General features: G+C 30.8%; 49 protein-coding genes, 21 tRNA genes, 3 pseudogenes and 1 riboswitch (1 of these 74 only partly in view). Of the genes and pseudogenes, 5 read left to right on the top strand and 68 right to left on the bottom strand.

Annotated elements, in window-relative coordinates; translation table 11 throughout:
- Both CLLI_RS05900 and CLLI_RS05895 read right to left on the bottom strand, forming a co-directional pair.
- A protein-coding gene (locus CLLI_RS05900; protein ID WP_242975538.1) for an ABC transporter substrate-binding protein crosses the window boundary here: on the bottom strand, positions 1 to 299 show its start. 946 nt of this gene lie to the left of the window's left edge; only the first 299 of its 1,245 coding nucleotides appear in the window; it begins with the start codon at positions 297 to 299; its stop codon lies beyond the left edge, outside the window.
- A 231-nt stretch (positions 300 to 530) separates the two neighbouring features.
- The gene (locus tag CLLI_RS05895; RefSeq protein ID WP_106063286.1) at positions 531 to 1,484 is read right to left on the bottom strand and encodes a helix-turn-helix transcriptional regulator; all 954 of its coding nucleotides are present in this window, start codon (positions 1,482 to 1,484) and stop codon (positions 531 to 533) included.
- A 181-nt stretch (positions 1,485 to 1,665) separates the two neighbouring features.
- Between CLLI_RS05895 and CLLI_RS05890 the strand changes: the two genes are divergently transcribed.
- Complete coding sequence (locus tag CLLI_RS05890; RefSeq protein ID WP_106063285.1) at positions 1,666 to 2,046, top strand: bactofilin family protein; 381 nt, start codon at positions 1,666 to 1,668, stop codon at positions 2,044 to 2,046.
- Between the two features lie 50 nt (positions 2,047 to 2,096).
- On the opposite strand, the gene CLLI_RS05885 is transcribed toward CLLI_RS05890, so the two are convergent.
- From CLLI_RS05885 to CLLI_RS05660, 46 genes and pseudogenes are all read right to left on the bottom strand, one after another.
- Positions 2,097 to 2,462, bottom strand: coding sequence for a hypothetical protein (locus CLLI_RS05885; protein ID WP_242975537.1), 366 nt, complete (start codon positions 2,460 to 2,462; stop codon positions 2,097 to 2,099).
- Positions 2,463 to 2,531: 69 nt separating this feature from the next.
- Positions 2,532 to 2,732 carry a hypothetical protein gene (locus CLLI_RS05880; RefSeq protein WP_106063284.1) on the bottom strand — a complete coding sequence of 67 codons (201 nt, stop codon included), beginning with the start codon at positions 2,730 to 2,732 and terminating at the stop codon, positions 2,532 to 2,534.
- Positions 2,733 to 2,774: 42 nt separating this feature from the next.
- Positions 2,775 to 3,179 carry a hypothetical protein gene (locus CLLI_RS05875; RefSeq protein ID WP_106063283.1) on the bottom strand — a complete coding sequence of 135 codons (405 nt, stop codon included), beginning with the start codon at positions 3,177 to 3,179 and terminating at the stop codon, positions 2,775 to 2,777.
- Positions 3,180 to 3,340: 161 nt separating this feature from the next.
- Positions 3,341 to 4,066 carry a CPBP family intramembrane glutamic endopeptidase gene (locus CLLI_RS05870; protein WP_242975536.1) on the bottom strand — a complete coding sequence of 242 codons (726 nt, stop codon included), beginning with the start codon at positions 4,064 to 4,066 and terminating at the stop codon, positions 3,341 to 3,343.
- 109 nt (positions 4,067 to 4,175) lie between these two features.
- Positions 4,176 to 4,772, bottom strand: a complete 597-nt coding sequence (gene yihA / locus CLLI_RS05865; RefSeq protein WP_106063281.1) for a ribosome biogenesis GTP-binding protein YihA/YsxC — start codon at positions 4,770 to 4,772, stop codon at positions 4,176 to 4,178.
- A 14-nt stretch (positions 4,773 to 4,786) separates the two neighbouring features.
- Positions 4,787 to 7,102, bottom strand: coding sequence for an endopeptidase La (gene lon / locus CLLI_RS05860; RefSeq protein ID WP_106063280.1), 2,316 nt, complete (start codon positions 7,100 to 7,102; stop codon positions 4,787 to 4,789).
- Between the two features lie 207 nt (positions 7,103 to 7,309).
- The gene (gene lonB, locus CLLI_RS05855; protein ID WP_106063279.1) at positions 7,310 to 9,010 is read right to left on the bottom strand and encodes an ATP-dependent protease LonB; all 1,701 of its coding nucleotides are present in this window, start codon (positions 9,008 to 9,010) and stop codon (positions 7,310 to 7,312) included.
- A 138-nt stretch (positions 9,011 to 9,148) separates the two neighbouring features.
- Positions 9,149 to 10,438 carry an ATP-dependent Clp protease ATP-binding subunit ClpX gene (clpX, locus tag CLLI_RS05850; RefSeq protein ID WP_106063278.1) on the bottom strand — a complete coding sequence of 430 codons (1,290 nt, stop codon included), beginning with the start codon at positions 10,436 to 10,438 and terminating at the stop codon, positions 9,149 to 9,151.
- Positions 10,439 to 10,459: 21 nt separating this feature from the next.
- Positions 10,460 to 11,044, bottom strand: a complete 585-nt coding sequence (clpP, locus tag CLLI_RS05845; protein WP_106063277.1) for an ATP-dependent Clp endopeptidase proteolytic subunit ClpP — start codon at positions 11,042 to 11,044, stop codon at positions 10,460 to 10,462.
- 171 nt (positions 11,045 to 11,215) lie between these two features.
- Positions 11,216 to 12,511 (bottom strand): trigger factor, encoded by a 1,296-nt coding sequence (tig, locus tag CLLI_RS05840; RefSeq protein ID WP_106063276.1) that lies wholly within the window; start codon positions 12,509 to 12,511, stop codon positions 11,216 to 11,218.
- Between the two features lie 204 nt (positions 12,512 to 12,715).
- Entirely contained in the window at positions 12,716 to 13,507 is a 792-nt protein-coding gene (locus CLLI_RS05835) for a hypothetical protein (protein WP_106063275.1), read from the bottom strand.
- Between the two features lie 218 nt (positions 13,508 to 13,725).
- On the bottom strand, positions 13,726 to 14,316 hold the full coding sequence (gene pyrE, locus CLLI_RS05830; protein WP_106063274.1) for an orotate phosphoribosyltransferase: 591 nt from the start codon (positions 14,314 to 14,316) through the stop codon (positions 13,726 to 13,728).
- Positions 14,317 to 14,368: 52 nt separating this feature from the next.
- Positions 14,369 to 15,262, bottom strand: a complete 894-nt coding sequence (locus CLLI_RS05825) for a dihydroorotate dehydrogenase (RefSeq protein ID WP_106063273.1) — start codon at positions 15,260 to 15,262, stop codon at positions 14,369 to 14,371.
- A gap of 1 nt (position 15,263) precedes the next feature.
- Positions 15,264 to 15,992 carry a dihydroorotate dehydrogenase electron transfer subunit gene (locus tag CLLI_RS05820; RefSeq protein ID WP_106063272.1) on the bottom strand — a complete coding sequence of 243 codons (729 nt, stop codon included), beginning with the start codon at positions 15,990 to 15,992 and terminating at the stop codon, positions 15,264 to 15,266.
- A gap of 14 nt (positions 15,993 to 16,006) precedes the next feature.
- A complete protein-coding gene (gene pyrF / locus CLLI_RS05815) occupies positions 16,007 to 16,873 on the bottom strand; it encodes an orotidine-5'-phosphate decarboxylase (protein WP_106063271.1) in 867 nt (288 codons plus the stop codon).
- A 3-nt stretch (positions 16,874 to 16,876) separates the two neighbouring features.
- Positions 16,877 to 18,073 (bottom strand): dihydroorotase, encoded by a 1,197-nt coding sequence (locus CLLI_RS05810; RefSeq protein WP_106063270.1) that lies wholly within the window; start codon positions 18,071 to 18,073, stop codon positions 16,877 to 16,879.
- A 3-nt stretch (positions 18,074 to 18,076) separates the two neighbouring features.
- Positions 18,077 to 18,217 (bottom strand): annotated as a pseudogene (locus tag CLLI_RS05805) (aspartate carbamoyltransferase regulatory subunit); the annotation flags it as partial.
- A gap of 35 nt (positions 18,218 to 18,252) precedes the next feature.
- Positions 18,253 to 19,176 carry an aspartate carbamoyltransferase gene (pyrB, locus tag CLLI_RS05800; RefSeq protein WP_106063268.1) on the bottom strand — a complete coding sequence of 308 codons (924 nt, stop codon included), beginning with the start codon at positions 19,174 to 19,176 and terminating at the stop codon, positions 18,253 to 18,255.
- A 225-nt stretch (positions 19,177 to 19,401) separates the two neighbouring features.
- Positions 19,402 to 20,337, bottom strand: coding sequence for an ABC transporter permease (locus CLLI_RS05795; protein WP_106063267.1), 936 nt, complete (start codon positions 20,335 to 20,337; stop codon positions 19,402 to 19,404).
- A complete protein-coding gene (locus tag CLLI_RS05790; RefSeq protein WP_207655084.1) occupies positions 20,338 to 21,408 on the bottom strand; it encodes an ABC transporter permease in 1,071 nt (356 codons plus the stop codon).
- Positions 21,401 to 22,933 (bottom strand): ABC transporter ATP-binding protein, encoded by a 1,533-nt coding sequence (locus CLLI_RS05785; RefSeq protein WP_106063266.1) that lies wholly within the window; start codon positions 22,931 to 22,933, stop codon positions 21,401 to 21,403. Before CLLI_RS05785 ends, CLLI_RS05790 begins: the two co-directional genes overlap by 8 nt.
- 16 nt (positions 22,934 to 22,949) lie before the next feature.
- Positions 22,950 to 24,065: a BMP family ABC transporter substrate-binding protein gene (locus CLLI_RS05780; RefSeq protein WP_106063265.1), complete on the bottom strand. Its 1,116-nt coding sequence runs from the start codon at positions 24,063 to 24,065 to the stop codon at positions 22,950 to 22,952.
- A 26-nt stretch (positions 24,066 to 24,091) separates the two neighbouring features.
- Complete coding sequence (locus CLLI_RS05775) at positions 24,092 to 24,685, bottom strand: xanthine phosphoribosyltransferase (RefSeq protein ID WP_106063264.1); 594 nt, start codon at positions 24,683 to 24,685, stop codon at positions 24,092 to 24,094.
- Positions 24,686 to 24,785: 100 nt separating this feature from the next.
- A riboswitch (purine riboswitch) is annotated at positions 24,786 to 24,887 on the bottom strand.
- Positions 24,888 to 25,145: 258 nt separating this feature from the next.
- A tRNA-Arg gene (locus CLLI_RS05770) sits at positions 25,146 to 25,222 on the bottom strand.
- Positions 25,223 to 25,249: 27 nt separating this feature from the next.
- Positions 25,250 to 25,323 (bottom strand) — tRNA-Gly (locus CLLI_RS05765).
- A gap of 9 nt (positions 25,324 to 25,332) precedes the next feature.
- A tRNA-Gly gene (locus CLLI_RS05760) sits at positions 25,333 to 25,407 on the bottom strand.
- A gap of 13 nt (positions 25,408 to 25,420) precedes the next feature.
- Positions 25,421 to 25,504, bottom strand: a tRNA-Leu gene (locus tag CLLI_RS05755).
- Positions 25,505 to 25,537: 33 nt separating this feature from the next.
- Positions 25,538 to 25,613, bottom strand: a tRNA-Lys gene (locus CLLI_RS05750).
- 10 nt (positions 25,614 to 25,623) lie between these two features.
- Positions 25,624 to 25,699, bottom strand: a tRNA-His gene (locus CLLI_RS05745).
- Between the two features lie 6 nt (positions 25,700 to 25,705).
- A tRNA-Lys gene (locus tag CLLI_RS05740) sits at positions 25,706 to 25,782 on the bottom strand.
- Between the two features lie 5 nt (positions 25,783 to 25,787).
- Positions 25,788 to 25,864: transfer RNA gene (locus CLLI_RS05735), tRNA-Arg, on the bottom strand.
- A gap of 5 nt (positions 25,865 to 25,869) precedes the next feature.
- Positions 25,870 to 25,943, bottom strand: a tRNA-Gly gene (locus CLLI_RS05730).
- Between the two features lie 8 nt (positions 25,944 to 25,951).
- A tRNA-Pro gene (locus CLLI_RS05725) sits at positions 25,952 to 26,027 on the bottom strand.
- A 16-nt stretch (positions 26,028 to 26,043) separates the two neighbouring features.
- Positions 26,044 to 26,120: transfer RNA gene (locus CLLI_RS05720), tRNA-Lys, on the bottom strand.
- A 4-nt stretch (positions 26,121 to 26,124) separates the two neighbouring features.
- Positions 26,125 to 26,201, bottom strand: a tRNA-Arg gene (locus CLLI_RS05715).
- Between the two features lie 7 nt (positions 26,202 to 26,208).
- Positions 26,209 to 26,282, bottom strand: a tRNA-Gly gene (locus CLLI_RS05710).
- A 6-nt stretch (positions 26,283 to 26,288) separates the two neighbouring features.
- Positions 26,289 to 26,363 (bottom strand) — tRNA-Gly (locus CLLI_RS05705).
- Between the two features lie 13 nt (positions 26,364 to 26,376).
- Positions 26,377 to 26,460, bottom strand: a tRNA-Leu gene (locus CLLI_RS05700).
- 38 nt (positions 26,461 to 26,498) lie between these two features.
- Positions 26,499 to 26,574, bottom strand: a tRNA-Lys gene (locus tag CLLI_RS05695).
- Between the two features lie 4 nt (positions 26,575 to 26,578).
- A tRNA-Gln gene (locus tag CLLI_RS05690) sits at positions 26,579 to 26,653 on the bottom strand.
- 5 nt (positions 26,654 to 26,658) lie between these two features.
- Positions 26,659 to 26,734: transfer RNA gene (locus CLLI_RS05685), tRNA-His, on the bottom strand.
- A gap of 4 nt (positions 26,735 to 26,738) precedes the next feature.
- A tRNA-Arg gene (locus CLLI_RS05680) sits at positions 26,739 to 26,815 on the bottom strand.
- A gap of 5 nt (positions 26,816 to 26,820) precedes the next feature.
- Positions 26,821 to 26,894, bottom strand: a tRNA-Gly gene (locus tag CLLI_RS05675).
- 7 nt (positions 26,895 to 26,901) lie between these two features.
- Positions 26,902 to 26,977: transfer RNA gene (locus CLLI_RS05670), tRNA-Pro, on the bottom strand.
- A 104-nt stretch (positions 26,978 to 27,081) separates the two neighbouring features.
- Positions 27,082 to 27,555, bottom strand: a complete 474-nt coding sequence (locus CLLI_RS05665; protein WP_106063263.1) for a metallophosphoesterase family protein — start codon at positions 27,553 to 27,555, stop codon at positions 27,082 to 27,084.
- A gap of 2 nt (positions 27,556 to 27,557) precedes the next feature.
- Positions 27,558 to 28,163 (bottom strand): XTP/dITP diphosphatase, encoded by a 606-nt coding sequence (locus CLLI_RS05660; RefSeq protein ID WP_106063262.1) that lies wholly within the window; start codon positions 28,161 to 28,163, stop codon positions 27,558 to 27,560.
- A gap of 256 nt (positions 28,164 to 28,419) precedes the next feature.
- Here CLLI_RS05660 and CLLI_RS05655 point away from each other — a divergent pair, with 256 nt between their 5' ends.
- Together CLLI_RS05655 and CLLI_RS05650 are read left to right on the top strand one after the other, a co-directional pair.
- A complete protein-coding gene (locus tag CLLI_RS05655) occupies positions 28,420 to 29,805 on the top strand; it encodes a hypothetical protein (RefSeq protein ID WP_106063261.1) in 1,386 nt (461 codons plus the stop codon).
- A gap of 114 nt (positions 29,806 to 29,919) precedes the next feature.
- Positions 29,920 to 30,078 carry a hydroxymyristoyl-ACP dehydratase gene (locus CLLI_RS05650; protein ID WP_106063260.1) on the top strand — a complete coding sequence of 53 codons (159 nt, stop codon included), beginning with the start codon at positions 29,920 to 29,922 and terminating at the stop codon, positions 30,076 to 30,078.
- Between the two features lie 16 nt (positions 30,079 to 30,094).
- Here the strand turns inward: CLLI_RS05650 and CLLI_RS05645 are convergent, their stop codons facing one another.
- Together CLLI_RS05645 and CLLI_RS05640 are read right to left on the bottom strand one after the other, a co-directional pair.
- Positions 30,095 to 31,621, bottom strand: a complete 1,527-nt coding sequence (locus CLLI_RS05645) for a peptide ABC transporter substrate-binding protein (protein WP_106063259.1) — start codon at positions 31,619 to 31,621, stop codon at positions 30,095 to 30,097.
- 90 nt (positions 31,622 to 31,711) lie between these two features.
- The gene (locus CLLI_RS05640) at positions 31,712 to 32,191 is read right to left on the bottom strand and encodes a hypothetical protein (protein WP_106063258.1); all 480 of its coding nucleotides are present in this window, start codon (positions 32,189 to 32,191) and stop codon (positions 31,712 to 31,714) included.
- A gap of 144 nt (positions 32,192 to 32,335) precedes the next feature.
- Here CLLI_RS05640 and CLLI_RS05635 point away from each other — a divergent pair, with 144 nt between their 5' ends.
- A complete protein-coding gene (locus CLLI_RS05635) occupies positions 32,336 to 32,557 on the top strand; it encodes a hypothetical protein (RefSeq protein WP_106063257.1) in 222 nt (73 codons plus the stop codon).
- 39 nt (positions 32,558 to 32,596) lie between these two features.
- Here the strand turns inward: CLLI_RS05635 and gatB are convergent, their stop codons facing one another.
- From gatB to CLLI_RS05570, 13 genes are all read right to left on the bottom strand, one after another.
- A complete protein-coding gene (gene gatB / locus CLLI_RS05630) occupies positions 32,597 to 34,027 on the bottom strand; it encodes an Asp-tRNA(Asn)/Glu-tRNA(Gln) amidotransferase subunit GatB (protein ID WP_106063256.1) in 1,431 nt (476 codons plus the stop codon).
- A gap of 29 nt (positions 34,028 to 34,056) precedes the next feature.
- Entirely contained in the window at positions 34,057 to 35,514 is a 1,458-nt protein-coding gene (gatA, locus tag CLLI_RS05625; protein ID WP_106063255.1) for an Asp-tRNA(Asn)/Glu-tRNA(Gln) amidotransferase subunit GatA, read from the bottom strand.
- 19 nt (positions 35,515 to 35,533) lie between these two features.
- The gene (gene gatC, locus CLLI_RS05620) at positions 35,534 to 35,824 is read right to left on the bottom strand and encodes an Asp-tRNA(Asn)/Glu-tRNA(Gln) amidotransferase subunit GatC (protein ID WP_106063254.1); all 291 of its coding nucleotides are present in this window, start codon (positions 35,822 to 35,824) and stop codon (positions 35,534 to 35,536) included.
- A gap of 202 nt (positions 35,825 to 36,026) precedes the next feature.
- Positions 36,027 to 36,299 (bottom strand): hypothetical protein, encoded by a 273-nt coding sequence (locus CLLI_RS05615; RefSeq protein ID WP_106063253.1) that lies wholly within the window; start codon positions 36,297 to 36,299, stop codon positions 36,027 to 36,029.
- 35 nt (positions 36,300 to 36,334) lie between these two features.
- Positions 36,335 to 38,353, bottom strand: a complete 2,019-nt coding sequence (gene ligA / locus CLLI_RS05610) for an NAD-dependent DNA ligase LigA (protein ID WP_106063252.1) — start codon at positions 38,351 to 38,353, stop codon at positions 36,335 to 36,337.
- A gap of 16 nt (positions 38,354 to 38,369) precedes the next feature.
- On the bottom strand, positions 38,370 to 40,595 hold the full coding sequence (gene pcrA / locus CLLI_RS05605) for a DNA helicase PcrA (RefSeq protein WP_106063251.1): 2,226 nt from the start codon (positions 40,593 to 40,595) through the stop codon (positions 38,370 to 38,372).
- A gap of 225 nt (positions 40,596 to 40,820) precedes the next feature.
- The gene (locus tag CLLI_RS05600) at positions 40,821 to 42,005 is read right to left on the bottom strand and encodes a M20 family metallopeptidase (RefSeq protein ID WP_242975535.1); all 1,185 of its coding nucleotides are present in this window, start codon (positions 42,003 to 42,005) and stop codon (positions 40,821 to 40,823) included.
- A 57-nt stretch (positions 42,006 to 42,062) separates the two neighbouring features.
- The gene (locus CLLI_RS05595; protein ID WP_106063249.1) at positions 42,063 to 43,586 is read right to left on the bottom strand and encodes an AbgT family transporter; all 1,524 of its coding nucleotides are present in this window, start codon (positions 43,584 to 43,586) and stop codon (positions 42,063 to 42,065) included.
- A gap of 64 nt (positions 43,587 to 43,650) precedes the next feature.
- A complete protein-coding gene (locus tag CLLI_RS05590; protein WP_106063248.1) occupies positions 43,651 to 44,973 on the bottom strand; it encodes a M20 family metallo-hydrolase in 1,323 nt (440 codons plus the stop codon).
- Between the two features lie 232 nt (positions 44,974 to 45,205).
- On the bottom strand, positions 45,206 to 45,538 hold the full coding sequence (locus CLLI_RS05585) for a YerC/YecD family TrpR-related protein (protein WP_106063247.1): 333 nt from the start codon (positions 45,536 to 45,538) through the stop codon (positions 45,206 to 45,208).
- 295 nt (positions 45,539 to 45,833) lie between these two features.
- Positions 45,834 to 46,586: a pseudouridine synthase gene (locus tag CLLI_RS05580; RefSeq protein ID WP_106063246.1), complete on the bottom strand. Its 753-nt coding sequence runs from the start codon at positions 46,584 to 46,586 to the stop codon at positions 45,834 to 45,836.
- Positions 46,587 to 46,689: 103 nt separating this feature from the next.
- Entirely contained in the window at positions 46,690 to 47,340 is a 651-nt protein-coding gene (locus CLLI_RS05575) for a lytic transglycosylase domain-containing protein (protein ID WP_106063245.1), read from the bottom strand.
- A gap of 69 nt (positions 47,341 to 47,409) precedes the next feature.
- Positions 47,410 to 49,416, bottom strand: a complete 2,007-nt coding sequence (locus CLLI_RS05570; RefSeq protein WP_106063244.1) for a triple tyrosine motif-containing protein — start codon at positions 49,414 to 49,416, stop codon at positions 47,410 to 47,412.
- A 183-nt stretch (positions 49,417 to 49,599) separates the two neighbouring features.
- Between CLLI_RS05570 and pulA the strand changes: the two genes are divergently transcribed.
- Complete coding sequence (pulA, locus tag CLLI_RS05565) at positions 49,600 to 51,747, top strand: type I pullulanase (RefSeq protein ID WP_106063243.1); 2,148 nt, start codon at positions 49,600 to 49,602, stop codon at positions 51,745 to 51,747.
- A gap of 59 nt (positions 51,748 to 51,806) precedes the next feature.
- Here pulA and CLLI_RS05560 read toward each other — a convergent pair whose 3' ends face one another.
- From CLLI_RS05560 to CLLI_RS05540, 5 genes and pseudogenes are all read right to left on the bottom strand, one after another.
- Entirely contained in the window at positions 51,807 to 53,012 is a 1,206-nt protein-coding gene (locus CLLI_RS05560; RefSeq protein ID WP_106063242.1) for an RNA-guided endonuclease InsQ/TnpB family protein, read from the bottom strand.
- A 436-nt stretch (positions 53,013 to 53,448) separates the two neighbouring features.
- Positions 53,449 to 53,910: a YaiI/YqxD family protein gene (locus tag CLLI_RS05555; RefSeq protein ID WP_106063241.1), complete on the bottom strand. Its 462-nt coding sequence runs from the start codon at positions 53,908 to 53,910 to the stop codon at positions 53,449 to 53,451.
- A gap of 13 nt (positions 53,911 to 53,923) precedes the next feature.
- Entirely contained in the window at positions 53,924 to 55,270 is a 1,347-nt protein-coding gene (locus CLLI_RS05550; RefSeq protein ID WP_106063240.1) for a glucose-6-phosphate isomerase, read from the bottom strand.
- A gap of 232 nt (positions 55,271 to 55,502) precedes the next feature.
- A pseudogene (gene guaA, locus CLLI_RS05545) lies at positions 55,503 to 56,999 on the bottom strand (glutamine-hydrolyzing GMP synthase); the annotation flags it as partial.
- Between the two features lie 217 nt (positions 57,000 to 57,216).
- Positions 57,217 to 57,411: pseudogene (locus CLLI_RS05540) on the bottom strand (zinc ribbon domain-containing protein); the annotation flags it as partial.
- Between the last annotated feature and the right edge of the window lie 260 nt (positions 57,412 to 57,671).

Here is a 57,671-nt window from a genome sequence, read left to right as displayed (position 1 = left end):
ATCATTTTATTCCTAGAAACAAATATTATATCCCCTACCTTTTCCTTGGAAATATCCTTTAATGTGTCTGTTCCCATAGCATTACTAACAATTATGGTGGCTTTAGGATTTTCCTTCTTATATTCATCGGTAATAAATTTTATTATATTTAATGAATGTTTGTCTTTTATATCTACATAAATATTTAATTTCTTTTCCTTATTACTCTTCTCCGTTTTGCTTCCACAACCTATTAAGCTAAAGGTTAATGACAACATAAGTATGAAAGTAATATATATTTTGGACTTTGTCTTAAACATACTTGCTCACCTCTTAATAAAATAGTATTCATTTTATTTTGCGCAAATTGAGCTAAATATATAATTAATTTTAAAATTTAAAAAGGGACCGTTTCACGGTCCCAAGGGGGATGGGGGGTTCTAGCACATTAAATAAAGTTGCATAACTCCATTTAGTGCTATGGAGATCTAATCTCCAATTACATTTATTATATTATCCAGTTCCTAATATTTTATTCATCAATTTAAATTTTATTTATATATATTTAGTAACTTTTTAATCTCTTCATTTATATCTGCTCTTAATGAAAGCGGTTCGATTACTTCTGCTTCTCCACCAAAGCCTAATATCCATGTTTTTATATCCCCTAATTCATCTATATAAAATTTTAAAATCATACTTCCATCATCTAAATCTTCTATCTCCTGTGTGCTGCTCCATTTAACCTTTCTAATTAATTCAGCAACATTTTTGCTAAATTTAACTTTTACTAACTGCTTTTCTCCATTAAATACTCCCCAAGAGTTAGTTAAAAAATCATTAAGTGAAAATGTTTTTGGCTTCATATATATATCATTTGTTATATCAATATTTCTTATTCTAGATAACCTATAGACTTTTACTTTATCTTCATCATGAGAGTAACCTACTATATACCAGTCTCCATCTTTGAAAATAAGATTATATGGATCAACATTTTCCTCATATAAAGTGTTTTTATTTATGGTAAAGTATTCAATATCAAGAGTTCTTCCTCTTTCCATAGAATAATTTATCTTATCAATTTTTTCATCTAGTCTTAATGTATCTCCTAAATTATAAAGTTTAATACTACTACCCTCCAACTTTTCTTCTAATTCCTTATCATCCTTTAGGCATATACTTTTAATTTTTGCTACTGCATTTCTCAAGTCCCTTTTAAGAGGAAAATTACTATCTTCTATAGACTGTTCTATAGCAATAATAGATTGTAATTCTTGAAAATTTAGTTTAGGAGGTTTCATGTAAAAAGTCTCATCTATATAAAACCCCCCATATCTTCCTTTTATAGTATGTATAGGTACATTTGCTAGATTTAAATTATTTATATATCTATATATAGTTTTCTTATCTACTTTTAAAACCTGGGCTAATTCAGACGCTGTTGTTAATTTTTTATATTGCAATGTAATTAATACTTCTATTAAATGTGCTATCTTAGACATATTATATACCTCCTAAGCATTTATCTTTACTTTTATCGTATTTTTCTCAATTAATTTTAGTGGAATTTCATATAAATTTAAAAATAGTATTATAATTTTGTATTTATATGTTTTAGTAATAAATATTAAATAAATTAAATATAAATATTTTAAAGCACATATAAAAGGAGGTTTTATATATATGTTTAATTCTTCTGACAAAGATAAGGATAAAAGCATAAATAAAATAGAAACATTAATTGGAGATGGCTGTACTGTTATCGGCTCTTTAAAGGGTGAGGACCTTTTAAAAATTGATGGATATTTCGAAGGTAATATTATATGGCAAGACGATATTATAATTGGGGCCACAGGCTATTGCAAAGGTGATATTTCTTGTAAAAGTGCCTATATTAGTGGAAAAGTTGAAGGAAATATATGTTGCGAAGGGATTTTAGCTGTTGAAAGTTATGGAAAAGTGTTTGGGGACGTAAATGTTAAAAATATAATTATAAGAGATGGCGGAATTTTTCAAGGTAAATGTACTGTATTAACCCCTGAAGAAATAACCACTATAGAATGATATTATGCTAAAATAATAGAAAGACTCATGTCTTTCTATTTTTATTAAATTTATTTGTTTATTATTCTACTTATAGAATAAAGTTGTATTAATCTATCTATAAGATCTCCTCTCTCAGCATTTACCATAGGTTTAATAGCATTTAATATCTGTAATGTTTTGTCTGCATTATCACTACTAGTATTAGCATTGGTATTGGTATTATCATCTTCAATATTTGCTTCAGCATTAGCATTATTTAAATTTAGGCTTGATAATAAGGATGATATTTGTTCTTCATCTATATTATTCAACATTTCCATTATATTATTACTTCCATTGTTACCACTATTATTATTTTCAGTATTGTTATTATTATTATTAGCATTATTTCTTTCTATGTTTTCTTTTTTCCTATGTCTTTTATGCTTACCCATTATATCCCTCCTATTAGAATAATGCGGATATTTATAGTAAGGAGGGCAAATATGCCCTCCAGCCACTTTCTAGCAGTTATTGCAGCATAAGTTAAAATTTCCGCAGCAAGCTAAGAAGAATAATGCTATAATAAACAATATACCATTGTCTATCATACATTCTTCATGCTCGTGTCTTTCACGTTTGCAGTTGAACTGTAGAACTATTAATATTAATATCAATAGACCATTACCTGAGTTTCCATTGTTACAATTATTTCTTCTTGACATGTTAAACCCCCCTTTCCTATGGGCATTGGTTTTATTTGTGTTTTATTCTTCCTCTAATGTTACAAAGTTGCCTGTATCTAAACTAATTGAGCTGTCATCACAGCCTCTTTTGTTTTCCTTACATGAGCAGAATATTAGTACTGCAATTGCTATGATAAATATGAAATTGTTATCAAGGAATCCACATCCACAGCTATTTCCAAAATCAAATCCGTTTCCAAATCCACAGCCGCAGCCGCAACTTTCTCTACAACGTGATTTTTTACGGTGTCTGCGTTTCTCGCAGCAACAGCTTTCATTTCCAAATCCACCACCACAACCACAGCCTAAGAAAATTAAGATTAGGATAACCCATATAATTAGATTATTGAATGGAGCTCTTTCATGTTTTGATGATGTATCGTTATCTCCAGCTAGTAGTCCATTTAATAGGCTGTTGAAATCCACCTTACTTCCTCCTTTCAGAAGATTCTTTTTGCTTCTTTTGTGTTTCTAATATATACTATTCTCCTTTTTTTATTTTGACACATAAAAAGAGATAAAAATAAAGTTTCTAAGAACTTTATTTTTATCTCTTAATCCTTCAAAATCATTAGCTTTCTTATATATTAGAACCTAATTATCCCAAGCTTTTCAAATAATAATACAAAAGTAGATATAGAATTAAATAATCCATGATTAAATACTGCATACCAATAGCCTTTTTTATTAATTAAAAAACAATTAAATAATCCTACCCACATTATAGCAGAAAATGATTTTATATTAAAATGTATTGCAGCAAAAATAAAACTACTTATAATAGCAGAAAAATATATGCCTATTCTATTTTTAAATAATTTTTCGAAAAGTAACCATCTAAAAATAAACTCTTCTACTACGGGAGCAAATATGACTGTTACTGGTATCATATAAATAAATCTGTTTAAAGGCATTTTATCCATGAAAGAAACTATTTCTTGATCTTTTAATGTGATTTTATATTTAACAAAAAAGTTCAAAGCTATAGTAGCAATAATTATAGTCATTATATAAGAAAAAATTGAATAACTTAAAGCCTTCATGAATTTAAAATTCCTTATATTAAAATTATACATATCATAATCTCTATATAATTGTACATCATATCTTATATACTTAATACAAATTAATACTAAAATAAATGGTAATAAATTTTGAGTAAATATGCTTAAAATTAAATATAAAATACTTATTATTAGTAGTAGTATTTTATTTTTATCTTTATTAATCCATAACTTCCAAAATACTAATAACGGCGGAAGGTATATTAATGAAAATATTATTATATTTTTTATTAAATTAATCTTTATCAAAGCTTCACCACCCCATAAAATACATAATACAATTATATTATGTATATATAAAATATATGGCATGTAATACCTATTATTATTTAGTATTACATGCCTTTGAAATCCATATTTAAATCCCTGTTTTTCCCAGTGAATTAAATATATCCTCTAATAATTCTTCTTTACCACGTTTCTTTAAAGTAGAATAGAAGATTAATTCTTCTCCTTCATTCATGGATAGGGTTTCTTTTATAATTTTTTTACTCATCATCAATTCACTTCTATTTAACTTATCAACTTTAGTAGCCACTACAGTAGAATCATATCCATAGTGCCTTATCCAATTATACATAACAATATCATCTTCTGTTGGCTTGCGTCTGCAATCCACAAGTAAGATTATCTTTTTTAACTGAGGTCTATTTAAAAGATAACTTTCTATTGTTTTACTCCAACTTGACTTTTCTTGCTTTGAAACCTTCGCGTATCCATAGCCAGGTAAATCAACAAAATAAAAACTATTATTTATTAAGAAAAAATTAATTAATCTTGTCTTTCCTGGTGTACTGCTTACTTTAACTAGTTTTTTTCTATTGGTTAAGTTATTAATTAAAGAAGATTTTCCTACATTAGACCTTCCAACAAAGGCTATCTCTATTTTATCATCCTCTGGATACTGAGTAGGAGTTACAGCGGATTTTATAAATTCAGCTTGTTTTATCTCCATTTTTATCTCCTCGACTATTTATTTAAAGCATTATCTAATACTTCATCTATATTCTTAGCTAATATGAAGTTTATCTTATTTCTTATTGTCTTTGGTATTTTCAATAAATCTTTCTCATTATCCTTAGGAATAATTATAGTATCTATTCCTGCTCTGTAAGCCGCTAAAGTCTTTTCTTTTAAACCACCTATTGGAAGTACTCTGCCTGTTAAGGTTATTTCACCAGTCATGGCTACATTATGTTTTACTTTTTTACAGCTTAATGCAGATACCATGGCAGTAATCATGGTTACACCTGCAGAAGGTCCATCCTTTGGAACGGCTCCTTCCGGCACGTGAATATGTATATCTTTATTTTTATAGAATTCAACATCAATACCATACTTATCCGCATTAGCTCTAACATAACTATAGCCAGCTTTAGCTGATTCCTTCATTACGTCACCTAGTTGTCCTGTAAGCTCTAACTTTCCTGTTCCACACATAACAGTTACTTCTATTGGTAAAGTGTCACCGCCATAACCTGTCCAAGCCATTCCCATAACTACTCCAACTTGATCTACAGTATTGGCTTTATCATAAGTATATATAACTGACCCTAAGTATTTTTTCACGTTATTTACTGTTATGCTTATTTTTTCTTTATCCTTTTCAACCATTTCAGCAATAGCTTTTCTTATAATGGAAGCTATTTTTCTTTCTAGACTTCTAACACCAGATTCTCTTGTATAACTTTCTATTATTAAATATATGGCAGAATCAGAAATATCTATTTTCCCTTCTTCCAAATTATATTCCTTTAACTTTTTAGGTATTAAATGTTCCTTAGCAATATGGAATTTTTCTTCGGTAGTATATCCGGATACTTCTATAATTTCCATTCTATCCATTAGAGGTCTTGGGATAGTATCTAAAGTATTAGCTGTAGTTATAAACAATACATCTGAGAGATCAAAATCCAATTCTAAATAATGATCCCTAAAAGTGCTGTTTTGCTCACTATCCAAAACTTCTAATAGAGCATCTGCAGGATCTCCTCTAAAATCATTACTCATTTTATCTATTTCATCTAAAAGAAATACTGGGTTTCTTGATTTTGCCTGTTTTAATCCATATATTATTCTTCCAGGTATAGCTCCTACATAGGTTTTTCTATGGCCTCTTATTTCAGCTTCATCTCTTATTCCACCTAAAGACATCCTTGTAAAGTTTCTATTTAATGCATTGGCAATAGATTTAGCAATTGATGTTTTTCCTACTCCTGGTGGTCCTACAAGGCAGAGAATAGCTCCCTTTAATGAGCTGCTCATTTTTTTTACAGCAAGAAATTCAATTATTCTATCTTTCACATCTTCTAGTCCATAATGTTCTTTTTCTAATATTTCCCTTGCTCTCTTTATATCTAGATTTTCTTCTGTTTCTGCGTTCCATGGCAAATCTAGTACCAAATCTAAATAAGTTCTTATTATTCCACCCTCAGCTGAATATGAACCACTATTCTTCAATCTATCCAGTTCATATAAAGCTTTTTCTTTTGCTGGTTTAGGTAACTTAGCTTTATTTATTTTATTTTTGTATCTATTAATTTCTTTTTTGTCTTCGTCTTCTTCCCCTAGTTCTTCTTGTATGGCCTTTAATTGTTCCCTTAAATAGTATTCCTTTTGTACTTTATCAATTTTATTCTTAACCTTTATTCCTATTTTTCTTTCAACTTTTAAAACATCTATTTCATTATTTAGTACTATAAGGAGCTTCTCTAATCTTTCAGTGGCATCATATGCCTCCAAGAGCTCTTGTTTTTTTTCTTGTTTTAGAATTAAGTAAGAACTAACCACATCAGCAAATCTTCCTGGGCTTTCTATATCATCTAAAGATGCTATAGTTTCCGCAGGAATAGTTCCTGATAATTTTATGTATTCATCGAAAGCCTTTCTTACTGAACGTAATAAAGCTTCACATTTATTATTATCTACACATTCTATGTCCCTTAGTTCTTCAATTTCGACTTTAAAATAAGGCTCCTTTTGGATAAAATCTTTAATACTTGCTCTATTTTCCCCTTCAACTAAAACCCTTACAGTATCTCCAGGCAGTTTTAATATCTGTTTTATATTACAAATAGTTCCCATTTGGAATATGTCATCTTCTTCTGGTTCTTCTACTTTCGCTTCCTTTTGAGCAGCTAAGAAAACCTTTTGTCCATTTAACATAGACTCTTCTAATGCTAAAATGGATTTTTCTCTTCCTACGTCAAAATGCATAACCATGTAAGGAAATATGGTAATACCTCTTAGAGGAATTAGAGGAAGAACTTTTATGTTATTTTCCATGCTTTTCCCCTCACTTTATATTTAGATTAACTATGATTTAATTAGTATAAATTTAATATATATAATAAATAATTATAGTTAGACTAATATATTATAACCATAAAGAAAAGTTTTTTCAATTCCAAAATAGTAATAATTCAATAATTAATTCCATTAATTAAAAGCTAATAAATAGTATATCTCCTTTACTAATAAAGGAGATATACTCTACCTATTCACTGAACCCCCTGTATTTCCTAAGGGGTTAGCGGATAATATATCTTTAGTTATTTGAATAGAGGAATGTTTTGAAACATCTTTCCCATCTACTAAAGCTTCTTTTATAACTTCATTTATATTTTTTACAGGAATTATAGTAGCTTCTTTAATATTTAGGAAACTTTCCTGCCAATTTTCATAAGGTATTATTATTTTTTTAGCTCCAGCTTTAATAGCAGCCTGTATCTTACTATTTACTCCTCCAACAGGTTTAACTTCTCCATATAAGGATATTTCTCCAGTCATAGCTATTTCATTATGTACAGGAATCTCATTTAAAGCACTATATACTGCTGTAGCTATACTTATTCCTGCAGAAGGCCCATCTACAGGAACACCTCCTGGAAAATTCACATGAATATCATATTGACTGAAATTTAATTTGAATACATTTTGTAATGCTGTTATTACGTTTTCTACAGAACACTTAGCTGTGCTTTTTCTTCTAATTTTTCTGTCATAAGAACTAATCTGTTCTTCCTCCACAATTCCAGTTACATTTATTTCCCCCTTATATAAATCACTTTTTCTTGCAGTAACTTCTATTTCCATTACCGTACCCATATTAGCTCCATAAACAGCCAATCCATTTACATATCCAATTCTAGGTTCACTATGAATTTTTATTTCCGGTCTAGGTGAATAATGACCATTTTCAATTATCCATTCTACGTCAGATACAGTTATTTCATCTCTATCATCATTTAATGCAATACCTGACGCTAATTGTACTAAATTAACTGCATCTCTTCCATTGTTAGCATACCTACCTATTGTAGAACGGGCTTTATCTTCTAACTTAAAGCCAACTTTTTCTGAAGCATTTACAGCTATAGTCTCTATTTCATCTGGCAAAAGAGCTCTAAAAAATATTTCTACACATCTAGAACGTATAGCTGGAGTAATTTCTTCTGGGTTTCTAGTAGTGGCCCCTACTAATCTAAAATCTGCTGGTAATCCATTTTCAAATATATCTTTTATGTAAATAGGCATATTTGGATCTGAAGAATTATAATATGCACTATCTAAAAATACTTTTCTATCCTCCAATACTTTCAATAGTTTATTCATTTCTATAGGATGTAGCTCTCCTATTTCATCAATAAATAAAATACCACCATGGGCTTTAGTTACAGCTCCAGGCTTAGGTTGAGGTATACCAGCTATACCAAGAGGCCCAGCACCTTGATAAATTGGATCATGCACAGAACCTATTAATGGATCAGCTATACCTCTATCATCAAATCTTATAGTTGTAGCATCAATTTCTATGAATTTAGCATCTTTTTTAAAAGGTGAATGTTTCTTATTTTTAGCATCTTCAAGCACTAATCTGGCTGCAGCAGTCTTACCTATGCCTGGAGGTCCATAGATTATTACATGTTGAGGATTAGGACCGCACAAAGCTGCTTGTAAAGCTTTTATACCCTTTTCTTGACCTATTATTTGCTCAAAAGTAGTTGGTCTGCTTTTTTCCGTTAATGGCTCAGAAAGTTTTATATTCCTTAGTTTTTTTAGATTATCCATTTCTTTTCTACTTTCTCTGTCAATTACTACTTTATTAGTTTGTTGTCCTTTCAGTGCATTAAAAAAATATAACCCCATAATTATAGTAAAAACAAATTGTACTAATATCAGCATGTTAGTCATATATCTTACCCTCCCATTATAATCATTCAGTTTATTTTTTATTATGCACATTTTCTCTTTCCTATATTCCCTAATATAAAAAAGAATAGGAATAAATTATTCCCATTCTTTTAATAAAATTATATTCAATTTAATTCACTATGCTGTTTCAGGTCCCTTTTTCGTTCTTGACTTTTTTACCTTCAAAGGAGCCCTTTTACCATCTTCTAGTTTCACTGTTTCTGGTATTTTATTAGCTACAGTATCTTTGTTTATTACAACCTTTGTAATGCTCTCCTCTGATGGTATTTCAAACATTATATTTTCCATAATATCTTCAAGTATTGCCCTAAGTCCTCTTGCCCCAGTATTCCTTTTTATAGCTTCTTCTGCAATGGCTTCCAAAGCTTCTTTATCAAATTCAAGTTCTACATTATCCATTTCAAATAGCTTTTTATACTGTTTTACAAGAGCGTTTTTAGGCATACTTAGTATATTCACTAATGCTTCTTTGTCTAATGCAGAAAGAGTTACTATTATAGGAAGTCTTCCAATAAACTCTGGTATTAACCCAAACTTCAAAAGATCTTCTGGCATTATTTCCTTTAATAGCTTTCCTACATCATGTTCCTTTTTAGATTTTATCTCTGCTCCAAAACCTAAAGAGCTATTTATTGTTCTTCTCTCTATAATCTTATCTACTCCATCAAAAGCTCCACCACAAATAAATAATATATTAGTAGTATTTATCTGTATAAATTCTTGATGTGGATGTTTTCTTCCACCTTGTGGCGGTACAGACGCAATAGTGCCTTCAAGTATTTTAAGAAGAGCCTGTTGAACGCCTTCACCTGATACATCCCTAGTTATAGAAGGATTTTCTGATTTTCTAGCTATCTTATCTATTTCATCTATATAAATAATACCTTTTTCTGCTTTTTCTATATCATAATCCGCATTTTGTATAAGTTTTAAAAGTATATTTTCAACATCTTCTCCTACATATCCTGCCTCTGTTAATGTAGTTGCATCAGCAATAGCAAATGGAACATTTAAGTATCTTGCTAAAGTTTGAGCAAGCAAAGTTTTTCCTGAACCAGTAGGCCCTAATAAAAGTATATTACTTTTTTGAAGTTCTACATCATCATTTACATTATTTGAGTTTACTCTCTTATAGTGATTATATACAGCTACTGCTAGGGCTTTCTTAGCTTCATCTTGACCTATTACATATTGATCAAGATAATTCTTAATATCTAATGGTCTTGGCAAAGAGCCCATTTCTACATGGACATCTTCTTCGAATTCGTCACTTATTATTTCAGAACAAAGCTCTATGCATTCATCGCAAATATATACTCCTGGTCCTGCTATAAGCCTTCTTACTTGATCCTGAGTTTTACCACAAAAGGAACACTTTAGTTGTTTTTTATCATCAATTTTAGCCATACCTACACCTCACAATAAAGGTTATTTTTTCTTAACCATTACTTCATCAATTAATCCATATTCTTTTGCTTGTTCAGCTCCCATAAAGTTATCTCTTTCAGTGTCTTTTTCAATTACCTCTAACGGCTGACCTGTTCTTTCACTAAAAATAGTATTTAACTTTTTCTTAATATTTAAAATTCTTTCTGCATGTATACCAATATCCGTAGCCTGACCTTGGAATCCTCCTAGTGGCTGATGTATCATAATTTCACTATTAGGAAGAGCATATCTTTTCCCTTTTGCACCTGCTGTCAATAAAAAGGCTCCCATGGAAGCTGCCATTCCAATACATATAGTAGAAACATCTGGTTTGATGTACTGCATTGTATCATATATAGCCATACCTGATGTTATAGAGCCACCTGGACTGTTAATATATAAGTATATATCCTTGTCAGGATCTTCTGCTTCAAGAAATAATAATTGTGCTACTACTAAACTAGCTGTTGTATCATTAACCTCTTCGCATAACATTATTATTCTATCCTTTAAAAGTCTTGAATAAATATCGTAAGATCTTTCCCCTCTATTAGTTTGTTCAACAACAACTGGAACTAAACTCATAAAACTTCTCCTCCTTTTTCATTCATAACTTTAGTATAGGCTATATAAAGATATATTACCTAATACTATAGCTTCTAATTCATATTTTAATAATATTAAATAAATTAAATAAATTAAATATCATTAAAATTAATTGCCAGAAACTCTCCTGGCAATTAATTTTAATTTATATTATGCTATAACTTTACTGCTGTCAACTAATAATTTTATTACTTTTTCATTTATAACATCTATTTTTAATAATGATCTTTGAGCATCCATTATTAACTTAGTTGTTTTTTCTATTTCTTTATCTCCATATTGTTTTGCCATTTCCTTAGCTCTTTCCATAAGCTCTTCTTCTGTTGCATCTATATTTTCAGCTTTAGCAATTTCATTAAGCACTAATTCTGTCTTTACTCTTTTAGCAGCTGTATCTTTCATATATTCTCTAACTTTTTCTTCACTGCTATTAGTGTATTGATAATAAGTGTTAAGATCCAGTCCTTGATATCTAAGTCTCATCTCTAAATCTTTTAACATATTATCTGTTTCTTTTCTAATCATAACTTCTGGTATATCAACTTTTGCATTTTCACAAGCTGCATCTATAGCTGCTTCTTCAAATTCTCTTTTTATTTTTAATTCATTTTCTTCTTCCATCTTCTTTTTCATGTCTGCTTTTAATTCAACTAAAGTATCAAATTCTGATACTTCTTTTGCAAACTCATCATCCATAGCTGGTAATTCTTTAACTTTTATTTCGTTAACTTTTACCTTAAAAGTTGCAACTTTTCCATTTAAATCTTCTCTGCCATATTCTTCAGGGAATTTTACATTTACATCTTTTTCTTCATCCTTTTTAAGTCCTACTAACTGATCTTCGAAATTATCTATAAATGTACCTGAACCTATTTCAAGTGAATAATCATGACCTTCTCCACCTTCAAAAGCTACTTCATCTACAAAGCCTTTAAAATCGATAACAGCTACATTTCCATTTTCTATTACAGCATTTTCATCCTTAGTTTCTATTCTAGCATTCTTTTCCTGCATATCTTTTAATTTCTGATCTATTTCTTCATCTTTTACTTCGTATGTATTCTTCTTAACTTCTAATCCTTTATATTCTCCTAATTCTACTTCTGGTACTACTGTTACTTTTGCTGTATATATAAAATCCTTACCTTCTCCAATTTCAACTATATCTATTTCTGGATAATCTACAGGTTTTATATTATGTTCCTTTAATGCTTCTGGATATGTATCATCACAACAGATATTTATAGCATCTTCATAGAAAACGCCCTCTCCATACTGTCTTTTTATAATACTCATTGGTGCTTTACCTTTTCTAAATCCAGGTACATTAAATTTCTTAGCATTTTTTACATATGCCTTTTTCATAGCTTCACTAAATTTTTCTGCTTCAACAGTTATTTCTAACTTAACAACATTCTTTTCTATTTTTTCCATATTGGCTTTCATTATATTATTCCTCCTAGTCACCTGATGTGCTATATTAATCACAATATTATAACATATATTTTAAATTATTAATATATGCTTATAGACATATTTTCATATTTTATACTAAAATATAAATTTACCCTTAATAATTATATACAAATGCCATAGAATTTACAAATAAATTTTACTTAAATAAATATTTTTTTGAAAATTCCCTTTCTTTTATTCAGTTACCTCACCATTAGCCTTTAAAAATAAAGTTTTGCCATCTGCTAAAATTTTTAAACCTTTATCACTAAGTTTATCTATAGTCAATTCTTCGCCTGAAATACTTTGAATATTCATATGAGTATTATTAGGAATATTATATGTCCATATATATTTAGTAGTTTTATTTAACCAAGGTAATTGACTTACATAAGCTATATTATTTTCATCCACGAATTTAGGCATATCACACCAAATGTAGTCTGGTCTAGCCTGTATTTGTTCATCATGATTTATAATCACGCTGCCATCTGTTGAAACGTATTTAGTATTAGTTATATCTAAAATTTTTCCATTTATATCTACAGATATAATTTTTTGAACCTTCTCATCATAAACTATAGCTTTTTTACCGGAAGGACTTATATCATATTTCACTTTACTATCTAATGGATAAATATATTTAAATTTTTTCACATTATTTTCTTCCTCATAGACTAATTTTATTTTTTCTCCATTACTTAATTTAATTTCATATCCATCTGTTTTCTTTGTTTCTTTAGATACCTTTTCGTTTTTATTACCTTCTGTAATAGCATTCTTTTCATTCTTTTTATTTTCAACCACTTTTTTCTTATCCTCAATATTTTCTTTTTTACTTGATACAAAACTCTTAACTTTCACTTTGCCTAGCAACCAAGCACCTGAGGTTAAGAGAATAACTGCAAATATCGATAAAATTATTATTCCTCTTCTTCTTCTCATCTTTTTCTCATAATCTTTACTAAAAATACTTGGCTTACCCACAATGATTCCTCCTATTTTACTTTTTATGTAACTATTCCTAAAACTGGTTAATGACTATAATGTGAACTTAATATCATATTAAATCATTATTTATTATAACTCAAATGTTAGCTAATTAGTAATAAATTTTTGTTAATATTGCATAATGTTATTAAACTTTCAAAGAAAAATACCTCAAAGTCTGCTTCTTTGAGGTATTAAAAGTTTATCTATATCTTTTACTTTATTAAGTTCATATTTCTACTACCTGGTTTTATATATGGAATTCTGCTCTTACATAATGGACATTCTTCCTTATCATAAGTATTGATTTGTAATTTTACCGCACTATATATAGGATAAGGTATTTCTATCCCTTCACTTTTTCTATCTACTATGCAGCATAGCCCAACTACTTCTCCACCTAATTCTTCAATAACCTTTGCTACTTCTAAGGAAGATTTTCCTGTAGTAATAACATCTTCTGATATTACTACCTTTTGCCCCTTTTTGATTTCAAAACCTCTTCTTAAAGTCATTTCTCCATCTTGTCTTTCTGCAAATATTCCAGGCTTACCTAACTGTCTGGCCAATTCATAGGACACAACTATTCCTCCCATAGCTGGACCAACAACAATATCAAAATCAATGTTTTTTAATTTTTCCGCTACAATTTTCAATACCTTTTCCGCCTTATCTGGATACTGTAAAAGCTTTGCACATTGGCAGTATCTATTGCTATGTCTTCCTGAAGACAGTAAAAAATGTCCTTCTAAAAGAGCATCACATTCCTTTAAAGTATCTATAACCATTTTATCTGTATTATCCATATTTTTATCTCCTTTTCTATTCCTTATTTCTTTATTCTTTACAATCTATCATCTAAATTATTCCTGTAATTTCTTCTAAATCTTTTATTCCTTCTTTTTTCATATAATCTTCTATTCCCTGTATTATTTCTATAGGTGCATATGGATTTATAAAATTACATGTTCCTACCTGTATAGCTCTTGCCCCTGCCATTATAAATTCTATAGCATCCTGCCAAGTACATATTCCACCAAGACCAACTACTGGCACATCTACAGCTTTACATACTTCATATACCATTCTTAAAGCTATAGGTTTTATTGCAGGTCCTGAAAGCCCTGCTGTAATATTATTAAATACAGGCTTTTTTTTATTTATGTCTATAGCCATACCTTTAAAAGTATTTACTAAGGATAGAGCATCTGCTCCTGCATTACAACATTTCTCAGCCATATCCACTATATCTTCAGCATTAGGAGATAACTTCACTATTAAAGGCTTCTTACATATGCTTTTTATCTCTTTTACAACTTCATAAGCTACCTGTGACTTTATTCCGAAAGCCATTCCTCCATGCTTTACATTAGGACAGGATATGTTTAACTCTATCATATCTACTTCTGTATTGTTTATTTTCTCTACTGCATTTAAGTAGCTATCTATATCTCCTCCACCTACATTGGCTATAATTACAGTATTAAGTTTTTTCATTTCTGGTAACTCATTTTTTATAAAATAATCCACTCCAGGATTTTGGAGGCCTACGCTATTTAACATCCCGCCCCTAGTTTCAAAAACCCTTATTCCGTCATTTCCTTCTTTAGGATTTATGGTTAATCCCTTAGAACTAATTCCTCCTAATTTTGAAACTGGATAAAACTCATTGTATTCTTGTCCAAATCCAAAAGTTCCTGAGGCAGCTATCACCGGATTTTTAAATTCTACTCCACAAATATTTACCTTCATATTATTCCTCCAACTCTTCTCCTAGAAATACTGGACCATCTTTACATGTTCTCTTATTACCATGCTTTGTTTTACATGTACACACAAGACAAGCCCCTACTCCACAAGCCATGTGTTTTTCCATAGAAACATAAACTGGAACATTAACTTTTTTGCACATATCCACAACTTTTTTCATCATAATCTCTGGTCCGCAGCATAAAACCACATCATACTTTTCAGGATTAATTATTTCCGTTACATATCCCTTATATCCATGCTCTCCAGATTCAGTGCTTATATAAGTGTTATCTACAAAATTTTTATATTCTTCAATACCATAAATTTCATCTCTAAATCCACAATAGAAATCTACCTGACAATTTTTTATTCTTTTTACTACTTCGTGCATTGGTGCTATACCTATGCCTCCTGATACCACAGCTATCTTACCCTTCAAATTATTTACCGGGAAATAATTTCCTAGTGGGCCTGTTAGTTTTATGCTATTTCCTTCTTTTAATCTGCTTAATATTTCTGTTCCCTCTCCTACTACTGCATATAAAAATTCTATACAATCTTTTTCAATGGAGTATATGCTTATAGGTCTGCTCAATAGGGGCTCTCTATCCCAAGCTCTTAGCATATAAAACTGACCAGGATTTCCTTCAAACTTGCCTTTTATGGATAATTTATATACATTTTCACAAACCTTTTTGTTATCCTTAACACATTCAATTCTATATTCCATTCTAACTCTCCATTCTATATGCCTTTTACAGCTCTCATTATATCTTCTTTCATTCTTATAGCTTCTTTTCTTGCACAATCTGCAAAATTCAGTTCATCTCCAACTTTTCTATAAGCTAGAAGAATACCCCTTGAAGAATTTACAACTCCTCCATTGCCATTCTTTAGATATAAAGCTACATCCTCTGCTTTTCCGCCTTGAGCTCCATATCCAGGTATTAAGAAGAACATAGTATTTAGTACTTTCCTCAACTGTATTGCCTCATTTACATGAGTACATCCTATCACTCCACCTATGGCACTATATCCACATCCACCAATAAATTCTTTACCCATATCATGTATTTTTTCACCAACTGCTTCATATACTTTCTTATTATCTTTTGTTTCTATGAATTCTATATCCTTAGCTCCCTGATTTGAAGTTCTTATTAGTGCAAATAATCCCTTATTCTTATTTTTTAAGTATGGAAGATAGGGTTCTATACTGTCTAATCCCATATAAGGATTTACTGTTATAAAATCTGTTTCAAAATCTCCTTCAAAGTGAGCTTTTGCATACATTTCTGCAGTTTTGGCAATATCTCCCCTTTTTATATCTGATATTATTATTCCTTTACTTTCTTTTATATAATCTAAAGTTCTCTTATAGGCTATAAGTCCTGATATTCCTAAAGCTTCATAATATGCAATCTGTACCTTATAACATGCAGCTATATCTAAAGTAGCATCTATTATCTCCTTATTAAACTGAAATAGCGCTTCCTCTTCTGATACAAACTTACTCATAAAATGTTTTGGTATATAATCTAAACTTGTATCTAAACCTACACACACATGTCCCTTATTTTCTACGCTTTCATATAGCTTATCTATTATCATATGTTAAATCTCCCTTGCATCATCATATACTATTTTTCCGCTCTTAATTGTTTTTTCTATTTTTCCATAAACCTTCATACCGTCAAAAGGAGTATTTTTCCCTTTAGACAAGAAGCTTTTACTATTAATTTCATATTCCCTTTCCAAATCTATAAGAATCAAATCCCCATCATAACCTACTTTTATTTGTCCCTTATTCATCTTTATTATTTCAGCAGGTCTTTTTGACATTATTTCTGAAAGCTTACTTAAATTAATTTCTCTACTTTTAACAAGCTTTGTATAGCATATTGAAAATGCTGTTTCTATTCCAGATATACCTGGTGCACCATTAGCTTTATCTTCTTCGGTATGAGGTGCATGATCTGTAGCTATAGCATCTACAAATCCTCCTTTTATAGCCCTTATTAAGAATTTAACATCCTCTTCTTTTCTCATAGGTGGATTAACTTTATACTTAGTGCTGTCTGTTAATGCTATATGATGTGGTGTTACTTCACAAGTTATATTGTATCCTTCTTTTTTAGCTTCTATTATATATTCCATAGATTCTTTTGTACTAACATGTGATATGTGAGTATCACATCCTGTATATTTTGCTAAGGTTATATTTCTCCATGTCATGGTATTTTCTGAAAGTCTCATATCTGTAGATGAAAGCTCATGATTTTCAGAATGACACATTACAACCATTCCTTTTTCCTTAGCTTTTACCATGGCATTTAACATGACCTTGCTATCCATTACATCTTTTCCATCCTCAGATATTGCCTTTACCGAGGAATCTAAATTATCTATATGTGATATGGTTTTACCATCAAAATTTTTTGTTATGGATACTACTTGATGCACATCTACAAGACCGATTTCACTAGCTTTTTTTAATACATAGTTTACTGTTTCCATACTGCTGCATACTGGATTGGTATTAGCCATAAGATTTACTGCAGTATATCCTCCCTTCACAGCAGCTTTACTTCCTGTTAATATATCCTCTTTATAAGTGAAACCTGGATCCCTAAAATGTACATGTAAATCTATAAAGGAAGGCATTAAAACCTTTCCATGTCCATCTATAGTCTTACAATTCTTCTCCAAGTTTCTTCCTATTTGGGCTATTACTCCATCTCTTATATAAACATCACCTAAAAAATCCCCAGACCAATCTACTACTCTAGAATTTTTTATTAATATTTCCATAGCCTAATCCTCCATAACCTTTACTATTTCATCACAATATCTACACCTATATTCTCCCTTTTCCCTATTTACAAGATAAAAAGTATGAGTAATATATTTTTCTACTGAGGTTATACATCTAGGATTATTACATTTTATTTTATTTTCTAATTTCTCTGGCAGATTGATGTTTTTGTTCATTATATCACCCCCAAAAGCTTAGAAATCAAAGCCATTCTTGCGTACATTCCATATTGGGCCTGTTTAAAGTAACAAGCTCTTTCGTCCTTATCTACTTCATAGTCTATTTCATTAACTCTTGGTAGTGGATGAAGCACTATCATATCTTTTGAAGCTCTATCCATCTTCCCTTTATCCAATATATAACTATCTTTAAGTCTTAAATAATCTTCTTCATTATTAAATCTTTCTTTTTGTATTCTAGTCATATACAAAATATCTAGTTTATTTATGACTTGTTCCAAATTCTCTACTTGAGTAAATTCAATATTGTTTTTCTCTAATATTTCACTTTTTATATATTGGGGAATTTGTAGTTCCTTTGGTGAGATAAGAATAAACTTATTATTTTCGTATCTTGATAAAGCTTTTATGAGTGAATGTACGGTTCTCCCGAATTTCAAATCACCACAAAAACCTATAGTAAGATTGGATAATTTTCCTTTTATTGAACGTATTGTTAATAAGTCTGCTAAAGTCTGGGTTGGATGTTGATGTCCTCCATCCCCAGCATTTATAATAGGAACACTAGCATAATCCGCAGCAACTATTGGTGCTCCTTCTTTAGGATGTCTCATAGCTATTATATCTGAATAACAGCTGACAACCCTTACTGTGTCTGCTAAAGTTTCCCCCTTTGATACTGAACTGGAATTAGGTTCTGAAAAACCTAGTACTTTTCCACCTAACCTTAGCATAGCTGATTCGAAGCTAAGTCTAGTTCTTGTACTTGGTTCATAAAATAGAGTAGCCAATATTTTGCCATCACAAAGATGTGCATAATCCTCTCTTTTTTTAGATATGTTTTCTGCTAAATTAAGTATTTCTTCCACTTCTTCCAATGTAAAATCCATTGGGTCAATTAAATTTCTTCCCTTTAACATACTATCTCCTCCTTTTTAGTATCTCTGTACTAAATTTAAAGGTATAAAAAATGCCTTCCTATAAAGGAAGGCATAGATATACTATACAATGATACTTCTATACTATCCTTTTAGGTCTCACAGGACCTGCATTAAAGGTAACATTTTATTGTAATTAATGATATCACTATTCTTTTTTAGCGTCAAGCCTTTTTTCTATAATCTGTTCTCTGTACTCTGAGAAAATTATCTTTCTTCTCTAAAATATGGAACACTTAAAGCCTTTGGTGGTGAATTCTTAGAGGATTTCTTCATGGATACCACTACCATAACCACTATTGTTATTATATATGGAAGCATATCTATTAAATATTGTGATATGTGTATACTTGATCCTTGAAGTCTAAAGCCTATAATATCAAGCCCGCCAAATACATAAGAACCTATAAGTGCCTTATAAGGATTCCAGGATACAAATATAACCAATGCTACTGCTATCCATCCCCTGCCTGCTGTAACATTTTCCTGCCATGCTGGTACATATACCAATGAAAGATACGCACCTCCTAGTCCACATAGGGCTCCTGCCAACAATACATGGATATATTTATATAATGTGATATTTATTCCTGCTGCATCAGCACATTTAGGATTTTCTCCTATGGCCTTTAAATTCAATCCTTGAGAGGTTTTATACATATAAATTCCTAATAAAATAGCAGTAATATACCCAACATACACAAATACATCTTGTCTAAATAATATTTCTCCTAAAAAAGGTATGTGTCCCAGCACTGGTAAAAAAATTGGTTTGAAGAAGTTTTTTATAGCATCCGGAGCAACCTGTCCTACTAAACTTTTACCAATAAAGCTAGAAAATCCAGTACCAAACATGGTTAAGGTAAGTCCTGATACTACTTGATTAGCTCTCAAACTTATAGTTAAAAAAGCATATATTAAAGCTCCAGAAGCTCCTGCAACCATAGCAGCCATCATTGCAGCCATAGCACTTTGTGTATTTATTCCTACCATAAAGCCAATAACAGCTCCCATAAGCATCATACCTTCTACACCTAAATTCAAGTTACCAACTTTTTCACATATTAACTCCCCAAGAGTAGCAAATAAAAGAGGCGTCCCTGCTACTATAGATGCTTCTAAAAACGATATTACTGTATTCATCTATGCTACCTCCTTTAATGTTGATGTATTATTTTTTACAAGTTTATATTTTATAAAAAATTCGCTGCCTAAAACAAAAAACAATATACTGGCTTGAATTATTGATGCCACAGACTCTGGAATACCAAAGGCTGTTTGTATAAAAGAGCCGCCCTCTAGTAGAGCTGCAAATAATATAGACACCATTAATATCAAGGGAGAACTTAAATTTGAAAGCCAAGCTACTATTATTGCGGTATACCCTATACCGCCAGAAACCTGAACTGATAGTGTGTTACTAACAGCAGAGGCTTGAATCATACCTGCAAGTCCACATAGCCCTCCACTTAAAAGCATAGAAATAACTATGGTACTCTTAATATTTATACCAGCATAAAGTGCTGTTTTTTCGCTCTCCCCCAAAACAGCTATTTCATATCCCTTTTTTGTATAATTCATAAAAATGTACATGAATATAATTAATACAATAGTTATAATCCATCCTATATTTATTCCAAATACATCTGGTAAAATGGCATTTTCACTGAAGTTAGATATCTTAGGAAAGCCTTGTGCATTAGGATCCTTCCACGGCCCGTATTGAAGGTATGTTATAAATTTTAAGGCTATATAGTTCATCATTAAAGTTACTATTGTTTCATTTGTACCATATTTACATTTTAAAATCGCAGGAATATATGCCCATATGGCTCCTCCAATTATTCCAGCTAAAGCCATAATGCTTAATAATAGAAATGAATTAAGTTCTGGAAACCTTAATGCAAAATAAGAGGATAAAAATGCTCCCATTATTATTTGTCCTTCTCCTCCTATATTCCAAAACTGCATCTTAAAGGCTACAGAAATTCCTAGTGCAGTTATTGCTAATGGAATTGCTTTTATTATAGTTTCCCTGATGCTATAGGCAGAGCCAAAGGCCCCCTTCAACATAGAAGAATATACTCCCATAGGATTTAACCCTAATAAAGCTATAAAAATAGCTACTAATAGAAGCGCAAAAACAATAGAAGAAATTCTAATCATTATATTCTTTTTTACAGTTATTTTGCTTCTTTTTATTATTCTAAACAACACTAGATTCCTCCCTTTCTTCGCTTTTCCCTCCCATAAGTAAACCTATTTTTTCTTTAGTAGCTTCTGAAGCCTTTAATTCGCCAGTTATTTTACCATCACAAATTACCAATATTCTGTCGCATAGCTGCATTAAAGCATCTAAATCCTCTCCAATATATAAAATAGCTACTCCTTTTTTCCTTTCATCATCTATTAAATTATATATAGTATAGCAGGTGTTTATATCTAATCCTCTTACTGGGTAAGCCATTATAAGCAAGTTAGGATTAGAGTCCAACTCTCTTCCTAATAATATCTTTTGTATATTTCCACCGGATAAATTTTTAATTGGATAGTGAATATCTGGAGTTAGTATGGATAAATTCTCTTTAATTTCTTTAGCCCTTTTTGCTGTAGGCTTTTTATTTAATAAAACACCTTTTTCATTATGATAAGATTTTAATAGTAAGTTATCTACCATATCCATAGCTCCTACTAATCCCATGCCTAATCTATCCTCTGGTACAAAGCTCATGCTAACACCTTTTTTTATTATTTCTCTTGGAGTCTTACCCACAATATTTTCCCCTTGGAAAATTATTTCTCCTTGCTCAATGGCTTGTATACCAGTAATAGCCTCACATATTTCTTTTTGCCCGCTTCCTGCTATACCTGCAATTCCTAAAACTTCTCCCCTGTGTATATTAAAAGTTACTCCCTTTATCACTTCTATAGCTTCTTCATTTTTTACGGTTAAATTATTAACTTTAATTATCTCTTCACCCATGTCTATTTTGCTTCTCTTTATAGATAAATTCACTTGCTTGCCAACCATTAATTCTGCTAACTTTTCAGGCGAGGTTTCATATTTATTTACGGTTTCTATTGTTTCACCTTTTCTTAATATTGTTATTCTGTCAGATACTTTCATGACTTCATCCATTTTATGAGATATAAATATTATTGCACAGCCATTTTCCTTCATCTTAAACATTATATTAAATAATTTTTCAGCTTCTTGAGGTGTAAATACAGTAGTTGGCTCATCTAATATTAATATATCCGCACCCCTATAAAGTACTTTAAGTATTTCAACTATCTGCTTCTCGCCTACAGACATGTTACATATTTTCTTTTTTAAATCAATATCTATTCCATATTTGCTGCATATATCAAAAAGTTTATTTCTTATTTTTTTCTTGTTTACAAATATACCAGTATTTTGTCCTATAATCATATTTTCTTCTGCTGACATATTATCTACAAGCTTAAAATGCTGATATATCATCCCTATGCCTGAATTTATAGCATCTTTTGGAGATGTAAAGTTAATCTTTTTGCCATGTATATAAATTGAACCGCTATCAGGAGTATATACTCCTGATAGCATATTCACTAATGTACTTTTACCTGCTCCATTTTCCCCTAGAAGTGAATGTATTTCTCCTCCATATACAGTTAAGTTAACATTATTATTAGCTATTACTTTTCCGAAAGCCTTTGTAATGTCCTCCACTTGAATATAAGGTATATTTTTTTCCATTTTATCACCTATTTAATTACTTATTTTGAATTTCTCCAACTACACCTTGAACAAACCAATCAAACTTAAGTAGTTCTTCATCAGTCATAACTTTTCCGTCTTCCACTTTTATATTGCCCTTTTGATCTTTAATAGGTCCTACAAATATTTTATTTTTCCCTGATATTATATCTTTTTTAGCTTTTTCTACAGCTTCCTTTGCACCTGCAGGAGCATTTGGAGTTAATTCAGCAAGGTCTACTATACCAGTCTCTAATCCCTTCCAATAGCTTTCAGATTTCCATGTACCCTGTTGAATTGCTTTTACCTGATCAACATAGTATGGTCCCCAATTCCATATAGGTGCTGTCATATAAGCCTTAGGTGCCTTGTCTTTCATATCAGTATTATATCCTATAGAAAAGGCTCCTTTTTCCTCTGCTGCCTGCTGTGGACCAGCTGTATCCTGATGCTGTGTTATTACGTCTACACCTTCTGCAAGTAATGCTTTCCCTGCTTCCTTTTCCTTTGCTGGATCATACCAGGTGTTTGTCCATTTAACCATTACCTTTGCATTAGGATTTACAGATTGTACTCCTAAAGTAAAAGCATTAATACCTCTAACAACTTCTGGTATAGAGAAAGCTGCCACATATCCTATTTTATTTGTTTTTGTTTTCATTCCTGCAACAATACCAGATAAATATCTAGCTTGATATATTCTGCCAAAATAGGTTGACATATTTTCTGAAGTTTTATAGCCTGAACAATGTAAGAATTTAACTTCCGGGTGTTTCTTTGCTTCCTTTTCTAATCCATCCATAAATCCAAAGCTTGTACCTACAATTACATTACAACCTTGATTTATCATATCTTCAGTTACCTTTTGAACCTCTGCTGTATCTTCTTTTACAGATTCCTTATAAATAGTTGGAACCTTTAATTCCTTTTCTAAATACAATCTTCCTTCATTATGAGAATAAGTCCAACCACCATCACCTATTGGACCAACATATAAGAAACCTACCTTTATTTCCTTTTTGTCTGCTGATGCTTTTTGTGAAGTAGCTTTTTTATCTCCACAACCAATAAGCAATGATGAGATTAGTACAGTACACGCTAGTAAACCACTAAGCAATTTTGATTTTTTCATTTTTTACCCCTTCCTTAAACATATAATTATATAATTTTTGATTTTTCATCTTTAAAAATAACTTGTCCATTTTTCATGTCTTCAACAATGGCAAGAGATTCTAATTGAATTCCTTCTTTTTCTATTAACTCTCTGCCACCTTGAAAACTCTTTTCTATTACAATACCTACACCTTGAATGGTTGTACCTGCTTGTTTGCATATATCTATAAGTCCAGACATAGCGCTACCGCTAGCCAAAAAATCATCAATGATTAATACATTATCTTCGTCATTTATGTACTTTTTAGAAACTTTTATGACGTAGTCTGTTTCCTTTGTAAAGGAATGAACATTGGATTCATAATTATCTGTATCCATGTTTATTCCTGAATGTTTTTTGGCGAAAACTACTGGAATGTTTCCAAAATACTGAGCAACTATACAAGCTATGCCTATGCCTGAAGTTTCTACTGTAAGTATTTTTGATATATTTTTATTTTTAAATCTATTTTTAAATTCTTTACCTATTTCATTAAATAATCCTACATCTAATTGATGATTTAAAAAGCTATCTACTTTTAGAATTCTATCTCCTATTACAACACCATCTTTAATTATCCTATTTTTTAAAATTTCCATACCTCTGCTCCTCTCTACTATTGCAAAATCCTTATTATAAAAAATAAACTCCCCAATGTAAACATAGGGAGTTTAAATAGATCTATTATATTCAAAATAATATATCCAAGTAAACACCCATAGCCTGACAATTTAAGGTTGTCTGGTAGAAACGCTTAGGCCCTATTACTAAGCTTATATGAGTGCGAATATTCAGTTGTCTAATATATTAATTATTCGTAAATTTCATATGTTATAAATATAATATATCACTTTTATATAAAAAGCAACACCCATTTACAAAAACCATGAAATTTGCCCAAACTCCATATTGTAAAGATGCATAGTTACGCTTTTCTATTGCGGAAAAAGTGTGGGAAATAGTTCTTGCGTGGAAAATAAAAAAGCATTACAAGAAACTATTATATTCTTGTAATGCTTTGGTATATCAACCCTTTGCGTAATGCCTAATTATTATTTTTGGTGCGCCCAACAGGGATCGAACCTGTGACCTGCGGATTCGAAGTCCGTCACTCTATCCAGCTGAGCTATGGGCGCTTAAAGCCCTTAATGCTAAACTTAATCTGGAGCGGGTGAAGGGAATCGAACCCTCGTAACTAGCTTGGAAGGCTAGCACTCTACCATTGAGTTACACCCGCATCATATTCTGGAGCGGAAGACGAGATTCGAACTCGCGACGTTCACCTTGGCAAGGTGACGCTCTACCACTGAGCCACTCCCGCATAATTTTAAATATGGTGCAGGCGAAGGGACTTGAACCCCCATGCCATTGGCGCTAGATCCTAAGTCTAGTGCGTCTGCCAGTTCCGCCACGCCTGCATTGATTGTTAATACACTTAAAATATTTAAGTGTGGTGGCTCACCGGGGAATTGAACCCCGGACACCATGATTAAAAGTCATGTGCTCTACCAACTGAGCTAGTGAACCATATCATACATGGGGTGGATAAAGGGACTCGAACCCTCGACAACCAGAACCACAATCTGGCGCTCTACCAACTGAACTACATCCACCATTTATGGTGCGCTATCAGGGACTCGAACCCTGGGCACCCTGATTAAGAGTCAGGTGCTCTAACCAACTGAGCTAATAGCGCATATTTGGTGCGTCTTAAGGGATTCGAACCCATGGCACACGGCTTAGAAGGCCGTTGCTCTATCCAACTGAGCTAAAAACGCATATTTGGAGCGGGTGAAGGGAATCGAACCCTCGTAACTAGCTTGGAAGGCTAGCACTCTACCATTGAGTTACACCCGCATATCTTGTGGTCGGGGTGACAGGGATTGAACCTGCGACCTCATGGTCCCAAACCACGCGCGCTCCCATCTGCGCCACACCCCGTAATTAAATTAGTTTATGGTGCGCTATCAGGGACTCGAACCCTGGGCACCCTGATTAAGAGTCAGGTGCTCTAACCAACTGAGCTAATAGCGCATATTGGTGCGTCTTAAGGGATTCGAACCCATGGCACACGGCTTAGAAGGCCGTTGCTCTATCCAACTGAGCTAAAGGCGCATTTTTTTGGAGCGGGTGAAGGGAATCGAACCCTCGTAACTAGCTTGGAAGGCTAGCACTCTACCATTGAGTTACACCCGCATATCTTGGAGCGGAAGACGAGATTCGAACTCGCGACGTTCACCTTGGCAAGGTGACGCTCTACCACTGAGCCACTCCCGCGTAATTTTAAATATGGTGCAGGCGAAGGGACTTGAACCCCCATGCCATTGGCGCTAGATCCTAAGTCTAGTGCGTCTGCCAGTTCCGCCACGCCTGCATTGATTGTTTTGTTTGTACACTTAAATATCTTAAGTATGGTGGCTCACCGGGGAATTGAACCCCGGACACCATGATTAAAAGTCATGTGCTCTACCAACTGAGCTAGTGAACCATATTGGCTGGGATGGCAGGATTCGAACCTACGAATGCAGCAGTCAAAGTGCTGTGTCTTACCGCTTGACGACATCCCAGTATCTGGGGTGGATGAAGGGACTCGAACCCTCGACAACCAGAACCACAATCTGGCGCTCTACCAACTGAACTACATCCACCATATGGTGCGTCTTAAGGGATTCGAACCCATGGCACACGGCTTAGAAGGCCGTTGCTCTATCCAACTGAGCTAAAGACGCATTTCTGGAGCGGGTGAAGGGAATCGAACCCTCGTAACTAGCTTGGAAGGCTAGCACTCTACCATTGAGTTACACCCGCATATCTGTGGTCGGGGTGACAGGGATTGAACCTGCGACCTCATGGTCCCAAACCACGCGCGCTCCCATCTGCGCCACACCCCGATTAATTTCGTCGGGAATTCATTATTAACTCCCGACGACATAGATTATTCTACACGATATTTTAGAATCCGTCAATAGAATTTTTGAACTTTTTTTTTATTTTTTTATCTTATAGCCTTAATACTGGCATTTACTTTACCATCTTTTATCTCTATAAGAGCCACACTATTAAATCCATCCCTTGATAATACAGGGCTTCCAGGGTTTATAAACCATATACCATCTTCATATACAATTTGGGAAACATGAGTATGCCCAAATAAAACTACATTAGCTTGTTCTTCTATAGCCTTATATTTCAATCTAGATAAACTGTGCTTTACATCATAATGATGCCCATGGGTTATAAAAAATTTCTGACCCTGAATTTCTTCAATTATATCTGAAGGTATAGTACTAGAGTAATCACAATTGCCCTTTACATTTATAATTCTGCCACTATAAAACCTATGAAATTCCTTTATATCCTGTGTATTATCACCTAAGTGAATTAATAGGTCTATATTCTGAAGTTTTTCCATTACTCTTTCTATTATCCATGTATGTCTGTGCGTATCGCTAACAACTCCTATTAACACTTTTATTCCCCCTGTAAATATTTCCTAAGTTCTTCTTCCAAATCTACTAGAGCCTTTTTCCTATGACTTATTGAATTTTTAGCCTTTGAATCCATTTCCCCAAAAGTCATATTATATTGAGGAACATAAAAGAGGGGATCATATCCAAAGCCATCTTTTCCTCTTTCTTCCTCTAAGATTGCTCCTTCTACTTCCCCTTGAACTCTGATAGTATTCTTTTCATCAACAATCAATACCATAGCACATATAAATTTTGCCCTTCTATCCTTTATATTCTCCATTAATCTTAATAACTTTTCATTATTTTTTTTAGTATTTCCATGTTCTCCAGAAAATCTTGCGGAATAAACACCTGGTGCTCCTCCTAAGGCATCCACAGCTAATCCTGAATCATCTGCCAATACCATATAATCCTTGTCACTGACTATATCAAATATCTCTTTTGCCTTTTTATAGGCATTTTCCATGAAGGTCTTTCCATCTTCCTCTACCTCCACATTAATTTCTGCTTCTTTTAAGGAAATAACCTGAACATTTAATGGTGACAATATATCTTTAATTTCTATTATCTTATTTTCATTATTACTAGCTAAAATCAATTTTTTCATCTAATTCACCATCCTGATTAAAAATATTTATTTTCAACATAATTATACAATAAAATTGCCTGGAAATTTATATTATACCATAATTATAGAATAATTTCTTATTATTAAAAAATTTCAAATTAAACTTTTTATTCTGTCATCATTTTTTATTTTACTAGCGAATAATTTTATTGTCTATAATAAAAATTACATAGCACTATTTCTAAATATGTATCATATTATTTATATAAGGATTAATTTTTAGTAGGTGTTGTGTTTGAAATATATAGGTCCATTTCTAAGACTAAATAGTTTAAATCAGAACAATATAAAAAATCAGCTATTCCATCTATCCAAAGAATCAATGAAAAACATAATATTTAATTCTAAATGCGGTATCATAATTAATACAAAAGAATTAAAAAGTAAAAAACTATCTGATCTAGATACAAATATATTAAAATCTTCTTACCCTTTATTATGTATATACAAAAAATCCAACCCAAAGCTAAAAAGCGTAAATGATAAACTTTATTGGAGTGATGAAAAAGCAAAGAAGGAAATAAATATAGACACTAATGCTTTTATGACATTATCATTATTAGAACTTACTGATTACTATGACTTTTTCAAGAACATAGATGATTCAAAATATGCATTAAGCATAATTTACGCTAATCTAGCTAAAAGGCAGCTTCAATTTTATGCATCTAACATGAGAAATGAAGAGGGAGTATTCGTAGATAAAATTGACATTTCCGATTCCTCATCAAATGAACTTAAATTAGAAATAAAAGAAGATAAATTCAAGTTTTCAGATCAAGCAATATTAATGGCAGCCTTTTATAAAAGTTCTTTGCAAGATGATTCAAAGGAAAGTGTGGAGTATAAAAACTTTTCCCTTGACATACTGAATATGTTTATAGAATTTAAAGAGGAACTTTATGCTCTTTCTTTTGAAGAATTATTAAAACTTTCCTTAGGATTAAATATCTTTTACAAATATTCTAAAAATGAAAATGCTAAGATATTAATGTTAGATCTATTTGAATTAATTAATGAAAACTTTTTTAGTAATGCTTCATTTATCACTGAGACAAAGTTAGAAAATATATGTATTTATTATATAAGTTCTTTTCTTTCATATAAAAATACAGGTTATATTATATATAAAGATACAGTAGATAAATTATATTTAGAGTTGCTAAAATTTTATAATGACGAACTTGGAATTATTGTAAAAAACAACGAGAGAGACCCTTTTAAATTTTCACCAACAGAAATCTGTTTATATATTATGTGTCTCTTCTTAAATACTAATGAATGTGAAGATAACTCTTCACCTATTATATCTAGTATTTTTAAAAAGCAATTAGTAAATTCCGGCATAATATTGAGTTGGCCTGAAACTCCTAGTCTAGATGATAGAGAAAGGTATAAAAATTTTTCTTTAAATTCTGATGATTTGTTGGAAGAACAAGATTTTAGAATGTCATCTATTCCAACTCCTGAGAATATTAATTTAGCATCAATATTTATAAAAAACATTACTTTTAGTGAAAGGAAACATGAATTTAAACAAGGTAAAACCTCCTTCTATAGTAACAAAAATATGCTTATTTTTTTCTTTACAATATATCTATGCAATAATTGTTACCTATAAAGTAAATAATTTAATAAAATAATAATATAATATTTGCATATAATATTATTATCAGTACAAGCACAAGCATTTTATACTTCATCAAGAACGCTCTATTATAAGGAGGTATAAATCATGATGAACATAAATTGCTCTGAAAATTGTATATACTGTAACAATGGAACATGTACTTTGGATAATGTATCCTCATTTTCTAATAGCATTAATTTTCAGCATAATTGTGCCTATTTTGTAAAAAGAAAATCTAATAAAAAAGCTTCCCAGAACATATAGCTGGGAAGCTTTTATTTTACATATTGCTAAAGGATATCCTACTCAATAATATATTGCCATTGTAATTGGTTTGCACATTATATATTTGTTCATTTTTGCATATAATATTTTTTTCAATATATAAAGGTATAATGGGCACATCATTGATTAATATTTTTTCTGCTTTTGTCAATAATTCTTTTTGATTCCTTTCATTTGTTTCTATTTTTGCTCTATAAATGATATTTTCATAATTGCTATTCTTGTAACTAATAAAATTAAAACTATTATTTTGCAAAAACTTTTCATAGCAGCATATAGAATTTTTATATTCCTTTGGGATATTTATAAGTGCTACATCATATTCTTTTTCTTTTAACCTATTTATAAAATCATTTTCTTCATAAAAAATTATGTCCAAATCTATATCTAATTTTTCTTTTAAATCTTTTTTTATTTCTTCAATTATCTTCTTATTCTCTATACTATTGCCACATATAAGCTTCAAATTTTCCTTAAAAGCTTTTCCTTTATTGGTTATATCATTACTATTAACATTTCCCTTGTTATCTGTCATACCAAATTTCCATAGTTCACCCGTATCATCTAATATATTACCACATATATTTTCCCTATCTATGCAATTATTTATGGCCATTCTTAATTCCTTATCCTTAACCTTCTCACTTTTAAAATTAAAAGCTAAGGCTTTACCTGAATTAGATGGTATTTGCATAATCTGATTTTTAGTTTTTAAGGATTTTATTTCACTTAAAGGTGGTGATACAAGGAAGTCAATTTTGGAAGATTGAAAAGCAGCTAAGGAATTTTCCCTATTCTCATTATTTTCTATTATAATCCTATTGCTTACAACATTGTCCTTATCCCAATAAAATAAGTTTTTTTCAATCTCCATTTCTTCATCTTTAATATGCTTAATTCTATATGGTCCAGAATAAAGCAATTTATCATAATTAATAATCCAATTTTTCAGGTTGTTATCTATTTTCCTCAATGAGTATATTGGATTAGATAGTATATCTAATAGATAATTACATGGAGTATTTAATCTTATCTCTAATGTTTCATCATTAACACTATTAATAGCAACCTTATTAAAATCTGTTTTTCCTTTTCTATAATTTTCTGCCCCAAATATATGAAATAGCTGGTAATCGTATATATTTTTTACATTACTATTCAATATTTGAGAAAAAAAAACTACAAAATCTTTTGAGGTTATTTTATCACCATTATTCCAACTTGCATTATTTCTTATTTTAAAAGTATATACTGTATTGTTATTATTTATATTCCAGCTTTCTGCTAAAGCCGGTATTATTTTACCAGAAGAATCCGCTTTTACTAGCCCTTCAAATAATGAGATTAATATGTCATTATATCCCATGTTTAAATTATCAAGTAATATTAAGTCCTTAGGAAACTCACTTACTCCATATATAGGATAATTCCTATTTTTAATGTAATTTACATTTGTTTTTTTCTCTACACAACCATTAAATAAAAAAGCTATAACAAGAAAAATACTGGCTAATTTTCTCATTGGATTTCTCCCACTATCTATAATAATTTACTGACTCTTAATAATTATTGCCTTGCATCATAAAATTAATCAAGTATAATAACTTTTTATTTAATTTGGCAAGTATTTATATAGTTTAAATCTATTTTCCTTAAATACTTCTAAAGCTTTTCCATTAACACCTAACTGGTCTTTTATAAAATTATATTTATCTACTAACTTAATTTTTTTATACATTGGTATAAAGCTGCATTTATCTCTTATTCTTTGTTCAAATACCCCAGTAGTTATATATACCCCTTTAGTCACATCATATTTATATAAATCATCTAAATAGCTTTCAAACTCCTCTAAAAAAATCATATCTTTTTTTACAAATTTTAATAATAGAACATCTTTCTTTCCTCTAAGTAATAATAAAAGAGTCTCTGGTTTTTTTAATATTGCTTCATATTCTATACCATTATTCCAACATATTTTAGATATGCCTTTGTCAATATTACCTAAATCCAGCTTTTTCATAATAATTTTGGCTTTACAAACTTCTCTTTTTCTAAATTTAAAATATATTTTATTATATATGTTTACCATATCCCCCTCCGAAATACTAAGTATATTACATTATATGTTGAATATATTTTTTTATTGCTATGCCATTTACTTATAGAGCACTGTGTTATATACTAAACTTATATTATAATATTAGAAATTTTCGCAATATGGAGGGAATTTTATATGATCCTAGCTATAGAGATATTAGCCATAATAACCATGTGTGTATTAACTTTAATTGCAGTGTGGAGTTTTATAACCTTAAAGCAAATATTTAATCAGTTAAAATATAGAAATTATCTATTAGAAAAACTCAATTTACATATCTATAACTTATCTAAAAACAATGATATTAAATGTAAGGATGATGATATAGAAAAAGCTAAAAACGTTTTCAAAGTATAGATAAAAGACCTTATGGATTTCCATAAGGTCTTTTATCTGCTAAAATTTTTGAACTTCTTCATTAACAAGTTTATTAACTATCTGAGGGTTTGCTTTCCCTTTTGTTTCTTTCATTACTATACCTATTAAGAAACCAATAGCTCTCTTCTTACCATTTTTATAGTCTTCTATGGATTTTGGATTATCAGCTATTACTTTCTTTACAACGTCACGTATAGTTCCTTCGTCATTATTCTGAATTAATCCTTTTTCTTCCACTATTAATTTTGGAGACTTTCCTGTTTTAAACATTTCTCCAACAACCTTTTTACCTATGTTGTTTGAAATTGTTCCCGATGAAATTAATTTAATTAATTCTGCTAATTGTGCAGGTGTAAACTTTAACTCCTCTACACTCATAGCATTCTCATTTAATAATCTTGATATATCTCCCATTAGCCAATTTGATGCAGCCTTAGCATCTCCACTAACTTTAGCAGTTTCCTCAAAGAAATTAGCCATTGTCATGGTTAATGTTAATACACCTGCATCATATTTGGGTATATCATATTCCTTTACAAATCTTTCTGCTTTTTCATGAGGAAGCTCTGGTATGGTTTTTCTTATTTCTTCTATCCATTCATCAGATATATTTATAGTAACTAAATCTCCTTCTGGAAAATATCTATAGTCATTTGCTCTTTCCTTACTTCTCATAAGCGCAGTAACGTTATTAGCTTCATCCCATCTTCTAGTCTCTTGTTCTAGCTTTTCTCCATTATTTATTGCTTCTATATGTCTATCATATTCGTAGGAAAGTGCTTTCTCTAAAGCCTTAAAGGAGTTCATATTTTTTATTTCAGATTTAACTCCAAATTCATTGCTTCCACTAGGTCTAACAGAAATATTTCCATCACATCTTAATGAACCCTCTTCCATTTTACAATCAGAAACATCTATAGATGAAAGAATACTTTTTAATCTCTGCAAATATAATGTAGCTTCTTCAGTAGTCCTTATGTCAGGTTTTGAAACTATTTCTATAAGAGGTACACCTGCTCTATTATAATCTACTAAGGTTCCTACCTTAGTGTGTAAAAGCTTTCCCGCATCCTCTTCTATATGTATTCTTTCAACACCTATCTTTTTCTTTTCTCCATTTGGTAATTCTATTTCTATATATCCATCACTGCAAAGTGGAATTTCATCCTGAGTGATCTGATAATTTTTAGGGCAATCTGGATAAAAATAATTTTTTCTATCCATTCTGCTTACTTTATTTATTTTACAATTAAAAGCTAAACCAGCTTTTATTCCATAGTCTACTACCTTTTTATTTAGCTTAGGCAGTGAACCTGGAAGCCCTAAACATATAGGACATACATGAGTATTTGGTTTGCCTCCGAATTCTGTAGTACATCCACAATATATCTTAGTCTTTGTAGAAAGTTCTGCATGAACTTCAAGACCTATTACTGCTTCAAATTCCATCTGTCTTTTCCACTCCTTTTCTCAACAACTTATAAATTAGGATTCATCTTATGCCACTGTGTGGATTGCTCATAGCTATATGCTAAATTGAAAAGAGTATCTTCCCTATAATAGTTTCCTATCACCTGCAATCCAACTGGAAGTCCATGAACCATCCCACATGGTATAGATATGGCTGGTAATCCTGCTACACTAACTGGAACAGTATATACGTCGGATAAATACATTGACAATACATCATCCACCTTTTCACCAATCTTAAAAGCCGTTGTTGGAGAAGTTGGTGATATTATGGCATCAAATTCTTTAAATGTTCTTTGGTAATCCCCTTTTATTAAATTTCTTACTTTTAAAGCTTTTTTATAATATGCATCATAATATCCTGCAGATAATACATATGTTCCAAGCATTATTCTTCTCTTAACTTCTTTTCCAAAGCCTTCATCTCTAGATTTAAAATATATATCAACAGCATCTGTATACTTATCTGTTCTATGTCCATATCTTATTCCATCAAATCTAGCTAAATTTGATGATGCTTCAGCACTAGATATAATATAGTAAGCTGCTAGAGCATAGTCTGTTAATGGTAGCGAACATTCTTTAACTTCTGCGCCATTGCTTTCTAAAACTTTTATAGCTTCTTCTACAGCTTTACGCACATTATTATCTAAGCCTTCTCCAAAGAATTCCTTTGGAATTCCTATTTTCTTTCCTTTTATGTCTTTATTTAAAAAAGCACTATAGTCTGGTACAGGTATGTTAGCAGTAGTAAAATCCCTACTATCTAATCCTGCAATATTCCCTGTAAGAAGTGCACAATCTTCTACATCTTTTGAAAGAACCCCTACCTGATCTAAAGTAGAGCCGAAAGCCACTGCCCCATATCTTGATATTCTTCCATAGGTTGGTTTAAGTCCTACAACACCACAGAGAGCTGCTGGCTGTCTTACTGATCCACCTGTATCTGTTCCAAGGGATAATGGTGTTTCTAATGCTGCTACTGAAACTGCTGAGCCACCTGAAGACCCTCCTGGAACTCTCTCTGTATTCCATGGATTTCTTGTTAATTTATAAGCACTATTTTCAGTAGAAGAGCCCATTGCAAATTCATCCATATTTAGCTTGCCTAAAATTATACCGTCTTCCTCTTTTATTCTTTGCACAACATGAGCATCATAAGGCGCAGTATATCCCTCTAGCATCTTTGAAGCACAAGTATTTTGCATACCAGCTACACTTATATTATCTTTTATTGATACTGGAACTCCGCCTAAACCCTTTAATTCCTCACCTGATGCAATTTTTTCATCTGCTTTTTTTGCCATTGTTAAAGCTTCTTCTTTTCCAGTATATAAAAATGCTCCTAATTTTGGATCTAATTTCTCTATTCTATTTACATAGTTTCTGGCAACTTCTTCAACCTTTACTTCTTTCTTTTTAATCATATCTTTCAGCTCATGAGCTGTAAGGTTATATAACTCCATTATGTATAATACCTCCTAACTAGCCTTCTATTATTGTTGGAACTAATATATATTCTTCAAGTTTCTCTGGTGCATTCTCCATTATGTCACTTAATTGCATTGATTCTTCTACTTCATCTTCCCTAAATTTATTTTCAATATAGTATGGATTAACTATTATATCAACATTATCTGTATCTAGCTCATTTAACTTATCCATATAAGTTAACACTTTATTTAAGTCCTCTATCATTCCCTCTTTTTCATCTTCCATTAATTCTATTCTAGCTAGTTCAGCAACATATTCTACATCCTTTTTTGAAACTGCCATACTTTATTCCCTCACTTTCTTTATAAAATAAATAATATATTAGTAAATGTTAACTAATACAATAATTTTAAACTTAATATTATAAAGTTATACTATTTTGTGAATAACACCTATATTGTATCATAAAAATTATTTTTTATATACTTAAAATCATATAAAAAGATATCAATAGCCTTTGATGCACATTGATATCTTTTACCCTTTAATATACTCCCATAAATATAAAAAACATTGTACCTACTGCAAAAATCATACATAATACAGGATATACTATTTTATTATTTATATTGCTTTTTAAGTCTATTAGTTTTATAGCCCATACAATCATAGTGAAGAAAATGCACCACTGCAAGGTAAGATAACTATTAAAGTATTTAATATAGATAAATTGACAAGTGGTAAGCAATGTCAATATTAATGCTATAGTAGTTATAAATACTGTACACCATCCTAATACTCCTATGGTTTTTCGCATGATAAACTCCTCCAATTCTACCTTCCCATTGGAATTTAACCTTTAGTTAACTGTTCAAGTTCTTCTTCATTTATAATTTTCACACCTAATTCCATAGCTTTGTCAAACTTTGAACCAGGTTCTTCACCTACTAGTACAAAATCTGTTTTTTTACTTACGCTGCTGGAAACTTTTGCCCCTAGAGATTCTAATTTCTCTTTTATATCTGTTCTAGTATAGTTATGTAATGAACCTGTTATAACCACGGTCTTATTCATAAATGGACTTTCTTCTTTTACCTCTAAGTTATCAACTACAGGTGTAATACCAAGTTCTAATAATTCATTCATACTTTTTATTATTTTTTCCTGTCTGAAAAATTCTATAATACTTTTTGCTACTATTTCACCAACATCCTTTATGGATAGTAATTCATCAAATGTAGACCTTTGGATACCTTCTAAACTTCTAAAGTGTTTAACTAAATCCTTAGCAGTTTTCTTCCCTACATTTGGTATTCCCAATGCATAAATAAATGAGGATAATTCTGGTGTTTTACTTTTTTCTATAGCATTAATAATATTACTGGCTTTCTTTTCACCAAACTTTTCTAAGGTCAATAAATCTTCTTTTTCTATCCTATATAGATCTGGTATAGACTTAATATTCAATTTTTCAAAAAATTGTTCTGCAGTCTTTTCGCTAAACCCTTCTATATTCATTCCTTCTCTGCTAGCAAAATGTACTATACTCTTAACCATTTGAGGTTTACAGGATAAAGTATTTTCACAAAAATAGTGAACTCCTTGCTGTATAAGCTCACTGCCACAGTATGGGCAATATTTAGGTACTTCTATTTCTTTACTATTTTCTAGGCTTTCCTCTACGACCCCTATTATCTCTGGTATTACATCATTTGAGCGCCTTATAAATACTTGACTTCCTATTTTTACACCTTTCCTATTTATATCGTCCATATTGTTTAAGGTAGCCCTCTTTACAGTGACTCCAGCAAACTCAATAGGTTCTAAAATAGCCGTAGGTGTTACCCTTCCACTCCTGCCTACATTCCATTCCACATCCAAAAGTGTGGTAGTAGCTTCTTCTGCTTCAAACTTATAAGCAATAGCCCATTTAGGAAATTTAATTGTGTATCCTAAAATATCCCTTGTTTTCATATCATCTATTGCTATAACAATACCATCTATATCATAATCTAAATCATTTCTTATACTATTTATATATTCTATTTCCTTTTCTATTTCTTCTACTGTACTACAATGCTTTATATATGGATCCACAGGGAAACCCATTTCTTTTATAAAATTAAGCATTTCCGTATAACTTTTAAAAGCTCCCCCTTCATTATAACCAACATCATAGAAGAATGCTGATAGGTTTCTTCTGGCAGTTTCCTTTACGTTTAAATTTCTAAGGGCCCCTGCTGCACCATTCCTTAAATTCTTTAATGGTATATCTGTTGTTTTATTATATTCCTGAAAAGCTTTTTTTGTCATTATGGCTTCACCGTGAACCTCAATAAAATGGCTATTTTTTATCTTTAGAGGTAAGGATTTTATTGTTTTAGCTTGCTGAGTTATGTCCTCACCTATTAATCCAGTACCTCTAGTAGCAGCCTTTGTCAAAACTCCGCTTTCATCATAGGTGCAATTTATTGTTAACCCATCAAACTTTTTTGTTATAATATAGGATATTTTAGGAAGTTGATCTTCATGAGTGTCATTATATTGCTGTATTATCTTTTCATTTCTATTATGCCACTCTCTCAAGATTTCAATACTTTGAGCTTTATCTAAGCTCCAAAGTCTTCCTTTATGTACATACTTCTGAAATTCAGACAACACCTTATCTCCCACCCTTTGGGTAGGAGAATAAGGTAATATATATGCTGTTTCCTTTTCCAATCTTAACAATTCATCATACTTTTTATCATATTCCTTGTCAGATATTGAAGGATTATCTAAAACATAATATTCATAAGCATATTTGTTTAATTCTTCTATTAATTCCTCTATTAATTCATGTATTCTTTCTTTTTTTTGTTCAACATACAATTTTATTAAACCTCCCCTAAACAGCTTCTAAAGGAGCTACGCTGAGCATGAGTATTTTAACGCCCATTTTATCAAAAGCTACAGTTAATTTTATATCATCACCATTTTGAATGGCACTAACTATAGTCCCTATTCCAAACTTACTATGCTTTACTTTTTTCCCTGGAGTAGCTTGTTCCAAGGTTAATTTATTATTATGGCAATGCTTTTTTTCACTACCATTGCCTACAGCTATAGCATTAGAATGTGAATATTGCTTATCTAAATATACACTGTCCTTTCTATAAAAATTATCTCTATTTAAATTTTTTCTGCCTTCTCTTACAAATTCCTTTAATTCTGGTGAAATCTCATCAATAAAACATGATTGAGCATAAGCTACAGTTCTTCCAAATATAATTCTTCTTTCTGCAGAAGTCATATATAATTTTTCCTTTGCTCTAGTTATACCTACATAGCAAAGTCTTCGAGATTCTTCCATTTCTTCATCATTATCTAAAGATTGTGTCCCAGGAAAAACTCCATTCTCCATACCTACCATAAATACCACTGGGAACTCTAGCCCTTTAGCACTATGTACTGTCATCAACGCTACAGTATCTGCCTCTTCATCAAAATTATCTATATCTGAAACCAAAGTTACTTGTTCCAAAAATGCAGAAAGACTTTTATCCTCAGAATAGGATTCAAAATCCACAGCTGCCGAAACTAATTCCTTTAAATTTTCTATTCTAGTTAAATCCTCTATATTATTTGTCTTTTGTAACTCCGCCATATACCCGGTAGATTGAAGTATTTCATCAATAAGTTTGGATACATTAACTTCATCTTTTTTTCTAATAAAACTATTTATTAAACTCACAAATTTATTAATAGAGGAAGTTGCTCTTGTAGACAGCCCAATACTATCCACATCCAGCAGACCGCTATATACACATTCTTCCATTGATAAAGCAAACTCTTGTATTTTATCCATGGTACTATCCCCTATGCCCCTTTTTGGCACATTAATAATTCTTTTTAAACTTATATCATCGAGAGGATTATTTATAAGTTTTAAATAGGCCATTATGTCTTTTATTTCTTTTCTATCATAGAATTTTAATCCCCCAATTATTTTATAAGGAATATTATTTCTCATAAAGGCTTCCTCAAAAACACGGGATTGAGCATTAGTTCTATAAAGTATTGCAAAATCCTTATAACTTTTATCCTCTTCTTTAATTATTTTTTTAATTTCAGAAGCTATAAATTGTGACTCATCTACATCTGAATAAGCTCTGTATATTTTTATTTTTTCACCACTGCCATTACTTGTTCTTAGCACCTTATTTTTTCTATTACAATTATTTTTTATAACTTCATTTGCAGCATTTAATATATTAGCTTTTGATCTATAGTTTTCCTCTAGCTTTATAACCTTTGCATTTGGATAATCTTTTTCAAAATCTAAAATATTTCTTATATCTGCCCCTCTCCAAGCATATATGCACTGATCATCGTCTCCTACTACGCATATATTCTTATTAGCCTCTGCTAATAACCTAATAAGTTCATATTGTGATTTATTTGTATCTTGATACTCATCTACCATTATATACTTAAATTTTCTCTGATAAAACTCCAAAATTTCTGGATTCTTTTTAAATAATTCTACAGCTTTGTATATTAAATCATCAAAATCCAAAGCATTACTATTCTTCAACTTTTTCTGATATAATAGATATAAATCTGCTACCTTATTTAATTTAAAATTATTTTCATTTTTTTTCTTAAATTCTTCTGGTGAAATTAAATTATCTTTTGCTTCTCCTATTTTATTTAACACATATCTTTCATCAAAATCTTTATCATTAATATTGAGTTCTTTTATACATTCCTTTACTAAAGTCTTCTGATCATAACTGTCATAAATAGCAAAATTTCTATTATATCCAAGTTTTTCTGCTTCTCTTCTTAATATTTTTACACAGCTTGAATGAAATGTGGATATCCACATGTTATCTGCTTCATTTCCTACTATATTTCTTACTCTTTCCTTCATTTCACCGGCTGCTTTATTTGTAAAGGTGATTGCTAATATTTGAGAAGGATAAACATTTAAGTTTTTTATTAAATTGGCTATTCTATAAGTAAGAACCCTAGTCTTTCCAGAGCCTGCGCCCGCTAATATGAGTAAAGGGCCCTCAATGGTAATAACAGCCTCATACTGTTCCTTATTTAATAACTTTTTTAAATCCATATATATTCACTCCCTGATTTTGCTAATGGCCTTATAATATTAATCAACCTGTTTAATATTATAACATTTTAGTTACCCTTTAATCATCTTTAATTTTATTTTTCCTTCTACTGAAAAAGATTGGTTTGTATCCTAAACCAATCCTCTTATTTTTATATACTATTTTACACTTATAATATTAATAAAATATTAATATTCTGTAAAATTAAGATATAATAAAGCACTCTATTTTAAGAATTCCATTGCTACCCCGCATAAAGCTTTTATTCCAACAGGTATAGCTCTTTCATCACATATAAAATTCGGATTATGAATCACACAACAATTTTCATTTATATCTGATTTACAGCCTAACCACATAAAAGTACATGGTACATGTTTATTAAAGAATGAAAAATCCTCAGCTCCTGTGGCCGGTTTGTCTGGAATAATAATATTTTCATTCCCAATAGTTTGTTTTAATCCTTCCATTACTAAGGATGTTAGCTTTTCATCATTATAAGTGAGAGGATAACCGTTTACATATTGGAATTCATAATCACAGCCTAAAGCATAACAAACATTCTTGATAATCCCTTCTATTCTTATCGGCATAATTTCTGCCACATGAGGATCAAAAGTTCTTACAGTACCTTCAATATTTACCTCATCTGCTATTACATTATACCTATATCCGCCTTTTATTATACCAAGAGTAACCACAGCACTATCCATTGGGCTTATATTTCTACTAACTATGGTCTGTAATGCCGTAATTACATGTCCTGCTGCTACAATAGCATCCGCTCCTAGCTGAGGTGCTGAACCATGAGCACTTTTACCTTTAATCTTTATAAATATCCTATCTGATTGAGCCATCATAGGTCCTGGTTTTAATCCTATCTTACCTAAAGGTAAATCCCATACATGGAGTGCTACTGCTCCATCTACTTTAGGATTTGTTAATACTCCATCTTCAATCATATAATTTGCCCCGCCAGTAGGACTACATTCCTCTGCTGGTTGGAATACAAACTTAATATTTCCATTTATATATTCCTTCATTTGTGATAATACCCTAGCTGTGCCTAGCAGAATAGAAGTATGCATATCATGGCCGCAAGCATGCATAACTCCTTTATTTTGAGATTTGAAAGGTAAATCTGTAAGTTCATCCATAGGAAGTGCATCCATATCCCCTCTTAACAATAGGGTTTTCCCTGGATTTTTTCCTTCTAGCAGCGCCACAACTCCAGTTTTTCCCACGCCTGTTTCTATTTTTAAGCCTAAATTTTGAAGATTATCATAGACCACTTTAGCAGTTCTATGCTCATTCATTCCTAACTCTGGATGAGCATGTATATCTCTTCTTACACTAATTATTAAATCTAATTCCTTATTTATTAACTCTTCAATTTTTTCATTAAACATATTAATCCCCCCTATAATTTGCCAACTGGACATTTGCCCAATCGGCTTTATAACATTTTATCTTATTGGTGCACCAGGTCCTAGTGGTAAACCTATGCCAAACCAAATCATGGCAAATACAATCCAAGTTGCCAGCATTATTAAAGTATAAGGTATCATTAAGGATAGAATAGTTCCCACTCCCGCATCTTCATCATATTCATTTGCCAATCCTATAATTATAGGGAAATATGGGAATAGCGGAGAAATAATATTTGTAGTAGAATCTCCTATTCTATAAAGCATTTGAGTTAATGCTGGATTATATCCTAGCATAGCAAACATAGGAACAAAAATAGGAGCAAGTAGTGACCATTTTGCAGAACCACTGCCTATAAATAGATTTATAAATGCAACCAATAATATAAATAATATGAATAATGGTATTCCTGTGAGATTAGCTGATTTTAAAGCATTGGCTCCATTTACAGCTATAACATAGCCTAAATTGCTCCAATTAAAATATGCTATAAACTGTCCAATTACAAATACCAGCACTATATATGATGCCATATCTTTTATTGCAAGGGTCATATACTTAGGGACATCTGCAGCCTTTTGTATCTTTCCAACTTCTTTACCGTAAATACAGGAAACAATTATAAACAATATTAATAAAAGAGGAATTATTGAATTTAAGAATGGTGATGGTATTAAAGAATGGGTTTTAGGATTTCTTAAAAAACTGTTTTTAGGAATTAATATTCCTACTATTATAGCTGTATATATAAGTGCGCCAATTCCAGCTTTTTTAAGTCCTCTTTTTTCTTCCGGAGTAATCTCATCATTTGTAATTTCTTTTTTACCATGATAAGTGCCTAATCTTGGCTCTATTATTTTTTCAGTTATAAGAGTACCTACAATAGCTAAAATAAAGGTTGATGCTGCCATAAAGTACCAATTGCAAACCGGAGTTACCGAAGCATTCTTATCAACAATATGAATTGCTTCTGTAGTAATACCAGCAAGTAATGCATCAGTTCCTGCAATAAATAGATTTGCACTAAATCCTGCTGTAGTTGAAGCGTATCCTATGGCTATACCTGCTAATGGATGTCTTCCCATAGATGCAAATATGGCTGCGGCAATGGCTGGAACTATAACTATAGCCGCATCGGAAGCTATATTACCACAAATACCAATAAGCATTACAGCAAAGGTAACTACTTTAGGAGAGGCTCCAAGTATTGTATCCTTCATAAGAGCAGATATAAACCCTACATGTTCAGCAAGTCCTATACCAAGTGTCATAGTAAGAACTAACCCTAAGGGAGCAAACCCTGTAAAGTTTTTAATCATGCTCTCTAGCATATATCTAATTCCTTCTGCTGATAATAAACTTTTTACTGCTACTATTTTACCATCTACAGGATTCTTTACACTAACACCAGCTAAAGCACATATTAGAGATGCAGCCCATACTATAACTATTAACCATAAGAACAATATAAATGGGTGAGGAATTTTATTTCCAACTCTTTCTACCCAGCCTAGAAATCCACCAGTTTTTTTCTTATCGCTAATATTTTTTTCAGTATTCATTTTTAACCCCCCAATGCAAAAATAAATTTATTTATAAGGCTCAAGATACAATATAAAATTTCCCTTATATTTCCCCCCTTCCATTTATCTTTATAGCAGAAAATGCGTATACCTTTACAGCAATTTTTAAAACTCTCTCATCAAAATCAAAAGAACTATTATGATGATCTGCTGTTCTCTTTGTTCCAAACATAAGGTAAACTGCTTTTCCTCCATTTTCTTGAACCCTATTCATCATATAAGTGGCATCCTCCGAACCAGTAAGTTTAGCATGTTCTACTATTTCATGAATTTCATCTATTCTCTTAGCTTGTTCTGCAACTAGCTTTGAAAGTTCCTCATCACTTTTACCCTTTTGTGCCTTTCCCACTATTTTCACATTGTAGTCTAAATCATACATAATGGCAGCACCCTTTATAATGTCCATAGCCCTGTCGGTTACATATTGATTTAAATTATTACTTTCTCCTCTGGTTTCTAATTTCATATCTGCATATTCAGGCACTACATTTCTTCCTGTACCTGCATTTAAAACTCCTACGTTTATTCTAACTGCCCCTTCTTCATGCTGGCATAAAGTGTGAAGATTCAAAACTGCCGTAGCAGCCCCTAGTAATGCATTTTTCCCATTTTGAGGCGATGCTCCAGCATGAGAACTTTTTCCTTTGAAACTTACATCAAATTTTGTTGTGGACAAAAATCCATCAGTATTGCATACTATTTGCCCCAATTTATTTGATGCAAAACCTATATGTCCAGTTAAAAAGTAATTTACATTATCAAGAAGTCCGCTATTTACCATAGCGTAAGCTCCTCTTACTCCCTCCTCTGCTGGTTGGAAAATAAAAATAATTTTACCAATTAACTGTTTTTCAATATTCTTTAATACCTTAGCTAATATCAATCCAATAGCAGCATGACCATCATGGCCACAGGAATGCATTGCTCCATTATTCACTGAAAGGAACCCTTCCTTTGCGGGTCTATGATCTAATGAACAATTCTCAATACCATCATTAGCATCAATATCAAATCTAAAAGCAGTTGTTGGCCCTGGCACTTTGGTATCCAATATACCTACTACCCCAGTAAATCCTCCATGCATCTTATCAATGTACTTTTCAACTCCACCTTGATTTAAAGCTCTTTCTATATGTCTTTCCAATTCTTCTTTAGAAGGTAGCCCCATCATGGACTTTTTATCCAATATTTCTTCACCTAATCTTATTTCTAAGCCTAAGTTTTCTAGATAATTGGCTATTTTAGATGCTGTTCTAAATTCAGTCCAACCGGATTCTGGGTATTTATGAAAATCTCTGCGAAGAGACACCATCTCACTTTCTAGCTTATCAATAAATTTGCTTATATTTTCATAGTCAGCTTCCATGTTAAAACCTCCTTTTATACTCGAGTACCTATTAATGTACTCTTAATCTATAGAATTCTTCAATAAATTTTAAATTCCTTCTTTATTTTAAGCAATTATCCAAAATATTTTAAAAATTCATTCCATATTAATTAATTATATATGCACAAAAAAGAGGTAATATTCATATCACCTCTTTTTACATATTAAACGTTTACTTAATTAAGTTTATGAAATAAATCTTGCTAATATTCTATAATTCCTTATTTTCTTCATCCTGTTCATCAATTTTATTTTCTAACCTTTTAAGCACTATATTATATCCATCACTACCATAGTTTAAGCATCTATTTACTCTGCTTATTGTAGCTGTGCTTGCTCCTGTTGTGCTTGATATATCTTGATAAGTTCTCTTTTCATTTAGCATTTTTGCTACTTTCATTCTCTGTTCCAAAGCCTGTATTTCATTTATAGTACAAATATCATCAAAAAATCTATAGCACTCTTCCTTGGTCTCTAAAGTCAACACAGCCTCACATAAAAAATCCATTTCTTTGCTTTGTACTTTAGACCTATAGTCACTCATATGATTCAGCTCCTCACTAAAAAATAATAATAAATAATTCTTAATTTAAATTCTAACATTATTATTACTATTAATCCATATAGAAACTACAATTCTTTGTAAGTTTTTAAACTTTTTCAAAAAAGTAAAACAACCCATTGGGGCATGGGTTGTTCAATAAATAAAAGGGGGCTATTCATTCTTTTATTTATTCTTGCATTATTATTATATAAAAAATGTATTAAAACTTCAAGGGCTATTTGCAAATTAAATTGTAAAGTTTTTATTAATGTGCTTGAAATAATTCATATTTTATTCATACCTTATTCATATTGTCTTTCCAATTGTTACATTGTGCATCTTTTAATTTATTTAATTCTTCTTCTGTTAACTCTCTATATTCTCCTTCTTCCAATGCCTCATCTAAATCTATATCACCGAACTTAACTCTTTTAAGGTATACCACCTTTTTGTCCAAAGCTTCAAACATTCTTTTAACTTGATGAAATTTTCCTTCTTGTATAGTTACATAAACTTTTGATCCATTTCCATCAGCTTCAATTATTTGAAGTTTTCCTGGCATACACTTATAATCATCATCTAATACAATTCCGCTTTCAAAGGCCTTAATATCTCTTTCATTTACAACTTTATCTATTTCTGCATAATATATTTTATCTACATGCCATTTAGGGGATATAAGTTTATGATTTAGCTCTCCATCATTTGTTATTAATAGTAATCCAACAGTATCCTTATCCAATCTTCCTACTGGGAATGGATTAAACACTTGATATTCTGGATCTAATAAATCTATAACTGTTTCATCATAATTATCAAAGGTTGCAGATACAACTCCCTCAGGTTTATTCATGATTAAATATATGTATTTTCTGTATTTTATTTCTTCTCCATGGACCTTTATTTGATTTTTTTCTGGATCAATATTCATTCCGGAATCCTTAACCAATGCTCCATTTACTTCCACCGCACCACTTTTAACTAACGCCTTTACTTCTTTCCTTGTTCCATATCCTAAATTAGCTAAAACTTTGTCTAATCTCTCCACAGATTATTACCTCCATAATACATTAATATTTTTATTATAATGATAATATATCATTTATATACCACCAAAAGCTACTTAAAAAAATAAACAGCCTTCCGACTGTTTATTTACCATAATTTTTCATTACCTTTTTTACATAATTTTTAGTTTCGTAGGGCAGTTTTCCTATATCTGAAGTATTCTTAACACCTCTATTTTGTAAAGTCCCTGGCCCCGCATTGTAAGCAGCTAAGGCTAATTCTTTTGAATTACCATACATATCTAATAATCCTTTTAAATATTTTGTTCCCCCATTTATATTTTCTTCCATATCAAAGGGATTATTAACTCCCATTTCTTTAGCTGTACTTGGCATAAGCTGCATAAGTCCCATAGCACCAGCTTCTGAAACACAGTTAGGTTGAAAAGAGGATTCCTGTTTTATTACTGATATAATCAAATCCTTATCTACGCCAAATTTTCTAGATACATTTTCCACTATTTCATCTAACTTAGGATTATTACTTTTTACATTTGATGAGGTACTTCTTACATCAGACACTAATTTTGTTCCTCCGCCATAACCTAAATCTTTTAAATCTATGCTACCTAAATTTATTCCATTTAAACCACCATTTTTATCTGCCATAGCATTAGTTACGCTTTCCAAAACTAAATCAAAGGAAGGAGAATCCTCTATTGTATTCTTTAATACCTGCCGCAATAATTGCATTTGAAGAAATCCTTCTATTCTTTTGTTATCATCTATTTTCATATAATTTCACCACCAAGTTTAAAAATACTTTATTATATTATCGTAATTAAATATTTCAACTTTATATATTTATTCTACAAAGAACTGAAAAATATCATAGTCTTCATAAGCACACTTTTTATAATTACTTTTACATAAGGCTAATATTTTATATTTACTCTTTGAAAATGGAATAAAGCTATAATAATTTTTCTTGCTATAATTTTGCACCTTTATCCATTCATTCTTTTCCATTAAATAGAATTCATAAATATTATCTTTTCCTCCGCTATTTTCCACAGAAAATATCACAGGTTCATTATCACATATTTTGTTTTTATTACATTTTATTTTTGTATTCGTTACAGGTAATGCCTCATTAACTATTATTCTAATATCCTTTTTGCTATCAAAAAGTTCATTACTTTTATTATTTTTTGCATATATCTGAAGTATATATTCACCACTACATTTAGGGGTGAACATATATTTTTTATTAAATGCATAATCGCTTTCCTCAGCTTTATGCCCATTTATTCTTAAAACATATTTTACTAGAATATCCTTTGTATTTTTAGTTATAACTTGTACTGGAATATTATCACCACAAAGGAAATATTCCTTTAGTGGATATAATACATAATCGATGATAGCAGGAAAATATTCCCCTGCTTCAATATATACTACAGCATGGCTATCCAATTCCCTTGTTGAAAATTTATCCCTTACTCTTATCTCTAACTGATATTTGCCAGCCTTTTCTGGTGTAAACCTTATCCAATTAGCAGTGCCATAGTCTACCATTGTTCCTTTTTCTTCATCATTTCTTTTTATAATAAAACTATATCTTAAATCCATGCCACCAGAAGCTTTTACTTTTATAGTAAGAGTATCATTTACTAAAATCTTATCTCCCTTATCCAGTATTATATCATCAATATTTACAGGTTCCTTACTTTTATCATCTATAACATAATATAATTCTTTTTTTGCTTCATAATTACCTTCAAAGGAGCTGTCCTTTACCCATAGTGTAATTTTATATTCACCAGGCATCTTTGTAATCCATTGGTAACTATCATTTTTTATATAACCTGAATCATCTCCATGATTTCCATCTATTATATATCTATATAATAGATCTTTACCACCATATACCACTGCCTTAAGAAAGATTTCTGTTTCACAAATTTGTGGAGATATTTTATCAGTTGTAAAATTTTTTATCTCTATTTCTTTGTATTTTTTTACATTAAAACTAATTATAGCTCTATCATCATATTCCTTTTGCGAATACATATCTCTTACACAACATAAAATTCTATATTCCCCACTTTCATTTTCAATATAATTTACAATTCTCTTAGTAGAATAATCTTGTATGCAAAAAAAATTTCCATGAGAATCTATTTTTATAAATTTATAAAGCATGGTTCTATTATCTTCACTGCTGACATCCACCTGAAAAACTAGTTCAGAACCACATAATAATTCTGTAGATAAACATTTAAAATCTTTTATTTCTATACCCTTTAGCGGTAAAACATTAAATTCTACTTTATTAAAATCATCATAATTATTTTCCGAATAAATATCTTTACATTCTACTAGTACTTCATTTTTACCTGGTTTCTTTGTAGTTAAGCTTATGTTATTATCTGACGAGTAATCTTTTATCATATTCCAATTATATTCTTCCCTAAGCCAGTATCTATACATAATAGGAACCTTATTAGGATTTACTGTTATATTAAGTTTTTCACCAATTTTTAGTTCCTTCTTATCTATCTCAATAGAAGATATTAACTTTTCCTCTATTTTTCCTATTATAAAATCTGCTCTAGATATATAATCAAATATCTTATCACTATTTAACTTCTTAGCTTGTACCATTATTGTATATTTGCCATCTTCCTCTGGAAACCATTTAATACTGCTATTCTCTTGAAAATCCTGCAAAGTACTCCATAATCCATTACACCCTATAAAAAATTTATATAATAAACTTTCCTCAAAAATACTTTCAGCCTTTATTATTATTTCTTTTTTCTTCTCCTGAGGACTATTTAAATTAAAATTAATGTTAATCTCATTCATATAACTCATCTCCCGTTTATCTCATAACTAGTATTTCTAAAACTCTTTTTAAACTTAGTTACACTTTATGATGCCCCTATAATATATTATACTATGATTCCATATTTTGTAATAGGTCTTTATTTACTTTTCAACCAATATCTAATATTATTATGTTAGTTACCTTTAAGGAGGAATAAGCTAATGAATATATATGATCTTGTTGTAACAAGCTTTAATAAAATAAATTTTATAGTTGATGATATTTTAAATTTTAAAATTCAAAATATTATTATAAAAAATGGAGATAGTATATTAAAAATTGATGGTTATGAAGTCATAAAAAATAAATTTCAACTTACTTTAAGCTCATCAATAAATATAAAAGAAGAATCCTTTGTTATATATGAAAACTTAAAAATTAAAGCTAGTTATTACAGCTTATTTTCAACAAAGGAATTTAATAATAGATATTATTGTTCTTCAGAACTTGGTTACAATTATACAAAGGATCATACCAGTTTTAAAATATGGTGCCCTATTGCGGTGAACCTACATGTTTTAATATATAAAGAAAGTGAATCATTTACTGGAGAAAAACCTGAAAAAATAAATATGAAGGAACACCCAAATGGATTATGGTATTGTGATGTACTTGGCAATCTAGATGGATATTACTATACTTATGAAGTAGATATATACAATGACATCTATGAAGCTGTAGATCCTTATACTGTAGCTGTGGGTATTAATGGCTTTAGGGGGGCCATTATAGATTTAAATAAGACTAATCCTTATGATTGGTATAATGACAGCTCACCTAGGCCTAGATATTTTACAGATGCAGTAATATATGAAGTAAACGTAAGAGATATATCTAGCCACCCTGATAGCGGTATTAAAAATAAAGGTAAGTTTACAGGTATTATTGAAGAAAATACCTATTCAAGCCATAATATTAGTACTGGATTAGCTCATATTCAAGAACTTGGAGTAACCCATATTCAACTCATGCCAATATTCGATTTTTCCCATAGGAGTGTAGATGAAAAAAATCCCATAGATTACAATTGGGGATATGACCCTAAAAATTATAATGTTCCTGAAGGCAGTTATTCTACAGATGCCTTCAATCCCTATTGCAGAATATATGAATTAAAAAAAACAATTATGGAACTACATAAAAAAGGTTTTTGTGTAAACATGGATGTGGTTTATAACCATTTATGGGATGGAATTGATAATAACTTTCAGAAAATATTTCCCGGGTATTATTTTAGATACAACAAGGATGGTTCTATGTCCAATGGCAGTGGATGTAATAATGATACTGCCTCAGAAAATTTAATGATGAAAAAATTTATAATAGATTCCATAAAGTTTTGGGTAAAAGAGTACCATATTGATGGTTTTAGATTTGATTTAATGGGATTACATGATATAGAAACTATGAATTCTATAAGAAAAGAATTAGATACTATTGATCCCTCCATAATGCTTTACGGTGAAGGTTGGAACCTAAAAACAAATTTAAGGGATGATGAAAAAGCTTGCAAAGAAAATTCATCTAAGATGCCTAATATAGGCCATTTTAACGATATGATTAGAGATACTATAAAGGGAAGTATATTTATCCCTAAAGATACAGGCTATGCTACAGGTAAAGATCACATGGAATGCTTATTAAAAATATGTATTACTGCATCTCTAAAGTTTACCGATGGCGATAATGGAATTTTTTCTAATCCCTGTGAAACAATTAATTATGTTTCTTGTCATGATAACCATACCCTATGGGATAAAATAAACCTTAGTTGTGAAAATGAAAGCTTAGAAGATAAAAAATATATGCATAAGCTATGCAATGGAATTATATTAACCAGTCAAGGTATTCCTTTTTTACATTCTGGTGTGGAATTTTGCAGAACAAAATCTATGATAGAAAATAGTTTTAAATCTTCTGATAGTATCAATTGTATAGATTGGCATAGAAAAGCTTTATTCCTAGATGTATGTAAGTATTATAAAGATCTAATAAACTTAAGAAAAGAACATGCAGGCTTTAGAATGAATAAAAAAGAAGATATAAAAAATCATCTTATATTTCTAAATAATGTACCAAAAAATATAGTGGCTTTTATTTTGAAAGATCATGCAAATGGAGACCCCTGGAAAAGTATCCTTATAATATATAATCCTAATAAAAATGCTGGAATATTAAATATACCTTATAATTCTTGGAACCTTATAGGCACCCGAGATAAAATCAGCTTATCTCCATTAAAAATAATAGAAGGAGATAAAATTGAATTAGAACCTATTAGCATGACTATTTTGTATTCTAATGAGTGAACTCACCACCACTTTAGAAGTGGTGGTTTCTTGGGTAATACCTTTTAATGAAGATAAGTTTACCAAGCTAACAAGGCAGAACCAGCCTCTTTTATATTTAGTGCTGCATTATAATCTCTATCTATAATACAGCCACAATTTTCACATTTATATATTCTATCTGATAGCTGTAACTTTTCTTTCATAGCTCCACAATTACTGCACATTTTGGAAGATGGAAACCATTTATCTATTTTGATAAGTTGCTTTCCTTTATCTTCTAACTTATACTTTAGAAAATTTCTAAATGTTCCAAACCCATTGTCGGCTAATGATTTACCTAGCTTTAAGCATTGTCCTACTGCTCTTAAGTTTATATCTTCTACTATTATCGCATCGTATGCCTTTGCTAGATTATATGATTTTTTATGAAGCCAATCTTTTCTTTGTTCTGATATTTTGTTTTGTATTTTTGATATTTTCCTTTTTTGTTTAATCCAGTTATTAGATTTTAATACTTTTCTACTTAACTTTTGCTGCTCTTTTTTTAATTTTTCTTCAGTCTTTTTGTAATATTTAGGGTAGTTGGCTTTCCTGCCCTGGCTATCTACATAAAAATCATGCTGAGAATAATCTAATCCTAGAATTATTTTTGAAGGAGTTTGCTTTTCCGGAGTATAATATTCTACTATAAAGCTTATATAATATTGATTCCTACAATTCTTTGATAATGTAACACTTTTTATAATGCTGTTTTTAGGTAATTGTCTATGATTAACAAATCTAATAGGCTCTTTTAATTTAGGTATCTTAACATACTTTTCATCTACTATTGATACAGTGCCATTTTGATTATTGGTGGTGAAAGAATCCTGGTTTTTTCTTTTACTTTTGAAGTTTGGAATACCTTTTAAGTCCTTGAATGTTAATTCTTTGCCTAAAGTTTCAACTTGCTTCAATGCTTTTTTTGAGTATGTTTTACCATCAAATTCACTATTGTATTTTTTTATGGCATCCCTAAAATTAAGCTGTACATTTGCAAAAGCTAATGAATCTATTTCTTTCATATACTCATAATCTTTTTTTATTATTGCTGGTGTTGGCAAGTCTATAGCCTTGTAATCAATTTTTCCATTAATAAAATTTTTCTCATGAAGCTGTTTATATAGCATATCAACATATAAGTTATACATTTTTCTACTACAACCAAAAGCTTTCTCTAAGTATATCATTTGCTCTTTATTGGGTTTTAGCCTAAATCTATACCCCTTATTTTTCTTAATCACAGATTTTCACCTCATTTATTACTCTTCCCCTATACTTGTATCTAAATTCATTTGTTTACCATATTTATAGCCTTACTCCTTATTTAGGGTATATAATCTATGATAATTCATCGAGAAATTATTATTTTATGTATTGAACCTAAAATAATAAGAGGGCTATCCATCTCCCACATAAGAGGATGAAAGAATTCCGCCCATTATGTTAAAAAGTGCAATGCACTTTTTAAAATAATAAATAAAAATTAATAAAGAATAAATAATGAAACCTTACCCTCAGGGTAAGTTAATAAAATTTCAATTAAAAACTTTTCGCAATATCAATGAGAAAAATTCTCCATATCTATTATTTATTCTTTATTATTTAAAATTTAAACTTTCCCACAGTGTAGTGAAAAAATGTCTTCTTAACTGTCATCTATACTCTGTAATCTTTGCCCTATAATCTGTTATCTGTTTTCTCCCTGTGCTTTTTTATTAATAGCAACATGTTTTTATATAAACGTTCATCATCTTCAGAAGTTCTTTTTTTAGGATGATTAGAAGTTTTTCCTCCACCTCTCCTAACTTTTGCACTAATATGTCTCTCAAATAACAATCTATCTATATTTTCATCACTATAAATACGGCCCTTAGGGCTTATTGCATAAGCCTTTTTCCCAAGAACCATAGCTGCAACTCCATAATCTTGAGTTACCACTATATCTCCTGCTTTTGCTACATTTGCTATAGCCATATCTACACTTTGAAAACCGCTTTCTATATACTTTACCACGCTATAATCGCTGCGTAAAATATGATTCATATCACAATACATTATAACTTCAATTTCATATTTCATTGCTGCTTTTTCTATTAAATCTCTTCCCGGACATGCATCTGCATCTACTAATATTCTCACACTCTTCTCCCTTCTATAATCTTTTTTCTAAACTTTCTTTAAGTTCTTCGTAACCTGGTTTACCTAAAAGAGCAAACATATTCTTTTTATACCCCTCTACACCTGGCTGATTAAAAGGATTAACTCCTAAAAGATATCCACTTATGCCACAAGCCTTTTCGAAGAAATAAACCATATATCCAAAATAATAGGGAATTAACTCTGGAACATTTATAACTATGCCAGGAACTTCTCCATCATTGTGAGCCAATACTGTTCCCACAAAGGCCTGTTTATTCACAAAATCCATAGTATCACCAGCTAAAAAGTTTAACCCATCCACATTATCCTTATCTTCCTTAATGGTTATATTTTTCCTTGGATTTTCTACATTTATAAAAGTTTCAAATATTATTCTTAAACCATCCTGTATATATTGCCCCATGGAATGAAGATCTGTAGAAAAATCAACGGCTGCTGGGAATATTCCTTTTCTATTCTTTCCTTCACTTTCCCCATAAAGTTGTTTCCACCATTCTCCAAAATAATGTAAACAAGGCTCAAAATTAGCCATAATTTCTATGTTCTTACCCTTTCTATTTAAAGCATTTCTTGCCGCAGCATATTTATAGCAAGGATTTTTACTTAAATCTAATTCCATAAAGTCTTCCCTTGCCTCCTGAGCACCTTTCATCATCTCTTCAATATTGATTCCTGCTACCGCAATTGGCAAAAGTCCTACTGCTGTTAGAACAGAATATCGTCCACCTATATCATCAGGAATTACAAAGGTTTCATATCCCTCACTATGAGCTAGAGATTTTAATGCTCCTTTTTCTTTATCAGTGGTAGCAAATATTCTTTTTTTAGCTTCCTCTTTTCCATATTTCTTTTCAGCCAATTCTCTAAAAATTCTAAAAGCAATAGCTGGTTCTGTAGTAGTTCCGGATTTTGATATAACATTTATTGAAAAATCCTTTCCATCCACTAGCTCCAATAAATCTGCCATATAAGTTGAGCTAATATTATTCCCTACATAGAATATAGCCGGGTTTTTTCTTCTCTCTTTATTTAAATTATTATAAAAACTATGGCTTAACATTTCAATTGCAGCCCTAGCTCCTAAATATGAACCTCCTATACCAATGACAATTAAAATATCTGAATTAGCTTTAATTCTTTCTGATGCTTCTATTATTCTTCTAAATTCTTCTTTATCATAATTTACAGGTAAATCAACCCACCCTAAAAAATCATTTCCTGCTCCTGTGCCCTCATGAAGCATTTTATGAGCTTCTTTTATTAGAGGCTCTAAATTATATATCTCCTCTTCTTCCAAATAAGGTTTAGCATAGCTTAAATCCAAGTTTATTTTCTTCATATAAATTTCCTCCTAAAAAAGTCTTATATAGTATTATTGCTTAAAAACATTATAAATATAATCTTCCAATCAAAACATTACTATATAAATTTTATTATAATGAGATCTTTAAATCAAGGGAAATTTGTAATTTTTGTAAACTAGCATGATAAGAAAGTGCCTTAAATGCACTACAAATCTATGCACATCTAAGGCACTATTATTTATTATTTATTATTTATTATTTGAATTCTTATTCCCACTCGATTGTTGAAGGTGGTTTTGAAGTTATATCGTAAACTATTCTGTTTACTCCTTTAACTTCATTTACAATTCTTCTAGAAACTTTATCTAAAACCTCATAAGGTATTCTAGCCCACTCAGAAGTCATTGCATCTGAAGATGTTACTGCTCTTAAAGCTATAGTGTGACAATAAGTTCTTTCATCCCCCATAACCCCTACTGAACGTATATTAGGAAGGCATGCAAAATACTGCCATATGCTTTCATCAAGCTGTGCATTAGCTATTTCTTCTCTGAAAATAGCATCTGCTTCTCTAGTTATTTTTAATTTTTCTTCAGTTACTTCACCAAGTACTCTTATAGCAAGACCTGGTCCTGGAAATGGCTGCCTCCATACTAATTTATGAGGAATTCCAAGTTTTTCACCTACTGCTCTAACTTCATCCTTAAATAGTTCTCTTAAAGGCTCTATAAGCTGAAACTGAATATCTTCTGGGAGTCCTCCAACATTATGGTGACTCTTTATTGTAGCTGAAGCACCAGTACCGCTTTCTACTATATCAGGATAAATAGTTCCTTGAACTAAAAAATCTATTTCTCCTAATTTATTAGCTTCCTCTTCAAATACCCTTATAAATTCTTCACCTATAATTTTTCTCTTTCTTTCAGGATCAGATACACCTTTTAGTTTACCTAAAAATCTTTTCTGAGCATTAACCCTTATTAAATTCATATCAAACTGCTGTTTAAATACACTTTCTACCTGATCTCCTTCATCCTTTCTAAGTAGACCATGATCAACAAATATGCAAGTTAACTGTTTTCCAATAGCTTTGTGTGCAAGTACAGCTGCAACAGATGAATCCACCCCGCCTGAAAGTGCACAAATCACTTTCTTATCTCCAACTAATTCTTTTATTTTAGCTATTTTTTCTTCTGCAAAAGAAGTCATTGACCAATCTCCCTTTAATCCACACACCTTAAATAAAAAGTTTGATAACATTTTTCTGCCAAAAGGAGTGTGCTCAACTTCCGGGTGAAACTGTACTCCATATATTTTCTTTTCCTCGTTAGCCATAGCAGCTACTGGACACTGTGAAGTTGTTCCTACTATTTTAAACCCCTGTGGAGCTTCTGATACAAAATCTGTATGGCTCATCCAACATACTTCACTTTCTTCAATTTCATTAAATAAAGGACAACTATTATCCAATTTAACTTCAGTTTTTCCATACTCTCTAATTTCCGCACTTTGAACTTTTCCACCTAAAATATATGAAGTTAACTGCTGTCCATAACATATACCAAGTATAGGAACTCCTAAATTGAATATCTCTTTATCTACTTTTGGAGTATTATCTCCATAAACACTGTTAGGTCCACCTGTAAAAATTATCCCTTTAGGATTTTTTTCTTTTATTTTATCTATTGAATAACTATATGAAATTATTTCACAATAAACATTGTTTTCTCTAACACGTCTAGCTATAAGCTGATTATATTGACCGTTGCATAAACTTTATAAATGTCTATAAAAAACCTTATATAACTTTATAAATTTTACTTATGTTATTCATTACTAAATAACCTTTCCTATTCACAGAGTTCTATTTTGAATAATTGCTTATTCTACTTTAGTTTGGTGTAACTCTCCAAGGACTTAAATTCTCCCACAACGCAGGATACATATAGTATAACTTTTCAAAATCACCATTTATACTATTTTATACCCCTTCGAGTGCCTTGTAACTACCAAGATTTATTGAAGCATTTTTATCTCTATCCATTTCTAATCCACAAATATCACATACATATATTCTATCTTTAAGTTTTAAGTCTTTTTTAACATTTCCGCAACAAGAGCAGGTTTTACTGCTAGGATAAAATCTGTCTACCTGAACAAACTCTATCCCATTAAGCTCAACTTGGTTTTCGTCATGCTCAAACCCTAATGTTAGATACCAGTACTTGCCGTCAAAATGACATCTTGGATTATTATAATTAGGTAAAATAGGTATATCATAATTTGTTTTATATTTTACTTTACCTATTTTTTCAATATTGACTGCATTTTCTTTTTGGAAATAATCTTATTTTTACTGCCTTTATCATTATTTTTCACCTCACTTTCCATAATCTTATTATAACCATATAATAAAATTATAAGAGATGATTGATT

The organism is Clostridium liquoris, assembly GCF_002995785.1.
In the GTDB taxonomy this organism is placed as follows: domain Bacteria; phylum Bacillota; class Clostridia; order Clostridiales; family Clostridiaceae; genus Clostridium_AO; species Clostridium_AO liquoris.
Note: the sequence above shows the minus strand (reverse complement) of the source record. Positions and strands in the feature narration are given on the sequence as shown.

Bases quoted from the DNA above. Each gene is read 5' to 3' on its own strand.
- CLLI_RS05895 (WP_106063286.1), bottom strand. From the start codon at position 1,484: ATGTCTAAGATAGCACATTTAATAGAAGTATTAATTACATTGCAATAT.
- CLLI_RS05890 (WP_106063285.1), top strand. From the start codon at position 1,666: ATGTTTAATTCTTCTGACAAAGATAAGGATAAAAGCATAAATAAAATA.
- CLLI_RS05885 (WP_242975537.1), bottom strand. From the start codon at position 2,462: ATGGGTAAGCATAAAAGACATAGGAAAAAAGAAAACATAGAAAGAAAT.
- CLLI_RS05880 (WP_106063284.1), bottom strand. From the start codon at position 2,732: ATGTCAAGAAGAAATAATTGTAACAATGGAAACTCAGGTAATGGTCTA.
- yihA (WP_106063281.1), bottom strand. From the start codon at position 4,772: ATGGAGATAAAACAAGCTGAATTTATAAAATCCGCTGTAACTCCTACT.
- lon (WP_106063280.1), bottom strand. From the start codon at position 7,102: ATGGAAAATAACATAAAAGTTCTTCCTCTAATTCCTCTAAGAGGTATT.
- lonB (WP_106063279.1), bottom strand. From the start codon at position 9,010: ATGACTAACATGCTGATATTAGTACAATTTGTTTTTACTATAATTATG.
- clpX (WP_106063278.1), bottom strand. From the start codon at position 10,438: ATGGCTAAAATTGATGATAAAAAACAACTAAAGTGTTCCTTTTGTGGT.
- clpP (WP_106063277.1), bottom strand. From the start codon at position 11,044: ATGAGTTTAGTTCCAGTTGTTGTTGAACAAACTAATAGAGGGGAAAGA.
- tig (WP_106063276.1), bottom strand. From the start codon at position 12,511: ATGAAAGCCAATATGGAAAAAATAGAAAAGAATGTTGTTAAGTTAGAA.
- pyrE (WP_106063274.1), bottom strand. From the start codon at position 14,316: ATGGATAATACAGATAAAATGGTTATAGATACTTTAAAGGAATGTGAT.
- CLLI_RS05825 (WP_106063273.1), bottom strand. From the start codon at position 15,262: ATGAAGGTAAATATTTGTGGAGTAGAATTTAAAAATCCGGTGATAGCT.
- CLLI_RS05820 (WP_106063272.1), bottom strand. From the start codon at position 15,992: ATGGAATATAGAATTGAATGTGTTAAGGATAACAAAAAGGTTTGTGAA.
- pyrF (WP_106063271.1), bottom strand. From the start codon at position 16,873: ATGATAATAGATAAGCTATATGAAAGCGTAGAAAATAAGGGACATGTG.
- CLLI_RS05810 (WP_106063270.1), bottom strand. From the start codon at position 18,073: ATGGAAATATTAATAAAAAATTCTAGAGTAGTAGATTGGTCTGGGGAT.
- pyrB (WP_106063268.1), bottom strand. From the start codon at position 19,176: ATGTTAAAGGGAAGAAATTTAATTGACCCAATGGATTTTACATTGGAA.
- CLLI_RS05795 (WP_106063267.1), bottom strand. From the start codon at position 20,337: ATGAATACAGTAATATCGTTTTTAGAAGCATCTATAGTAGCAGGGACG.
- CLLI_RS05785 (WP_106063266.1), bottom strand. From the start codon at position 22,933: ATGGAAAAAAATATACCTTATATTCAAGTGGAGGACATTACAAAGGCT.
- CLLI_RS05780 (WP_106063265.1), bottom strand. From the start codon at position 24,065: ATGAAAAAATCAAAATTGCTTAGTGGTTTACTAGCGTGTACTGTACTA.
- CLLI_RS05775 (WP_106063264.1), bottom strand. From the start codon at position 24,685: ATGGAAATTTTAAAAAATAGGATAATTAAAGATGGTGTTGTAATAGGA.
- CLLI_RS05660 (WP_106063262.1), bottom strand. From the start codon at position 28,163: ATGAAAAAATTGATTTTAGCTAGTAATAATGAAAATAAGATAATAGAA.
- CLLI_RS05650 (WP_106063260.1), top strand. From the start codon at position 29,920: ATGATGAACATAAATTGCTCTGAAAATTGTATATACTGTAACAATGGA.
- CLLI_RS05645 (WP_106063259.1), bottom strand. From the start codon at position 31,621: ATGAGAAAATTAGCCAGTATTTTTCTTGTTATAGCTTTTTTATTTAAT.
- CLLI_RS05640 (WP_106063258.1), bottom strand. From the start codon at position 32,191: ATGGTAAACATATATAATAAAATATATTTTAAATTTAGAAAAAGAGAA.
- CLLI_RS05635 (WP_106063257.1), top strand. From the start codon at position 32,336: ATGATCCTAGCTATAGAGATATTAGCCATAATAACCATGTGTGTATTA.
- gatB (WP_106063256.1), bottom strand. From the start codon at position 34,027: ATGGAATTTGAAGCAGTAATAGGTCTTGAAGTTCATGCAGAACTTTCT.
- gatA (WP_106063255.1), bottom strand. From the start codon at position 35,514: ATGGAGTTATATAACCTTACAGCTCATGAGCTGAAAGATATGATTAAA.
- gatC (WP_106063254.1), bottom strand. From the start codon at position 35,824: ATGGCAGTTTCAAAAAAGGATGTAGAATATGTTGCTGAACTAGCTAGA.
- CLLI_RS05615 (WP_106063253.1), bottom strand. From the start codon at position 36,299: ATGCGAAAAACCATAGGAGTATTAGGATGGTGTACAGTATTTATAACT.
- pcrA (WP_106063251.1), bottom strand. From the start codon at position 40,595: ATGGATTTAAAAAAGTTATTAAATAAGGAACAGTATGAGGCTGTTATT.
- CLLI_RS05600 (WP_242975535.1), bottom strand. From the start codon at position 42,005: ATGTTTAATGAAAAAATTGAAGAGTTAATAAATAAGGAATTAGATTTA.
- CLLI_RS05595 (WP_106063249.1), bottom strand. From the start codon at position 43,586: ATGAATACTGAAAAAAATATTAGCGATAAGAAAAAAACTGGTGGATTT.
- CLLI_RS05590 (WP_106063248.1), bottom strand. From the start codon at position 44,973: ATGGAAGCTGACTATGAAAATATAAGCAAATTTATTGATAAGCTAGAA.
- CLLI_RS05585 (WP_106063247.1), bottom strand. From the start codon at position 45,538: ATGAGTGACTATAGGTCTAAAGTACAAAGCAAAGAAATGGATTTTTTA.
- CLLI_RS05575 (WP_106063245.1), bottom strand. From the start codon at position 47,340: ATGAAAATAGATGATAACAAAAGAATAGAAGGATTTCTTCAAATGCAA.
- CLLI_RS05570 (WP_106063244.1), bottom strand. From the start codon at position 49,416: ATGAATGAGATTAACATTAATTTTAATTTAAATAGTCCTCAGGAGAAG.
- pulA (WP_106063243.1), top strand. From the start codon at position 49,600: ATGAATATATATGATCTTGTTGTAACAAGCTTTAATAAAATAAATTTT.
- CLLI_RS05550 (WP_106063240.1), bottom strand. From the start codon at position 55,270: ATGAAGAAAATAAACTTGGATTTAAGCTATGCTAAACCTTATTTGGAA.